Below are 55,913 nucleotides of genomic sequence, written 5' to 3' on the forward strand. Positions count from 1 at the left end.
CGCGAGTAGCGGCTTTTTCCAGCGCTTCGCGCTGAGCGTCAGTGATGCGGGTCAGGGCCAGTTCCAGGCGCTCACGGCCCAGGATCAGATCATCGATGGAATTGGCGTCAACACCGTCGAAACGCTGGGTGAACTCCACCAGCGCGGCGTCACCACGCTCACGCACGGCCTTGATGATGTCGAGCACGCGCTGGTTGACCGCGTCATCGGACACACTTTCCCAGCTCAGCAGATGATCCAGATGTCGGGCGAAATCCGGGTCAGCAGCGTTGAGACGGGCAATTGCAGTGGACACGGTCATGGCGAGGGCCTCGATTATTAGCGAATGCTCAGGCGCCCTAGGCTACCAGTCCATCCGCGCGGGCACCCGAGAAAAATGGCTATGACGCGGATAGACGGGCGCGGCAGCTAAGGCCGCGCGCAGAACTTAGCCGCGGTGTCGCGATTCGACCGCTTGGCGCAGCGTGTCGATCAGGCTCTGGATGCGGGCGTGCTGCATCTTCATCGATGCCTTGTTCACCACCAGGCGCGAACTGATGGTGGCGATCAGTTCCTGGGGCTCCAGGCCATTGGCACGCAAGGTATTGCCGGTATCTACCACGTCGATGATCTTGTCGGCCAGGTTGATCAGCGGTGCCAGCTCCATTGAGCCGTACAGCTTGATGATATCGACCTGGCGACCTTGCTCGGCGTAGTAACGCTTGGCTACGTTGACGAACTTGGTAGCAACGCGCAGGCGCCCCTTGGGTTCGGGCGCACCGACCGCACCGGCGGTCATGAGCTTGCAGCGGGCAATCTGCAGGTCCAGCGGCTCGTACAGGCCTTGGCCGCCGTACTCCATCAGCACGTCTTTGCCAGCCACACCGAGATCGGCAGCGCCATGCTCGACGTAGGTCGGCACATCGGTAGCACGTACGATCAGCAGGCGCACGTCATCCTGAGTGGTGGGGATGATCAGCTTGCGGCTCTTGTCCGGGTTCTCGGTCGGCACGATACCGGCCTCGGCCAGCAATGGCAGGGTATCGTCGAGGATACGGCCTTTGGAAAGCGCGATGGTCAACATTGGAACGTCGGTCCTTAAGCGGCTACTGCCGGCCGGGCGACGCTCGCCCGACCGCATTCAATTCGAATGGCACATCCCTGTGCCAGCGGGCAACTAGCCCGGTACACGGCGGATTTTCGCGCCGAGCATCTGCAGTTTTTCTTCGATGCACTCGTACCCACGGTCGATGTGGTAGATACGGTCGATCAGCGTATCGCCTTCGGCGACCAGTGCCGACAGCACCAGGCTCGCAGAGGCGCGCAAGTCGGTGGCCATCACCGGGGCTCCTTTGAGGGCCGGTACACCGGTGACGATCGCGGTGTTGCCTTCGACCTGAATCTGCGCGCCCATGCGGTGCATTTCGTACACGTGCATGAAGCGGTTTTCGAAGATCGTCTCGATCACGGCACCCGTGCCTTCGGCGATGGCATTGAGCGAGATGAACTGCGCCTGCATGTCGGTTGGGAACGCCGGATACGGGGCAGTGCGCAGGTTGACGGCTTTCGGCCGCTTACCGTGCATGTCCAGCTCGATCCAGTCATCACCGGTGGTGAGGTCGGCGCCCGCTTCTTTGAGTTTTTCCAGCACTGCTTCAAGGATGGTCGGGTCGGTATCCTTGACCTTGACCCGGCCACCGGTCACGGCCGCAGCCACCAGGTAGGTGCCCGTTTCGATACGGTCGGGCATGACACGGTAGCTGGCCGAATGCAGGCGCTCGACGCCATCGATGGTGATGGTATCGGTACCTGCGCCCTGAACCTTGCCACCCATGGCATTGATGAAGTTGGCAAGGTCCACCACTTCAGGCTCGCGCGCGGCGTTCTGCAGTACGCTGCGGCCCTTGGCCAAGGCTGCGGCCATCATGATGTTCTCGGTACCGGTCACGCTGACGGTGTCGAAGAAGAAGTGCGCGCCGCGCAGGCCGCCTTCAGGCGCCTTGGCCTTGATATAGCCGCCTTCGACTTCGATGTTGGCGCCCATGGCCTCCAGGCCACGGATATGCAGGTCGACCGGACGCGAGCCGATGGCGCAGCCACCTGGCAGTGCCACTTCAGCCTCACCGAAGCGAGCGACCATTGGGCCGAGCACCAGGATCGAGGCCCGCATGGTCTTGACCAGCTCGTAGGGGGCTACCAGGGTCTTGATGGTACGGGGGTCGATTTCCACCGCCAGCTTTTCGTCGATCACAGGCTCGATGCCCATGCGCCCGAACAGCTCGATCATGGTGGTGATGTCGTGCAGGTGCGGCAGGTTGCCGACGGTAACAGGCCCATCGGCCAGCAGGGTCGCCGCGAGGATCGGCAAGGCTGCGTTCTTCGCGCCGGAAATGCGGATCTCGCCGTCTAGACGAGCGCCGCCAGTAATAATCAGTTTGTCCATTGGAGTCTCGCCGCCACGTTGGCTCAGGTGCGCTCAGCCCAGGCTGCGCTGCTGAAAAATTTCATGGTTACCGCGTGGATGCTGCCATTGGCGATCCACGGATTCAGATGAGCGTAGATCGCCTGCTGACGTTTGACCGGGCTCAGGCCAGCCAACTCGTCGCTGATCACGTTCAACTGGAAGTTGCAGCCTTCGCCTTCAACTTCGACCCGGGACCCGGGCAATTTTTCTTCAAGGAAGCTCTTAACTTCTACGGCCTGCATGCTCAACCTCAATCGGCGCCCGATGCGCACGGGTCGGCCATCATACAAAAAAGCCCCTCGCCTGCGAAGCCCAACGAGAGGGCACGCGACCGAGGGGCCTCGCTTTACCACCAATGCATCAGTTTGCCAGCACCTCGTCGAGGTCATAAACCCCGGCGATTTCGCGCATGTCTTCGGGCATCCCACGCACCTCGAAGGCCTTGCCGGCTGCCTGCGCGTCACGAATGAAGGCCAGCAGCAGAGACAGGCCGACGCTGGTCGAGCGCGCCACCGCCGAGCAATCCAGCACCAACCGGGCCTCACGGCAACGCTCGATCAGCGACTTGCCCTGCTTGCGCAGGGCCGGCCCGCTGCGGTAATCCAGCTCGCCAGCCAGGCGCAGCACGCCCGGCTCGGCCATGGTTACAGCGGCCTGGCTCATTTAACAGCCTTGTCTGGCGAGGTTTCGGCGGTCTGCTTGGCCTTGGCCACTTCGCCAGCCCAGCCATCGATGGTCTTGTCCAGGTCGTTGCCATTGCGCTGCATGGCATCGGCGAACTGATCGCGGAACAACTTGCCGACATTGATGCCGTTGACGATCACGTTACGCACTTTCCACTCACCGCCGAGGTTTTCCAGGGTGTACTGCACCGGGTACACCGCACCGTTGTTGCCGGTCACCTTCATACCGACACTGGCGCGCTTGCCGTCGTCAGCCTTGGCCGGGTCGACGGTGATGCCCTGGTTGTTGTACTCCAGCAGTGCGTTGCCATAGAACTGCATCAGGCTGCGCTTGAAGTTCTCCTGAAAACGCTGCATCTGCTCGGGCGTTGCCTTGCGCGAATACTTGACGGTCATGATGCTTTTGGAAATGCCCTCGGCATCCACCACCGGCCCAAGGATGCGGTTCAGCGCGTCGTAGAACGCGTTGGGGTTGGCTTTGTACTGCTCCTTGTTGGCCTTCAGGTCGCCCAGTAGCTCGTTGGTGGTGCTCTGCACCACCTCGTGCGGCGATTGCGCGGCCAGCGCCATCAGAGGGAAGGCCGCCAGCAATACCAGCAAGCCACGTCGCAGGATCGAAATCATGGATACTCCTTAATTAGCCGGTTGTGCTTCTTTAGGTTCCTTGCCAACGGAATTGAGCAGGAACTTGCCAATCAGATCTTCCAACACCAGCGCCGACTGGGTGTCGTGGATGGTCGAGCCGTCTTTGAGCACCTCTTCTTCACCGCCCACACTGATGCCGATGTATTTCTCGCCAAGCAAACCGGCGGTCAGGATCGAGGCAGTGGAATCGGTCGGCAAATTGTTCACCGACTTGTCCAGCTGCAGCGTTACCCGGCCGGTGAAGGAATCACGGTCCAGATCGATGGCGGTGACCTTGCCGATGGTCACACCCGCCATGGTCACCTTAGCTCTGACAGTCAAACCGGCGATATTGTCGAAGTACGCATAAACTTTATAGGTATCGCTGGTCGGGCTGGCCGACAGCCCGCTGACACGCAGAGCCAGCAGCAGCAGCGCCAGAATCCCGGCCAGAAGGAACAGGCCGACACCGATTTCCAGGGTGCGGTTTTGCATCAGAAATCTCCAAACATCAAGGCGGTCAGAATAAAGTCCAGACCCAGCACTGCCAGCGAGGCGTAGACCACGGTCTTGGTGGTGGCACGGCTGATCCCCTCTGAGGTGGGTTCGCAGTCGTAGCCCTGGAAAACGGCAATCCAGGTGGTGACGAAGGCGAACACCAGGCTCTTGATAAGCCCATTGAGCACGTCGTCGGTAAAGGAAACGCTGTTCTGCATATTGGCCCAGAACGAGCCTTCATAAACGCCCAGCCAGTCGACCGCCACCCAGGAGCCACCCCAGATGCCCACCACGCTGAAGATCAGCGCCAGCAGCGGCAACGAGATGAAACCCGCCCACAGGCGCGGTGCGACGATGTACTTGAGCGGGTCGACGCCGATCATTTCCAGGCTCGACAGTTGCTCGGTGGACTTCATGTTGCCGATTTCGGCAGTCAGCGCAGAACCTGCACGGCCGGCGAACAACAACGCAGTGACTACCGGGCCGAGCTCACGCAGCAGGGTCAGGGCAACCATCTGCCCCACCGCCTGCTCCGAGCCGTACTTGGTGAGGATGCTGTAGCCCTGCAGGGCCAGCACCATACCGATGAACATGCCGGAAACCACGACGATCGCCAGCGACAGCACGCCTACCGAGTACAGCTGCTTGGTCAGCAACTGGAAGCCGCCACCGATACCGCCACGGCCAATCAGCGCATGGAACAGGAACAGGCACGAGCGGCCGAGCACAGCCAGCACGTCGATCGCCGAACGCCCGAGCAGGCGAATACGTTCGATTAAGGATTTTCTGCGCATCAACGCGCCCCCAGCAGATCGGCGCGGTAGTCAGGCGCAGGAAAATGGAAGGGAACCGGGCCGTCCGGGTCGCCCTTCATGAATTGGCGAATGCGCGGGTTGTCCGAGCCCATCAGTTCGTCAGGCGTGCCCTGGCCCAGCACCTGGCCATCACCGACCACATAGATGTAATCCGCGATACTGGCGGTTTCGGCAAGGTCGTGAGACACCACGATGCTGGTAATGCCCAAGGCATCGTTGAGCAGGCGGATCAGGCGCACAAGCACACCCATGGCGATCGGGTCCTGCCCGACGAACGGCTCATCATACATGAGGATCTGCGGGTCCAGAGCGATCGCCCGGGCCAGTGCCACACGGCGCTTCATACCACCCGAGAGCTCGTCCGGCATCAGGTCGATAGCCCCGCGCAGACCCACGGCCTGTAGCTTCATCAACACGATGTCGCGGATCATTTCGTCCGAAAGCTGGGTATGCACACGCAAGGGAAATGCGACGTTCTCGAACACATCGAGGTCGGTGAACAGCGCACCGCTCTGGAACAGCACGCCCATCTGCTTGCGCGCGTCGAACAGATCGCTGCGCGACAGGCTCGGCAGGTTCTGCCCGGCTACCCAGACCTCACCGCTCGAGGGCCTCAGCTGCGCGCCCATCAGGCGCAGCAGCGTGGTCTTGCCGCAACCCGACGGCCCCATGATCCCGGTGACTTTGCCACGCGGGATACGGATGTCGACATTGCTGAAAATGCTGCGCGAACCGCGCTTGAAGGTAACCCCCTTCAACTCGACCGCGTAGGCGCTATCCACACTCATCTAGACTCCTTGCTAGTGCAGCCTCGCACTCAGTGACGCCGGCCTTCATCGTGAAGACACATGCACTCGCGGCAGGCCGAATAGCGGCGAACTATAGCACCGCTGGGCATGCGCCCCAAGGCCATGAAACGTGTCATTCAGGGGTGCGACAGGGTTTGCAGACAATTGTTCAGACAATCGAGTGGGTGAGCCTTTCTTCCATTGCAGCTATAATCGCCGCCTTTTCATCAGGCAGTGCTTTCTACATGAGCCAATCCAACGAGCTGATCCAGTCCGCCCAGCGCACACTGCGCCTGGAACTCGAGGCCATACAAGGCCTGGCAGCCAGCATCGACGCGAACTTCGTCAAGGCCTGCGAGCTGATCCTGGCCAGCACCGGGCGAGTGGTTGTAGTCGGCATGGGCAAATCGGGGCACATCGGCAACAAGATCGCCGCCACCCTGGCCAGCACTGGCACGCCTGCTTTCTTCGTGCACCCGGCCGAGGCCAGCCACGGCGACATGGGCATGATCACCCAGGACGATGTGATCCTGGCGTTGTCCAATTCCGGCAGTACGAGCGAAATCGTGACCCTGCTGCCGCTGATCAAGCGCCTTGGCATCAAGATGATCAGCCTTACCGGCAACCCGGACTCACCATTGGCCCAGGCTGCCGAGGTCAACCTCGATGCGCGGGTCGCCCACGAAGCCTGCCCGCTCAACCTGGCACCAACCTCCTCCACCACTGCCGCGCTGGTGCTGGGCGACGCCCTGGCCATCGCCCTGCTCGAAGCGCGCGGGTTCACCGCTGAAGATTTCGCCTTCTCGCACCCAGGCGGCGCCCTGGGCCGCCGCCTGCTGCTCAAGGTCGAGAACGTCATGCATGCGGGCGACGAGCTGCCACAGGTCAAGCGCGGTACACTGCTCAAGCATGCGCTGCTGGAAATGTCCCGCAAAGGCCTGGGCATGACCGTGGTGCTCGAGCAAGACGGCAGCCTGGCAGGGATTTTCACCGATGGTGACCTGCGCCGCAGCCTGGACCGCAACATCGACGTGCATACCGCACTGATCGACGAAGTGATGACCGTACACGGCAAGACCGCCCGCGCCGAGATGCTCGCCGCCGAAGCGCTGAAGATCATGGAAGATCACAAGATCAGCGCCTTGGTGGTGGTCGACGGCAACGACCGACCGACCGGCGCTTTGAACATGCATGACCTGCTGCGCGCAGGGGTGATGTAACCGGGAGCGATGACGATGAACCAGAACCTGATGCAGCGTGGCAAGGCCATCAAACTCGCTGTGTTCGATGTGGACGGGGTGCTCACCGATGGGCGCCTGTATTTCCTCGAAGACGGCAGCGAATTCAAGACCTTCAACACCCTCGACGGCCATGGCATCAAGATGCTCATGGCATCTGGCGTGACCACCGCCATCATCAGCGGGCGCAAGACCCCGGTGGTCGAGCGCCGCGCCAGGAACCTCGGCATACCCCACCTGTACCAGGGCCGCGAGGACAAACTGGTGGTGCTCGACGGTCTGCTTGCCGAACTGGGCCTAAGCTATGAGCAGGTCGCCTACCTGGGCGACGACCTTCCGGACCTGCCGGTCATTCGCCGGGTTGGGTTGGGCATGGCAGTGGCCAATGCTGCACCTTTCGTGCGTCAGCACGCCCATGGCGTGACCGAGGCACGCGGCGGCGAAGGCGCCGCTCGCGAGTTCTGTGAACTGATCATGCAGGCCCAGGGCACCCTGGACGCTGCCAACGCCAACTACCTTTAAGGCTGCCCATGCTCAGCAAGAAAGCCCGCAACATCGCGCTGTTCGTGGTCATTGCCGCGCTGCTGGCGGCCGTCGGTTACTGGAATGTCAGCCCCGAGCGCTTCCTGGAAGAGCCAGCGGCGCAGGTCGACGAAAGCGCCATCGACTACTATGCGATCAACGCCCATAGCGTGCAGTTTCTGCCAGACGGCAAACTGCAGTACGAAATGACTGCCGACAAAGTCGAGCACCTCAAGGCCAGCGAGGTCACTCTGGTGACCACGCCAGACCTGCACATGTACCGCGGTACCCAGTACCCATGGCATGTGCAGAGCGTTCGCGCCGAGGTCAACCCTGACGGCAGCGAAGTCGAACTGATCGATAACGTGCGCATTGCCCGCACCGACGAAAAACAGCGCGATACCATCATCACCAGCTCGCGCATGACCGTATTCCCACAGAAGCAATATGCGCAGACCGAGCAAGCCGTTAGAATCGACGGCGCCGGTGGCACAACCACAGGCAAGGGAATGAAAGCGTATTTGAAAGAAAGCAAGATCGACTTGCTCTCTAACGTAAGAGGACAGTATGAGGCTCGTTAAAACCCTCCCCCTTTTGCTCAGCCTGAGCGCAGCACTGGGAAGCGCGAGCGCCTTCGCCCTGCCGACCGACCGTGACCAGCCTATCCGTATCCAGGCCGACAACGCGCACCTGGACGACAAGCAAGGCGTGGCCACCTACACCGGCGATGTGATCATCACCCAGGGCTCGATGATGATCAAAGGCAACACCGTCACCATGACCCGCGCCGCCAATGGCGACATCGACGTGGTGACTTCGGTGGGCAACCTGGCGTATTTCGAACAGCAGCAGAGTACGGCCAAGCCCGACAAGATGAAGGGGTGGGCGGTGACCATCCAGTACCAGGCGCAGAAAGACACGGTTATCCTCACTGACCGCGCCAAGGTCGAAAACGAAGGCAACACCACCGAGGGCGAGAAGATCGTCTACAACACCAAGTCCCAGGTTGCGACCGCCGGTCGCGGTGGCAACGTGACTCAGCCACGTCAGCGCATCGACATGGTGATCCAGCCTAAGAAGAAGGCCGAGTAAATGGCAACCCTCAAAGCCCAGCATCTGGCCAAGAGCTACAAAGGCCGGCAAGTGGTACGTGATGTCAGCCTGTCGATCGACAGCGGGCAGATCGTCGGCCTGCTTGGCCCCAATGGCGCCGGCAAGACCACCTGCTTCTACATGATCGTGGGCCTGGTGCAGGCCGACCAGGGGCGCGTGCTGATCGACACCCTCGATGTCAGCCACCAGCCCATGCACGGGCGCGCCCGTGCAGGCATCGGCTATCTGCCGCAGGAAGCTTCGATCTTCCGCAAGCTGTCGGTGGCCGACAACATCATGGCCATCCTCGAGACCCGCAAGGACATCGACCGCGAGGGCCGGCGCAAAGAGCTGGAAAGCCTGCTCCAGGAATTCCACATCAGCCACATCCGCGACAACCTCGGCATGAGCCTGTCCGGCGGTGAACGCCGAAGGGTGGAAATCGCCCGCGCCCTGGCCACTGCGCCTAAGTTCATCCTGCTGGACGAGCCGTTCGCTGGTGTAGACCCGATCTCCGTGGGCGACATCAAGCAGATCATTCATCACCTCAAAGCCAAGGGTATCGGGGTGCTGATCACCGACCACAATGTGCGTGAAACCCTGGATATCTGCGAGACCGCCTACATCGTCAATGACGGTCAACTGATCGCCGAGGGTGACGCCGAGACCATTCTGGCCAACGACCTGGTCAAGGAGGTTTACCTGGGTCACGAGTTCCGACTCTGACCGCAGGTTCTGCCTGGAGCACTGGCACTGTGCCCCAGTGGGGGCTTAAGTTGTTACAGCGCTCTAGGCAAACGCTACATTTTAAGGCATAAAACTTGCTTGATTTGGCGCCCCGGCGCCCTCGTGTAGTGGATGGCGCATGCGCGCCGGCGAACAAGGTATTAAGCCCCAGCCATGAAACCATCGCTCGTCCTAAAAATGGGCCAGCAACTGACGATGACCCCGCAGTTGCAACAGGCCATCCGTCTGCTTCAGCTCTCCACCCTGGACCTCCAACAGGAAATCCAGGAGGCGCTGGAATCCAATCCCATGCTCGAACGTCAGGAAGACGGCGACGACTTCGACAACAGCGACCCCATGGCGGACAACGCCGAGAACAAGCCAGCCGCCGAAGTTCAGGAGACTAGCTTCCAGGAAAGCACCAGCAGTGCCGAAAGCCTGGAAGACGCAGAATGGAACGAGCGAATCCCCAACGAGTTGCCGGTCGATACCGCCTGGGAAGATATCTACCAGACCAGCGCCAGCAGCCTGCCAAGCAATGACGACGACGAGTGGGATTTCACTACCCGAACATCGGCCGGCGAAAGCCTGCAGAGCCACCTGCTGTGGCAGCTGAACCTGGCCCCGATGTCCGATACTGACCGCCTGATAGCTGTCACGCTGATCGACAGCATCAATAACCAGGGCTACCTGGAAGATACCCTCGAAGAAATCTGCGCAGGCTTCGACCCAGAACTGGACATCGAGCTCGACGAAGTCGAAGCAGTGCTGCACCGCATCCAGCAGTTCGAACCGGCCGGCGTCGCTGCCCGCACGTTGGGCGAGTGCCTGCTGCTGCAATTGCGCCAACTGCCGGCCAGCACACCGTGGATGAGCGAAGCCCAGCGCCTGGTGACCGACTTCATAGACCTGCTCGGCAGCCGCGATTACAGCCAACTGATGCGCCGCATGAAGCTCAAGGAAGACGAGCTGCGTCAGGTGATAGAGCTGGTGCAGAGCCTAAACCCGCGCCCGGGCTCGCAGATCGAGTCGAGCGAGCCGGAATACGTGGTACCCGACGTGATCGTGCGCAAGGACAGCGAACGCTGGCTGGTGGAACTGAACCAGGAAGCCATCCCGCGCCTGCGCGTGAACCCGCAATACGCCGGCTTCGTGCGCCGCGCCGATACCAGCGCTGACAACACATTCATGCGCAACCAGCTGCAAGAGGCGCGTTGGTTCATCAAGAGCCTGCAAAGCCGCAACGAAACGCTGATGAAGGTCGCCACCCAGATCGTCGAGCATCAACGCGGGTTCCTCGACCACGGCGACGAAGCGATGAAACCGCTGGTCCTGCACGACATCGCCGAAGCAGTGGGCATGCACGAGTCGACCATTTCGCGGGTGACCACGCAGAAGTTCATGCACACCCCGCGCGGCATCTACGAACTGAAATACTTTTTCTCAAGCCACGTCAGCACCGCCGAAGGCGGAGAATGCTCGTCCACGGCTATCCGCGCGATCATCAAAAAACTGGTTGCGGCGGAAAATCAGAAAAAGCCATTGAGTGACAGCAAGATCGCTGGTTTACTGGAGGCACAAGGCATCCAGGTAGCCCGTCGCACCGTCGCCAAGTACCGCGAGTCTCTCGGCATCGCACCGTCGAGCGAGCGCAAGCGACTGATGTAGCGCCTGGTTGAGCCATAGCGTTTGTGGGGCAGGTGCAAGTCCTGCCTCTTTATGCACGGGCAACAAAGGAGAAGCTGTATGCAAGTCAATATCAGTGGACAGCATGTAGAAGTCACCCAGCCACTGCGTGAATATGTGCTCGAAAAGCTCGCGCGCGTGGAGAGTCACTTCGACAAGATCACCAACGTGCAGGTCATCATGAAAGTCGAGAAGCTGCAGCAAAAGGTCGAAGCGACCTTGCAGATTCCAGGCGGTGAAGTGGTTGCCAACGCCGAACACGAAGACATGTATGCAGCAATCGATGCCTTGGCCGACAAGCTCGACCGTCAACTGAAAAAACACAAGGAAAAACAGCAAAGCCTGCTGCAAGGTGCAGCCGCTCGCTGATCCCTCTCATCCATGATCCGACTTGAAACCATCCTGACCCCCGGCCGTTCCCTCGTGAACGTGCCGGGCGGCAGTAAGAAGCGCGCCCTGGAAAAGGTCGCCAACCTGATCGCCGAACAAGTTCCCGAACTTGAGATGCAAGACGTCTTCGAAAAGCTCATCGGTCGCGAAAAACTGGGTTCGACCGGCTTTGGCAATGGCATCGCCATCCCGCATTGCCGGCTTCCAGGCTGCTCTTCCCCGGTGAGTGCCTTGTTGCATCTGGATGCGCCCATCGACTATGACGCAATCGATGGCGCCCCGGTGGATCTGCTGTTCGTGCTGCTGGTGCCTGAGGCAGCCACCGACGCACACCTTGAGTTGCTGCGCCAGATCGCCAGCATGCTTGATCGCAAGGAGGTTCGCGATCGGCTGCGCGCCGCCGGCAGCAGCGAGGCCCTGTACCAGGTTGTCCTGGACGCACAAAACGAGCACTGAACATGCGCCTGATCATCGTCAGCGGCCGTTCCGGCTCCGGCAAGAGCACCGCCCTGGATGTGCTGGAAGACAATGGCTTCTATTGCATCGACAACCTACCTGCCGGCCTGTTGCCGCAGCTGGCTGAAAATGCGTTGATCAACACCGAATTACTGCAGCCGAAGGTGGCAGTGTCAATCGACGCGCGCAATCTGCCAAGCCACCTGTCCCGCTTCCCTGAACTGTTGGCCGATGCTCGTGGGCGTCACATTCAGTGCGATGTCTTGTATCTAGACGCCGATGAAGACACGTTGCTCAAGCGTTTCTCGGAAACCCGCCGCCGCCACCCACTGACCAATGCCGATCGCTCGCTGGCCGAAGCGATCCGGGTCGAAAGCGAGCTGCTTGGGCCTATCGCTGACCTTGCCGATCTAAAGATCGACACCACCAGCCTTAACCTCTATCAACTGCGCGATTCGCTCAAACTGCGCCTGCTCAACCAACCGGAGCCTGGTACTGCATTTCTGGTCGAGTCATTTGGCTTCAAACGTGGGATGCCGGTCGATGCCGATCTGGTTTTCGACGTTCGCTGCCTACCCAACCCCTACTGGAAACCCGAGCTTCGCGAACACTCCGGCCTGGAACAACCGGTCATCGATTACCTGGCCGCACAGCCAGACGTCGAAGAAATGTTCAGCGACATTTCCAGCTATCTGCTCAAATGGTTGCCACGCTTCGCGGCCAGCAACCGCGCCTATGTCACCATCGCCATTGGTTGCACCGGGGGCCATCATCGCTCGGTGTACATTACCGAGCGCCTGGGCCAACTGCTGCAGCAATCACTGAAAAACGTCCAGGTTCGCCACCGCGACCTCTAGCCCACAGGATCTACCGCACCATGCCCGCCCGCGAAATCACCATCATCAATAAGCTGGGCCTGCATGCCCGGGCGGCAGCAAAATTCGTCGGTGTGGCCGGCAAATACCCCTGCCAGGTCCGTGTCGGCCGTGCGCCTGACAAACTGGTCGACGGCAAGAGCATCATGGCGGTGATGATGCTGGCTGCGGGCAAAGGCACGCAGGTGCACCTGCACACCGAGGGTGAACAGGATAACGATGCGCTGGAAGCGTTGGTTGCACTGATCAACAACTACTTCGACGAAGGTGAGTGAAGTACCCGGGGCTTGCGACGTCCTGCAAGGGAACCCATCTTCCGGCGATCGGCATCGGGTATCCCGCCCCCCTGCTTACACGCCAAGCAAACCTCGAGTACGTTATGGGCGATGATCGCGATCGGCTAAACGCCTAACCAGGCCATGCCCCGGGCCAGTAGTAGCGCACTACCGGCTACCAGCAGCAATACACCCAACGCCAAGCGCAGCAGACGGACACCGCCAAGGGCCATCACTGTAGCGCGCATGCCAGGTCGCTTCACTTCAAGGCTTCAAGATAGCGGCGCTCCACTTGCGGCCAGTCAATCACGTTGTAGAACGCCCCTATGTATTCGGGCCTGCGGTTTTGATACTTCAGGTAATAGGCGTGCTCCCACACATCAAGCCCGAGAATCGGCGTATTACCGTGCATCAGGGGGCTATCCTGATTCGCGCTGCTCTCAACTATCAACGTGTTCTGTGGCGTTACGCTGAGCCACGCCCAGCCACTGCCGAACCGGGTCAGGGCGGCCTTGGTGAAGGCCTCCTGGAACGCTTGGTAACCCCCAAGCTCGGCGTCAATGGCACGGGCCAGCTGGCCTTGTGGCAACCCACCACCCTGAGCAGACATGATCGTCCAGAACAAGCTGTGGTTGACATGACCGCCGCCATGATTGGTGACCGCGCCGCGCAGGTTCTCGGGCAGTTGCTTGACCGCACCGACCAGTTTCTCGGCTGGCCACTGCGCCCACTCGGTGCCCTCGAGGGCGGCGTTCAGACCATTGACGTAAGTCTGGTGGTGCTTTGTATGGTGAATCTCCATGGTCTGCGCGTCGATGTGCGGTTCCAGGGCATCATAGGCGTAAGGCAAAGGTGGCAGGGTATGCGGCATATCAATGGACTCCTTTGGTAAGAGCAATCAGCACCGCTGCCTGACCGGCCAGCAAGCTTGCAGGCCCCAGCGCGGTGCCTATGGCGTGTCAGATACCGCCGGCGGTCAGTTTTTCTGGGTCCAGCAACGCCTCGAGTTGATCGCGGGAGAGGTCGGTGTGTTCCAGCGCCACATCGATGATCGGGCGACCTTGCTGATAAGCAGACTTGGCGATTTCTGCGGCCTTGAGATAGCCGATGATGGGGTTCAGCGCGGTGACCAGGATCGGATTGCGAGCCAGGGCCTGCTTGAGCTGGGCTTCGTTGACCTTGAAACCGGCGATCGCCTTGTCCGCCAGCAGGCGGCTGGCATTGGCCATCAGTTCGATGCTTTCCAACAGGTTGCGAGCGATGACCGGCAGCATGACGTTGAGCTCGAAGTTACCCGACTGGCCGGCCACTGCGATGGTGGCGTCATTGCCGATCACCTGGGCGGCGACCATGGCAGTGGCTTCCGGGATTACCGGGTTGACCTTACCAGGCATGATCGAGGAGCCGGGCTGCAAGCCCTGCAATTCGATTTCACCCAAGCCAGCCAACGGGCCTGAATTCATCCAGCGCAGATCGTTGGCGATCTTCATCAACGCGACCGCGGTTGTCTTGAGTTGCCCTGAGAGGGCAACGGCGGTGTCTTGGGAGCCAATCAGTGCGAACAGATTACGCCCAGGCGTGAATTCGACCTTGGCGATATCGCTCAACTGACGCGCGAACACCGCGGCGAACTGCGGATGGGCATTGATCCCTGTGCCTACGGCGGTGCCGCCTTGCGCTAGGGCCTGCAGGCTCGGCAAGGTTGCCTGGATATGCGCTTTCGCGCCGTTGATCTGTGCTGCCCAGCCATCAAGTACCTGGCTCATGCGCACTGGCATGGCATCCATCAGGTGAGTTCGGCCAGTTTTCACGTAGCGATGTACCTGCGCTGACTTGGCCTCGATCGCTTCAATCAGATGACTCAACGCCGGCAACAGTTGCTCGTGCAAAGCTAGCGCCGCGCTGACGTGGATGGTGGTGGGAATGATGTCGTTGCTGCTTTGGCCACAGTTGACATGGTCATTGGCATTGACCGGCTCCCCAAGGATGCGACTGGCCAGGGTAGCAATCACTTCGTTGGCATTCATGTTCGAACTAGTGCCGGAGCCGGTCTGGAACACATCCACCGGGAAGTGCTCAATGAAATTCTCTGCCAGCAGCTGCTCAACCGCCTGAACGATGGCCTGCCCCTGCCCCGGCGAGAGTTGCTGCAATTGCACGTTGGCCTTGGCTGCGGCGGCCTTGGCCAGCAACAGCGCGCGAATGAACTGGGCCGGCATTCGCTGGCCGCTGATCGGGAAGTTGTCGACCGCGCGCTGGGTTTGAGCGCCATACAGGGCTTTGGCCGGCACCTGCAGCTCGCCCATGCTGTCACGCTCGATACGGGTATCAGTCATGTTCGAATCCTTGCATCAGTTCTTCGGGGGTAATCGAGGGCAGCAGTTGGCAGTTCGCCAACTGCATGGCATAGGGCTGCCACCGTAGATTCTGCTCGTGCCGGTCCAGCTTGCGCAGGTCGAGCAGCGGGCGCCAGGCCCGATCCAGGCACAAGCAGCGCCAGTGCCAAGGCAGCATGCGGTCGCAGGCGGTATCCAGCAGCAAGCGGAACGATGTCAATGCCACGGTCCATGGCGCAGTTTCGGTGCAGCACACCAGGTAGCGCCCTTCGGCCAGGTAGTGCTCAATCAGGCGCGGCTCGTTGGGTTCGAGGGCGCAGCGAATGCGCCGGCTGAGCCAGCGCCAGTTTTCCAGGTAAGGTAGTTCGCGCAGGACGGGTTTCATCAACATCATCGCCAAGTGATCGAGTAATGATATTGATTATTAATTGATAATCATAATCACTTCAAGTGATCGGCGATGAAAGAAAAACCCGGCACGCAGGCCGGGTTCAGTTTGAAACTGATTTTCCTAGGTGATTTCAGCTGCCAGCAACGGTCATCCGTTCGATCAATACCGAGCCGGTGTGAATATTGCTGCGAGTTTCCAGATCGCTACCAATCGCGACAATTTGCTGGAACATGTCTTTCATATTGCCAGCGATGGTCACCTCCTGCACCGCATGCTGGATCTCACCGTTCTCGACCCAGTAGCCTGCTGCACCGCGGGAATAATCGCCCGTCACCATATTCAGACCATGCCCCATCAGCTCGGTAACCAGCAGGCCACGGCCCATGCGCCGGATCAGCGCTGCCTGGTCCTCGACGCCATGGGTGACATACAGGTTATGCACACCCCCTGCGTTAGCGGTGCTCGGCAGGCCCAGCTTACGACCGGAGTAGGTACCCAGCAGGTAGGACACCAATTCGCCGTTGTCTACGAACGGTTTGGCGTAGGTCGCCAGGCCGTCTGCATCGAATGCGGCGCTGCCCAGCGCACGCGGAATATGCGGGCGTTCGTCGAGGGTCAGCCAGGATGGGAACAGGCGTTGGCCGATTGCCCCGTCGAGGAACGACGACTTGCGATACAGGTTGCCTCCAGAAATGGCCGAGAGGAAACTGCCGAACAGGCCCCCAGCCAGCTCGGCAGAAAAGAGCACCGGCACTTCGCAGGTCGCTACCGGGCGTGCACCCAGGCGGCTGGCGGCACGCTGGGCAGCCCGAATGCCAATGCTGCGCGGGTCGGCCAGCAGGTTGCCTTGACGGTTCACGTCATACCAGTAGTCACGCTGCATCTGGCCCTCACCCTCGGCGATCATCACGCAACTCAGGCTGTGCCGGGTCGAGGCGTAGCCGCCGATGAAGCCGTGGCTGTTGCCATACACGCGGCACCCTTGGTGGGTGTTCAAGGTGGTGCCATCGGCGTTGAGGATACGCGGGTCGGCGTCGAACGCCGCAGCTTCGCAGGTCAGCGCCATTTCGATGGCTTTTTCTGGCTCGATGCCCCAGTCGTGGTAAAGGTCCAGATCGGGAATGTCACGGGCCATCAGCGCTGCATCAGCCAAGCCCGAGCACTCGTCCTCGGAGGTGTGCTTGGCGATCGCCAAGGCAGCAGCGACGGTTTCTCGAACCGCTTCCGGACCACTGGCCGAGGTGCTGGCCGAGCCTTTGCGCTGGCCCACATACAGGGTGATGCCAAAGCCTTGGTCGCGGTTGAACTCGACCGTTTCGACCTCGCGTTGACGCACCGTGGTCGACAAGCCTTGCTCCAGCGACACCGCCACTTCACAGGCACTGGCGCCTTGCTTGCGTGCTTCTGCAATGATCGCTTCGACCTGCTCCTGCAACGCTGGCAGGTCCTTTGGGCCTACGCTTTGGACTGCACTCATGGTTTTCTCCACTCAAATTCTGCGCATGGCTACGGGTCATTCTACGACCGGGCCGGACAAGCGGCCCCCATCTGGTTATCATGGCGGCAAATTTCAGGCTTAGTACGAAAAGTGCCTGCGCGACGAACATGCTGCGTTGAAAGCCGGCTCGGAATGCTCATTTACAATCTGTAAACTCCGCTACCTCGCCTGTTTCGCCTTGCCTGCTCGCCGCTCGGCGACTTTTCTCAAAAACCCAAGCGGACTGCCCCCCATGGTTGATTCATACGACGACGCCTTCGACGGCGAAAAAAGCAAAACCCAGATCAAGCGCGAGCTGCATGCGTTGGTCGAGCTCGGCGAGCGCCTGACTACGCTCAAGGCCGATACCCTGGCACGCCTGCCGCTGACCGACGAACTGCGAAAAGCCCTGGCCGACGCCAGCAAGCACACCGCCCACGGAGCCCGCAAACGCCACATGTCGTTCGTCGGCAAGCTGATGCGTGTGCAGGACCTTGATGCCATCCATGCCGTGCTCGAACAGATGGACAGCTCGACCCGTCAGTACAACGAGCGCTTCCACAGCCTCGAACGCTGGCGCGACCGGCTGATTGACGGTAACGATGACGACCTTGAACGGTTCGTCAACGAATACCCGGAAACCGACCGCCAACAGCTGCGCTCGCTGATCCGTCATGCCCAGCACGAAAAAGCTCGGAACAAACCGCCTGCCGCTGCGCGCAAGGTATTCAAATACATTCGCGACCTCGACGAACTGCAACGCGGTCTGCGCTGAATCTTTAGCGGGCGCCTGTGGGAGCGGGCTCGCCCTGCGAACACCGGCAGCCAGCACCGCACTGCCGGCTTCGCGAGGCAAGGCCGCGCCCACATTGGCGCCCAATGCCATCAAGCGCCAGTACCGCCCACGGTTATGGCATCAAGCTTCAAGGTCGGCTGCCCGACGCCTACCGGCACCGACTGCCCATCCTTGCCACAGGTCCCCACACCGCTGTCCAGTGCCAGATCGTTACCGACCATCGATACCCGGCTCATGGCTTCAGGCCCGTTGCCGATCAGGGTGGCGCCTTTGACCGGCGCGGTGATCTTGCCGTCTTCGATCAGGTAGGCTTCGCTGGTCGAGAACACGAACTTGCCGCTAGTGATGTCGACTTGGCCGCCGCCGAGGTTGGCGGAGTAAATACCTTTCTTCACCGAGGCGATGATTTCCTGGGGGTCACTCTCACCGCCCAGCATGTAGGTGTTGGTCATGCGCGGCATCGGCAGGTGCGCGTAGGACTCGCGCCGGCCGTTGCCAGTGACTGCCATGCCCATCAAACGCGCATTGAGCTTGTCTTGCATGTAGCCTTTGAGGATGCCGTTCTCGATCAGCGTTGTGCACTCGGTGGGGGTACCTTCGTCATCAACGCTCAGCGAGCCGCGGCGGCCTTCCAGGGTGCCGTCATCGACGATTGTGCACAGGCTGGAGGCAACTTTCTCGCCGATCCGGCCGCTGAATGCCGAGCTCCCCTTGCGGTTGAAATCCCCTTCCAGGCCATGGCCGACCGCTTCGTGCAGCAGCACACCCGACCAACCCGAGCCCAGTACCACCGGTAATGTGCCTGCCGGGGCCGGAATGGCCTCAAGGTTCACCAGCGCCTGACGCAACGCCTCGCGGGCGTAGCCCATGACGCGCTCTTGAGTGAAGAAGCGGTAGTCGGTACGCCCGCCACCACCCTGCCCGCCACGCTCACGGCGGCCATTTTGTTCGACGATGACACTGACGTTGAAGCGCACCAGCGGACGCACGTCGGCGGCCAGGCTGCCGTCGGCAGCGGCGATCAGGATGCGCTCCCAGACCCCGGCCATGCTCACGCTGACCTGCTGGATCCGCGGGTCGAGGGCGCGCGTGGCAGCATCGACGCGCTTTAGCAGCTCGACCTTTTCGGCACGGCTGAGTACATCCAAAGGGTTGTCAGGGGCATACAGCGCCGTGACGTCCCGGCTTTTGAAGGCCTGTACCTGGCCGCTCTGGCCTGCGCGGGAAATCGAGCGAGCGGCGCGGGCCGCCGAGTTCAGTGCCTCGAGGTTGATGGCATTGCTATAGGCGAAGCCAGTCTTCTCACCAGACTGGGCACGCACCCCAACGCCCTGGTCGAGGTTGAAGCTGCCCTCTTTGACGATGCCGTCCTCCAGCGCCCAGGTTTCCGAGATCTGGCCCTGAAAGTACAGGTCGGCGGCATCGATGCCGGGGCCGGCCAACTCGCCCAGCACGCTCTGCAGGCTATCGAGGGTAAGTCCGCCCGGGGCCAGGAGCTGCTCGCTGACGGTGGATAACATCTGGCTCATAGTCACTCCGCGGTGTGCGCAGGCCGCAAGGCGTCCTGCGAGAAAAAGCGCCGGTGCATGGTGACCGGCATGCGCGCCCGGATGGACGCCTGTTCATCAGTGTCGCGCTCGGCAAGCAATACGGCTTCGCCTTGCGCCTGTTGGGCAACGATCCGCCCCCAAGGGTCGATGATCGCAGCATGCCCGTGGGTTTCCCGCGGGCCTGGATGGGTACCGCCCTGAGCCGCCGCCAGCACATAGCACTGGGTTTCGATGGCTCGGGCACGAATCAGCACGTCCCAATGTGCAGCGCCCGTGACCGCAGTGAAGGCTGCCGGTGCCGTGATCAGCTCCGCGCCCGCACTGCGCAAAGCGCTGTAAAGCTCGGGAAAGCGCAGATCGTAGCAAACGCTCAAGCCCAATCGGCCCACTGGCGTATCCGCCACTACCACACTGGCTCCATGGGCATAGTCATCGGACTCGCGGTAACGACCACGGTTGTCGGCAACGTCCACATCGAACAGGTGCAGCTTGTCATAACGCGCAACTACTTGGCCGTGTTCGTCGACAAGCAGCGAGCAGGCATGGGCCTTGGCTTGTGGTTGCCCTTGTGGCGGCAGCGGCAAAGTACCTGCAACAATCCATAATCTGAGGTCGCGAGCAGTGCGTTTCAACCATGGCAGAATCGGCCCATCGCCCAACGCCTCGGCGCGGCCGATGGCGGCGGCATCTTTGCGCCCCATCGCCGCGAAGTTCTCCGGCAGTACCGCAAGCTTCGCACCACCCAGCGCCGCCTGCTCGAGCAGAGCCCCGGCACGCTGCAAATTGGCCAGCACATCGTCCTGGCTGACCATCTGGATGACCGCTGCCTTCATGGGCGCTCCCAAGATTATTTGTTGAACGGTTTCACAAAGGTGATTTTAGGCTCTTTTACCGGCCCCTCGACGCGATAGTGCACGCTTGCGAAACGCGATACCCGGTCGCCGATCAAGCGGTCGACCAGGAACAGCGCACCACCGACGGCGGGGGCGCCAACGATCAGCGCGGCCAAGGGCAGATTGTTGGTAACCGGCAGCGACACCTGCACGTTGGCAGCGACCCGATCGCGGACCAGGTCCAGAGTACCTTCAAGCTCGAAGTTGCTCGACGGGCCGGTCACCGAGATGGGCTCGCGGGTGACGTAGACGCCATTGCTGGCCGCCAGCAGACCTTTGACCCGGTCGTAGGCCAAGCCCTTTTCGAACAGGTCCGAAAAATCCAGGCGCAGCCTGCGACCAATGGCATCGAAGTTGAGCAGCCCAAACACCCGCAGGGCCTGGGCACCACCTTCCACCTCGACGAACTGGCCGCTGCGCAAGGCTGCATCCATGCTGCCAGAGAACCGCTTGAGGCCAACCCAGGCCGGCGACCCAGGCCAGCGCCCGTCCACGTCCAGACGGAAATCACGGCTGGTCACTGTGGGCGCGAAGCCCCAGGCCTTGAGCACGTCGGCGAGGTTCTTGCCATCCAGGCGACCTTTGTACCAGCTGTTGGTGCCCCCTACTGGCCCCTCCCAGCCGCCTGAGCCATCGACGTGCAGACCTTTGACGTTCAAGTTGATGTCCTGCGCGGATACACCGTTTGCCGTGGGGCGCAGCTTCACTGCGGCACTGCCAAACAGATCATCGCCTCGGTACAGCCTATCGATGGTCAAGTCCAGTGCCGGCACTTTGCGCGGGTCGAAGGAGGCCAACGGATCGGGGCCCTCTTCGGCTTGCGCATCGGCAGGGTCGGCAGGCGGCAGGCGCAGGGTTTGTAGCCGTATGGTCATTGGCGCAGCCTTGGCATCGGGCACCCGGGCGTTACCGATGACCTCCCTGCTGTCCAGGCGCAGGTCCCATGCCGGGCCACCACGGGCCAAGCGCACCACGGCTTGATTCAGGCTCATGCCGAAGCCCTTGAGCTGGCCAATGCTCAGGTCAACGCTCTGCAGGGTCTGCCGGGCACTACCGCCTGGGTCATCACCGGCAAAGCGTGCGGCCTGTTCCTGCCAGGGCTCAAGATCGAGGCTATCCAGCCGCCCTCTGACGCGCAGCCCCTGACCTGACGGTAATTGCGCCTGGCCCGCGCCCAGCAGCAGTTCGCCGCGCCCTTGGGCCAGTTTGTCTGCAGGGGCGGCATAGGCGAAGCGGGCAAGGTCGGTATACGCCGCATTGAAGCGTCGCTCCGGCCCTTGCAGGGTCATGCTGAACTGGCTGTCACGGGTTTCAGCCGCCGCCTTGCCGAACGGCGCCGGCAAGTCGATGGCCAGACCTTTGAGTGAAGAACTGACATTCAGGCTGTTATCACGGCTGCCCAAGTTAAGCTGCAACTGGTAGGGGATATCACCCGACGCGGGCAAGGCCTGGGTGAACTGCAGCCAATCGGTGAGGGCCTTGAGCGGAGCCTGACCGCTGGCATCGATGCGTGTCTGCATCTGCCCGGGCTCGCCCAGGGCGCTGATCTGCGCGGTGGCCGGCTTGCCGAACACTTGCAGGCTGATGTTCTTGCCACTGAGCCCCTTGTCGAGGTCAAAGCTGAAATCACCCTTCAGGCGTGTAAGGTCCAGGCTAGGCGGGGCAACTTTAAGCTTCGCATCGCTAGTGGCGAAGTCGACCAGCACTTTAGGACGCTCGCCATGGGCCAACGGAATGTCGAGCTTGACCTTGCCCTTGAGCGGCCCCTCCCCCTCCCAGGCCGCGAAGATGTCGCCTGTACCGATCGGTGTTTCCTTGAGGATCTTCAAGCCATCGCCGAGGCTGCCGTCGAACCCCCCGTCCAGATACAGGTGACTGGGCTGGCCCTCATCGACGTGAGGGATATTCACATTGACGTCGGTGACCGCAGTATCGAGCAGCAGGCCCTTGCTGGCCTTGATACGCACACCGCTGTCCTCGATCAGCACATCGCCGTCCACTTGCTGCACCTGCGGCCAGCCCGGCTGGAAGTCCAGCACTGCATCGTGGACCTTGAAGAACAGGCTGATGCTGCGAGCCTCAGGTGAGGCGCCATGATTCAGTGAACCTTGGTACTGGAAATAGCCTTGATCAACATCGCCTTTGACGATAGCGCTGCGCAGCCATTCATCGAGCGCAGGGCTCAGCACCTCGGGCAGGTATTTGGCTGTGTAGCGGCCATCACCGTCGGTTAGCCCCACCCGCAGGTCCATGTAACTTTCAGTGCCTGGGTCGAACAGCAGGCGGATCAGAAAGTCGCCGGCGATCTTGCCCTCTTCTCCCAATACCTTGAGGTAGGGCGCGACCAGGGTGAAGCCATGCTGGTCGAGGGCCCAGGTCAGGCGTGCATTGGCCTTTTGGTAATGCCAGGGTTTGGCGAAGATCGGATACAGATGCAGCATGAACGCGTCGGTGTCCAGGCGTAGTTCGCCATGGCCAAGGTCACCGCTGATGCTGCCACTGACGTTCCCGGCCGCTGGGGCGCCGTGATAGGCATCGAACCCTACCTGCTCCAGGTTGGCGGCGAACTGCAGGCGCTGGTTGCCCTCAGCCTTCGGCCGCACGTCCAGGCGCACGTTGCGCAGTGCACCTTTTACCTGGAGTGCTTCGAGCACCTCCATGAGCTTGCCTGGCAAGGGTGCAAGCGCCTGCACCAATGGGGTCAGAGGCGTAAGGTCCAAGCGGTCTGCCTGCACCTGCCAGGTTTCACCCGCTGGGTCATCGCCTGGGCGCTGGTTTACTTGCAGATGCGACTCCCAACGTGTCTTGCCAATGCTCGCGGCAAGTGAGTCGACCACCACATCAAAACCCTGGTCGCGACGCTGGAACCAGGCGGACAAGGCAAGATCATCCAACGCCACCGCCTTGCGGTCAGCATAGGCACCGCCCAGGTTTGGCGCATTCAAGCGAACGACGGCCTGCTGCAGCTGGCCCTGCCCCCAATCGACCCAGAACTCGCCTCCGGCCTTCAACGCTTCGGCCCGCCACTGGCCCAGCAGCCGCGGTGGCAGCCAGCGCGCCCAGTCACTTTGCGGCAAGCTCAAATAAGCCTTGGCATCCCCGTCGCGCCAGGCCTCGGCGGTGGCCCGGCTGCGCAGGTAGAGCGCCAGCGGCTGGCCGTCGGGCAAAGTAGCGCGCAAGTCCAGGGCCTGACGAGATGTGCCGGCCTGCAAACCGAGGCTGACATAGGTGAGGGTCAATGGGTCCCGCTGCCAGGGCTGCAGCGTGACCTGACTGTCGAATACATCGATACGGCCCAATTGGCGCAGGCGCTGCAGCATCTGGGCGGGGTCGAGCGGCGCGTCGTCCTTTTTCGGCAGCCCTTCCATCGCCCAATTACCCTGCTCGTCTTCGCGCAGGATCAATTGCAAGCCACCCAGCTCGATGCGCGACAGGCGCACTTCACGGGCAACCAGGCTGGCCCAAAGATCGGGCACCACCTTCACATCATCGAGCCGCAGGGCTGAAGCGCCTTCCCCCAGTTGCAGATCACGCACCCGTAGCACCGGCGACAGGCCACTCCAACGCCCTTCCAGAGCCCCCACATGCACAGGCAATTCAAGCGCCTGTTCAGCCTTGCGCTGAACGTCTGCGCGGTACTCGGCCACCAGCGGCACCAGTACACGGCCGATGCTGACATACAGCGCTACCAACACGGCGAGCAGAGCGCATAGGCCTAGACCCCAACGGGTCAAGGCAAGCAGAACGCGGTTCAGACGTCCCATGGCCATGGCCCTCCAGGTCGTTTATCCATGATGGCCCGACGTGCCGACTTTGCCAGCCAGCGCCCTAGGCGGCAGGTAATGAAACGCCTCAGAGCAGCACCACGTCGTATTGTTCCTGCGAATACATCGACTCGACCTGGAAGCGAATGGTTCGACCGATGAAGGTCTCAAGTTCGGCAACGTTGCCGGACTCCTCGTCCAGTAGGCGATCTACCACCTTCTGGTTGGCCAGCACCCGATAGCCTTCAGCCTGATAGGCACGGGCTTCGCGAAGTATTTCGCGGAAGATCTCGTAGCAGATGGTTTCAGGGGTTTTCAGTTTCCCACGGCCGTGACAGGCGATGCAGGGCTCGCACAATACCTGCTCGAGGCTTTCGCGGGTGCGCTTGCGCGTCATCTGCACCAGGCCCAGTTCGGTGATGCCGATGATGTTGGTTTTGGCATGATCGCGTTCGAGCTGTTTTTCCAGGGTGCGCAACACCTGGCGCTGATGTTCTTCGTCTTCCATGTCGATGAAGTCGATGATGATGATCCCGCCGATGTTGCGCAGCCGCAGTTGCCGGGCAATGGCCGTGGCAGCTTCGAGGTTGGTCTTGAAGATGGTTTCTTCGAGGTTGCGATGGCCGACGAATGCCCCGGTGTTGACGTCGATGGTGGTCATCGCTTCGGCGGGGTCGACCACCAGGTAGCCACCAGACTTGAGCGGCACCTTGCGCTCCAGGGCGCGCTGAATTTCGTCTTCGACCCCATACAGGTCGAAGATCGGCCGCTCCCCGGGATAGTGCTCCAGACGATCGGCAATTTCCGGCATCAGCTCGATGACGAACTGCGTGGTTTTCTGGAAGGTTTCCCGCGAGTCGATACGGATTTTTTCGATCTTCGGGTTGACTAGATCGCGTAGCGTGCGCAGAGCAAGGCCCAGGTCTTCGTAAATGACAGTCGGCGCACCGCAGGTTTTGATCTGGCTGCCGATCTGTTCCCAGAGACGGCGCAGGTAGCGGATGTCCTGGAGGATTTCTTCAGAGCGGGCCCCTTCGGCAGCGGTGCGCAGAATGAAGCCCCCGGCATCCTTGATGTTCTCGCTGACCATGCAATCGCTGACCACTTGCTTGAGGCGCTCGCGCTCTGCTTCGTCTTCGATCTTCAGGGAAATACCGACGTGGCTGCTGCGCGGCATGTACACCAGGTAACGAGAGGGGATCGACAGCTGCGTGGTCAGGCGTGCGCCCTTGGTGCCGATTGGGTCTTTGGTCACCTGCACCACCAGCGCCTGGCCCTCGTGGACCAGTGCCGTGATGTTCTCCACCGCCGAGCCTTCGCGCTGAGAAATCTCCGAGGCATGGATGAACGCTGCGCGTTCAAGCCCAATGTCGACGAAGGCTGCCTGCATACCCGGCAGCACCCGCACCACCTTGCCTTTGTAGATATTGCCAACGATGCCGCGGCGCTGGGTGCGCTCGACGTGCACTTCCTGCAGCACCCCGTTTTCCACCACCGCCACACGCGATTCCATCGGGGTGATGTTGATCAGGATCTCTTCACTCATGGCAGGCTCTCGTCAAAGGTCTTCGGTAATGATGGATCGCGCGTGACAGCCTGGCTACCGTTGGTTTGTTACCTCAGGCAAAAGCGCCGCTTCCTGCCAGCAGGCGATGCCGAACTCGGCGAGGATCTCGGCCGTTTCGCACAACGGCAGGCCAACCACTGCCGAATAACTGCCTTGGAGGCCGGTTACGAATACCGCACCCAGGCCTTGGATGGCATAGCCGCCGGCCTTGTCCGCCGGCTCGCCCGTGGCCCAGTAACGCTCGGCCTGCGCAGCATCGATGGCGCGAAAATGTACGGTGCTGCTGACGCGCACACTTTCGCAGCGCTGCCCATCGCACACTGCCACTGCCGTAAGTACCTGATGGGCTTTGCCGCCCAGCTCGCGCAGCATGGCCAACGCGTGTTCGCGGTTCTCGGGCTTGCCCATGATGCGGCCGTCGAGCACCACCGCCGTATCGGCACCAAGCACCACGCCAGGGCCTTGCAGGGCCGCCAGGCCGGCCTGAGCCTTGGCCACGGCCAGGCGCTCGACGTAAGCGTCGGCGCCTTCACCGGGCAGTGGGGTTTCATCGATCGGAGCGCTGACGACGGCGAACGGCACGCCGATCTGCGCGAGCAATTCACGTCTGCGTGGCGAGCCAGAGGCGAGGTAGAGTGGTTTCATGAGACATCTCCCTGTCAGTGGTGGCAGCGCCGTCAGTGAATGTGCAGGCGTCTGCGCAGGTCGCGCAGGGCGAAGCTGATCCACGGCCAGAGCAAGGCACTGATCACCGCTGACCAGACCAGCGCCAGGGTTGGCAGGCGGTTGCCGGTCAGCGCGCTGAGCCAAAGCTGGACCAACTGAGCAATACCGAAGATCACCAGCACCACCAGGCTCTGCTGCCAAAGCGGGAACATGCGCAAGCGCTGCTGCAAGGAAAGCACCAGGAAGGTGATGAGGGTGAGGATCAGCGCGTTCTGGCCGAGCAAGGTTCCGTACAGGACATCCTCGGCCAGCCCCAGCACGAAGGCAGTGGTCATGCCCACTCTATTGGGCACGTTCAAGGTCCAGAAGGACACAAGCATCGCCAGCCACATGGGGCGGAACACTTCGAGAAACTGAGGCATCGGCGACACGCTGAGCAACAGCCCGATGGCGAATGTAAGCCAAATGACCCAAGCGTGATTTCGGCGCGACTTGGCCATTATTGCCTCCGAGGTTGCGCAGGTGCCGCTGGAGCCGCAGCGGGACTGGTCGGCGCGGCTGCAGGAGTGGCAGGTGCCTGCCCTGTAGCGGCAGGTGCAGCCGTGGACGCAGGCTCGGCAGCAGTGGCCGGCTGCGCTGCGCCTTTGCGATCGGCTTCCTCTTGGGCAATGGCGGCGTCAGTGGCGCGCTGCTCCGGCGTGCGACGGTCGCTGAACACCAGCAGCATGTAGCGGCTGCGGTTAAGGGCGGCAGTCGGAATGGCGCGTACGATTGCAAACGGCTGGCCGGAGTCGTGAATCACCTCATTGACCGTGGCCACCGGGTAACCGGCCGGGAAACGTTGGCCCATGCCGGAGCTGACCAGCAGGTCGCCTTCCTTGATGTCAGCGGTATCGGCAACATGGCGCAGTTCCAGACGCTCCGGGTTGCCCGTGCCGCTAGCGATGGCGCGCAGCCCATTGCGGTTGACCTGCACCGGAATGCTGTGGGTCGTATCGGTCAACAGCAACACCCGTGACGTGTAAGGCATCAGCTCGACGACCTGGCCCATCAGGCCGCGGGCATCGAGCACCGGCTGGCCAAGGAACACGCCATCGCGCTCACCCTTGTTGATCAGGATGCGGTGGGTGAACGGGTTGGGATCGACGCCGATCAACTCGGCCACCTCGACTTTCTCGTTAACCAGCGCCGAAGAGTTGAGCAGCTCACGCAGGCGCACGTTCTGCTCGGTCAGGGCCGCCAGTTTTTGCAGGCGCCCCTGCAACAACAGGGCTTCGGTCTTGAGTTTTTCGTTTTCGGCGATCAGCTCCGTACGGCTGCCGAACTGGCCGGCCACGCCTTGCCACATGCGCTGCGGCAGGTCAGTGATCCAGTACGATTCCATCAGCACCAGGCCCATCTGGCTGCGCACAGGCTTGAGCACGTCGAAACGCGCGTCGACAACCATCAACGCGACCGACAGCACCACCAGCACTAGCAGGCGAACGCCCAGCGAAGGGCCCTTGGAGAAAAGCGGTTTAATGGGCCGTTCCTCGTGGACGACTCAGGAGGTCATTGGACATCGGGACAACGCACCAGCCTGGTTGCGGGTTGACGGAAACGACGCCCGGACGGACGCCAGCCCAGCGCATACAGGTAGCACTGTGCGTGCTACCTGTAAACCGGGCGCTCGATGGCTACGCGGATCACTCGCTGGAGAGCAAGTCCATCGCGTGCTTGTCCATCATTTCCAGGGCGCGGCCACCGCCACGGGCCACGCAGGTCAGCGGGTCTTCGGCAACGATCACCGGCAGGCCAGTTTCCTGGGCCAGCAGCTTGTCCAGGTCCCGCAGCAGGGCACCGCCACCGGTCAGTACCAGGCCGCGCTCGGCGATGTCGGAGGCCAGCTCCGGCGGCGATTGCTCCAGAGCGCTCTTGACCGCCTGGACGATGGTCGCCAGGGATTCCTGCAGCGCTTCGAGGACTTCGTTGGAATTCAGGGTGAAGGCACGCGGTACGCCCTCGGCCAGGTTACGGCCACGTACGTCGACTTCGCGCACTTCGCCGCCTGGGTAGGCAGTGCCGATTTCCTGTTTGATGCGCTCGGCAGTGGACTCGCCGATCAGGCTGCCGTAGTTGCGGCGCACGTAGGTAACGATGGCTTCGTCGAAGCGGTCGCCGCCAACGCGTACGGATTCGGCATACACCACACCGTTGAGCGAGATGAGGGCGATTTCGGTGGTACCGCCGCCGATGTCGACAACCATCGAGCCGCGAGCTTCTTCGACTGGCAGGCCGGCGCCGATGGCAGCGGCCATGGGTTCTTCGATCAGGAACACTTCACGGGCACCGGCACCCAGGGCCGACTCGCGAATGGCGCGGCGCTCTACCTGGGTCGACTTGCACGGTACGCAGATCAGCACGCGAGGGCTGGGCTGCAGGAAGCTGTTTTCGTGCACTTTGTTGATGAAGTACTGCAGCATTTTTTCACAGACGCTGAAGTCGGCAATGACGCCGTCTTTCATCGGACGAATGGCAGCAATGTTACCTGGGGTACGACCGAGCATGCGCTTGGCCTCGGTACCGACGGCGACGACGCTTTTCTGGTTGCCGTGGGTACGGATGGCAACAACCGAGGGCTCATTCAGGACGATACCGCGCTCACGCACGTAAATTAGGGTGTTGGCAGTCCCCAGGTCGATGGAAAGATCGCTGGAAAACATGCCACGCAGTTTCTTGAACATGGGAAAGTGACCCTGGGGAAAGCGTGGGTAAAAAAGTGCGGCAAACTCTAACAATGGCAGGGATTTTGGGCAAGGAGCCAATATGTTAAATTGGCTGTTTTTCCGAGCACGCCAGCAGATGATCGCGGCCGTTGGACCGCCAAAATGCTGACATGTTCCTCACTGCCGAGCTGATTCGGTTCTTTGTTTCCCCTGGAGATCAACCATGGCGCTTGAACGCAGCGACGTGGAGAAGATCGCCCATCTGGCCCGCCTGGGCCTGAATGACGGCGAACTGCCACGCATTACTGACGCCCTGAACAGCATTCTCGGCCTGGTCGACCAGATGCAAGCGGTCGACACCGACGGTATCGAACCTCTGGCCCATCCCCTGGAGGCCAGCCAGCGTCTGCGTCCCGACCAGGTCACCGAAAGCAATCAGCGCGATGCCTATCAGGCCATTGCACCCTCGACCGAAAGCGGTCTGTACCTGGTTCCCAAAGTCATCGAGTAAGGGATAGAGCCTGCCATGCATGAATTGACCCTGGCCGAGATCGCCCGCGGACTCGCCGACAAGTCGTTTTCTTCCGAAGAGCTGACCGGCGCCCTGCTGGCGCGCGTCAAGCAGATCGACCCACAGATCAACAGCTTCATCAGCGTCACCGAAGAACTGGCCTTGGGCCAGGCACGTGCCGCAGACGCCCGCCGCGCCGGTGGCGAAACCGGCGCCCTGCTCGGCGCCCCAATCGCCCACAAGGACCTGTTCTGCACCCTGGGCGTGCGCACCAGCTGCGGCTCGAAGATGCTCGACAACTTCAAAGCGCCGTACGATGCCACAGTGGTAGCCAAGCTGGCCGATGCCGGCATGGTCACCCTGGGCAAGACCAACATGGACGAGTTCGCCATGGGTTCGGCCAACGAATCCAGCCACTACGGCGCGGTGAAGAACCCATGGAGCCTCGAGCACGTGCCTGGCGGCTCGTCCGGTGGTTCGGCCGCGGCCGTAGCTGCACGCCTGCTGCCGGCCACCACCGGTACCGACACTGGCGGTTCGATCCGCCAGCCGGCGGCGCTGACCAACCTTACCGGCCTCAAACCGACGTACGGTCGCGTATCGCGCTGGGGCATGATCGCCTACGCCTCCAGCCTCGACCAGGGTGGCCCGCTGGCGCGCACTGCCGAAGACTGCGCCCTGCTGCTGCAAGGCATGGCCGGCTTCGATGCCAAGGACTCCACCAGCATCGATGAGCCCGTACCTGACTACAGCGCCAGCCTCAACGGCTCGCTGCAGGGGCTGCGCATCGGCCTGCCGAAGGAATACTTCGCAGCCGGCCTCGACCCACGCATCGCCGACCTGGTCCAGGCCAGCGTCAAGGAGCTGGAAAAGCTCGGCGCAGTGGTCAAGCAAATCAGCCTGCCCAACATGCAGCATGCCATTGCGGCGTACTACGTGATCGCCCCCGCCGAAGCTTCCTCCAACCTGTCGCGTTTCGATGGCGTGCGCTTCGGCTACCGCTGTGAAGCCCCCAAGGACCTGACCGACCTGTACAAGCGCTCTCGTGGCGAAGGCTTCGGCGCCGAGGTGCAGCGCCGCATCATGGTCGGCACCTACGCCCTTTCGGCCGGCTACTACGACGCCTACTACGTCAAGGCACAGCAGATCCGTCGCCTGATCAAGAACGACTTCATGGCGGCGTTCAACGATGTCGACCTGATCCTAGGCCCGACCACGCCGAACCCGGCTTGGAAGCTTGGCGCCAAGAGCAGCGACCCTGTCGCTGCCTACCTGGAAGACGTCTACACCATCACTGCCAACCTGGCAGGCCTGCCAGGCCTGTCGATGCCTGCCGGCTTCGTCGATGGCCTGCCGGTCGGCGTACAGCTGCTGGCCCCATACTTCCAGGAAGGCCGCCTACTCAACGTCGCGCACCGTTACCAGCAAGTCACCGACTGGCACACCCGCGCCCCTAACGGCTTCTGAGGAATTCACACATGCAATGGGAAGTTGTGATCGGGCTGGAGATTCATACCCAGCTGGCCACCCAGTCGAAGATCTTCTCCGGCAGCGCCACCACCTTCGGCTCCGAGCCGAACACCCAGGCCAGCCTGGTTGATCTAGGCATGCCTGGCGTGCTGCCAGTGCTGAACCAGGAGGCCGTACGCATGGCCTGCATGTTCGGCCTGGCCATCGATGCCGAAATCGGCAAGCGCAACGTGTTCGCGCGTAAGAACTACTTCTACCCTGACCTGCCCAAGGGTTACCAGATCAGCCAGATGGATCTGCCGATCGTCGGCAAGGGCCACCTGGACATCGCCCTGGAAGACGGCACCATCAAGCGTATCGGCGTAACCCGCGCGCACCTGGAGGAAGACGCCGGCAAGAGCCTGCACGAGGACTTCAGCGGTTCCACCGGCATCGACCTCAACCGTGCCGGCACGCCGCTGCTGGAAATCGTCTCCGAGCCAGACATGCGTAGCGCCAAGGAGGCCGTGGCTTACGTCAAGGCAATCCACGCGCTGGTACGCTACCTGGGCATCTGTGACGGCAACATGGCCGAAGGCTCGCTGCGCTGCGACTGTAACGTATCGATCCGTCCCAAAGGCCAGACCGAGTTCGGCACCCGCTGCGAGATCAAGAACGTCAACTCGTTCCGCTTCATCGAACGCGCGATCAACAGCGAGATCCAGCGCCAGATCGACCTGATCGAGGACGGCGGCAAGGTGGTGCAGGAAACCCGCCTGTACGACCCGAACAAGGACGAGACCCGCTCCATGCGCAGCAAGGAAGAGGCCAACGACTACCGTTACTTCCCCGATCCCGATTTGCTGCCGGTGGTAATCGAGGACAGTTTCCTCGAAACGGTGCGCGCAGGCCTTCCTGAGCTGCCAACGCAGAAGGTCGAACGTTTCCAGAGCCAATACGGCCTGTCGGCCTATGACGCCAACGTGCTGGCTTCGAGCCGCGAGCAGGCGGACTACTTCGAAGAAGTGGTGCGTATTGGCGGGGATGCCAAGCTTGCCGCCAACTGGGTCATGGTCGAACTGGGTAGCCTGCTGAACAAACTAGGGGTCGAGATCGACCAAGCCCCGGTGAGTGCCGCGCACTTGGGCGGCATGTTGCTGCGCATTCGTGACAACACCATCAGCGGCAAGATCGCCAAGACCGTGTTCGAGGCCATGGCCGCCGGCGAAGGCGATGCCGATAGCATCATCGAAAGCAAAGGTCTCAAGCAGGTTACCGACACCGGTGCAATCGACAAGATGCTCGACGAAGTGCTCGCCGCCAATGCCGAACAAGTCGAACAGTACCGCGCCGCTGACGAGGCCAAACGCGGCAAGATGTTCGGTTTCTTCGTCGGCCAGGCGATGAAGGCTTCCAAGGGCAAGGCCAACCCTGGGCAGGTGAACCAACTACTCAAGGCCAAGCTCGAAGGGTGACGATTTCAATCCTATAGCCGTGCGAGGGCCTAGCCCTCGTTCGCGGCTAAAGCCGCTCCTACAGAGCTGCCGCTACCCGAGCGAGCACCTACCTCTCTACAGGACCGGCTTTAGCCGCCAATGGCCGCACTGGGAGAGCACCACACTTGCTTAAACGATCCCTCGCCAGCTTGGCGCTTTTTTCCTTCCTGGCTGGCTGCGCCAGTCAGGCCATCGACCCCCGCGGTTACAACGAAACCGGCACCGCGTCCTATTACGGCTCCCGCCACCACGGCAAACGCACCGCCAGCGGCGAACCGTTCAACCAGCACGGGCTGACCGCTGCCCACCGCAGCCTGGCATTCGGCAGCCGGGTACTGGTCACCAACCTGGCCAATGACCGCAGCGTGGTGGTCCGCATCAACGACCGCGGCCCGCATACCCGCAGCCGCTTGATCGACCTGTCACGTGCTGCAGCAGAAAAAATCGGCATGCTCCGTAGCGGAACGGCGCGCGTGCGGGTACAAGGTTTGAGCGACTGACCTGACAACCGCTTTGACGGGAGCATGACCATTTTCGACCTCGCAACCCTACCCACCTTCAGCCTGCTGCAAATGGGCCTTGCCCTGCTATTGCTGGTCGGCGGAGCCGAGCTCATGGTGCGCGCCGCACTTCGCCTGGCGCAACGCCTGCACGTGCGGCCATTGATCATCGGCCTGAGCCTGGTCGCTTTCGGCAGCACTGCTCCGCAGCTGACGGTAAGCCTGCAGGCTGCTTTCCAGGGTGCCCCTGATGTGGCCGTGGGCAGCGTGATCGGCAGCAATATCTTCAATGTACTGGTCATCCTCGGGCTGGCCGCGCTGGTCATCCCGTTGCGGGTGTCACGCCAGTTGGTGCGCCTGGATATCCCGCTGATGATCGCAGCCAGCGCGCTGGTATATGCCCTTTGCGCCAATGCTCACTTGGGCCGGGCCGAGGGTTTATTGTTGCTGCTTGGCCTGGCGGGCTACCTGGCGATGCTTTGGCACCAGTCACGCCACTATGCCCGCACCTACCCTGCGCCGAATGCCGGGGCTGCCAGCGCCGGACGTTTCTGGTCCGGGACGTTGCTCCAGGTGCTGTTGGGCTTTGGCCTGCTGAGCCTGGCCGGGCACCTGCTGTTGGAGTCCGCCATTGAAGTGGCTACCGATCTGGGCTTGTCCGAACGCATCATCGGCCTGACCGTGGTCGCGGTGTGTACATCCCTGCCTGAACTTGCCGCAGCGCTGATCGCCGCCGTTCGAGGTGAGCGGGAAATTGCGGTAGGCACGGTGATCGGCAGCAACCTGTTCAACCTGCTTGGGGTACTTGGCCTGACCGCGCTGACCACCCCCGAGCCACTGACCATTTCGCCCAATGCACTGGCCTTCGACCTTCCGGTGATGTTTGGCGTCGCCGCACTGAGCTTGCCGGTGTTTTACTCCGGTTATCGAATCACCCGCGCCGAAGGGCTGGTGTTCCTTTGCCTGTACCTGGCCTATGGCCTACATGTGGCGGCTTTCACCATGGGCATGCCACTGGCCGGGCGGCTGGAGCGGTTGATGCTGTTCTATGTGCTGCCGGTGCTTGCCGTGGTGCTGTTGTTCACCACCCTGCGTGCCTGGCGGCGGCAGCATTGATGAGCGCATGACTTGGGGTTGGTGGCGCTCTTCAGATCGAGCGCCACGCGGGCGGCGCTGGATCTCACAGGCGGTGCAAATTCAACGCCGAACCTGCCGAGTCTTCTTCAGCTTGAAGGCCACCCACAGCACCGCAATCCATCCCGGAATCAGCATCACCGAAATTCGAATCGGCGGGGTCAGGTACATCACCACCAGAATCAGAACGATGAACGCCAGACACAGGTAATTGGTCAGCGGATGCCCCCAACTTTGGTAGAACGGGGTAGTACCCGTTGCCAGCTTGGCCTTGCGGAACTTCAGGTGAGTGATACTGATACTGGCCCAGTTGATCACCAGTGCCGACACCGCCAATGCCATCAACAGCCCGAAGGCCTCGCCTGGCATCAGGTAGTTGATCAACACGCAAAGGCCGGTGGCCACTGCCGAAACACCAAGCGCGGTGAGCGGCACGCCACCGCGGCTGACCTTGAGCAATTGCCGCGGCGCATCACCCTGGCTCGCCAAGCCGAACAGCATGCGGCTGTTGGCATAGACGCAGCTGTTGTATACCGACAGTGCAGCGGTCAGCACCACGATGTTGAGAATGGTCGCCACCACATCGCTATCCAGTTCGTGGAAGATCATCACGAATGGGCTGCCACCTTGCACCACCTTCTGCCAAGGGTACAGCGTCAACAACACTGCCAGCGCACCAATGTAGAAGATCAGGATGCGATAGACCACCTGATTGGTCGCCTTGGGAATGCTGTGGCGCGGGTTGTCCGCCTCGGCAGCGGTGATGCCGACCAATTCCAGGCCCCCGAACGAGAACATGATCACGGCCAAAGCCATCACCAGGCCTGCCACGCCATTGGGGAAGAACCCGCCGTACTGCCACAGGTTGGATACGCTGGCATCCGGGCCACCATTGCCACTTGCCAGCAGCCAGGCACCGAAACCAATCATGCTGACGATCGCCACCACCTTGATCAGTGCGAACCAGAACTCCATCTCGCCATATACCCTGACCTGGGTAAGGTTGATCAGGTTGATGACCACAAAGAAGATCGCCGCCGTGGCCCAGGTCGGGAAGCCTGGCCACCAGTACTGCACGTAGATCCCGACCGCCGAGAGTTCGGCCATGCCGACGAGCACGTATACCACCCAGTAGTTCCAGCCGGAGACGAACCCGGCGAACTCGCTCCAGTAGTGGTGGGCGAAGTGGCTGAAGCTCCCCGCCACCGGCTCCTCCACCACCATCTCACCCAACTGACGCATGATGAAGAAGGCCATCAGGCCGGCGATGGCGTAGCCCAGCAATACGGAAGGGCCAGCCAGCTGGATTGTCTGGGCGATGCCAAGAAACAACCCTGTACCTACAGCACCGCCCAGCGCGATCAGCTGGATATGGCGATTCTTCAGCCCGCGCTTCAACGGCTCGGGCGTGCTCTGGTCTTGCATGAAAAGTCCTTTGGCTCAGTGAGGCAGTGTTTTTGCTGTTGTTTGCAGTGAAGGATCTAGATCCATCCGCCCCACTGCAAGATGAAAATACCAATGTTGGTGGTGACCGCAGCCATCAGCGTAGTGATCACGATGATAGACGCCGCCAGTTCATGATTGCCGTTAGCCGCGCGCGCCATCACATAACTGGCTGCCGCCGTGGGGCTGGCGATGTACAGGAAAAGGATGCCCAGTTCGGCACCGCGGAACCCGCACAACCAGGCGCCCAGGGTGCCGATCAACGGCAGCCAGACCATCTTCACCAGGCTGGCATCGATAGCCAGCTTGCCGCTGTCGCGCAGCGCTGCCAGCGAAAGGGTGCCACCGATGCAGATCAGCGCCAGTGGCAGGGTCATCTGCGCCAGATAGTCGCCCGAGGTAAGCAGCCAGTTGGGCAGCGGCACCTGGCCGTAAGCCATGGGTGTCGCCACCAGGACGCTGATGATCAACGGGTTGCTGAAAATGCTCTTGAGAATGCTCCAGGGATCGGACTTGAGCTGCGAGCTGTACACCGCCAGCACCACCGCTGACAGCGAGTTGTACATGAGGATGACCACCCCTGCGAGCACCGCCCCCAGGGAAATGCCGTAATCGCCGTAGAGGCTGGCCGCCAGGGCCAGGCCGATCACCCCGTTGTTGCCGCGAAACGCACCTTGGGTGTAGATGCCGCGCTCGGCCAATGGGCTGCGCCAGACAGCCATACCCCAGGCCATGGCGAAACCGACCAGGGTAGCGACGACGAAGTAGAGGATGACTTTGGGTTGCACCGCTGTAGCGAGGTCGGCGTGATAGATGCCGAGGAACAGCAGCGCTGGCATGCAAACGTTGAACACCAACTGCGAGGCGATCCGGTTGAAGTTGTCGTCGATCAGATGGATGCGTTTGAGCAGCACGCCCAGAAACAGCATGGCGAAGACCGGTGCCGTGATGTTAAGCGTCTGGATGAGAAGGGCAAGCATGCGCGAGCGGTCCTGGTGGAGTTGCCTTTAGGCGACTGATGATACGCCAACGCGCCAGGAAATGCGGGGATCTAGCAGGACTATAAACACATTTCTCGATTCACCTGTGCAGGACTAATCACGGGTGAACGTGCGCCTACAGGCTGTGTACGGTTCCTGTAGGCGGGGGTTCACCCGCAAAAAGGCTAGCCCATGCCGCAGACATTCAGCGACGCACAGGGCGCTTCTGCAATTTGCGCTGCAAGGTACGCCGGTGCATGCCCAGCGCTCGGGCAGTGGCGGAGATATTGCCTTCGTGCTCGTTCAGCACGCGCTGTATGTGTTCCCACTGCAGGCGGTCCACGGACATGGGGTTTTCCGGCACCAGGGTATCGAGGTCGGCATGCTCGGAAAGCAACGCCGCCAATACATCGTCGGCGTCGGCTGGCTTGCACAGGTAGTTGCAGGCGCCGCGCTTGACCGCCTCGACAGCGGTGGCAATGCTCGAATAACCGGTCAGAATCACCACGCGCATCTCTGGGTCCAGCTCGAGCAGCTTGGGCAGAAGCACCAGGCCGGAGTCGCCTTCCATCTTCAGGTCCAACGTAGCGTAGTCCGGCAGGTCCTGCTGGGCCAGGGCCAAGCCCTCCTCCGCAGAACCGGCAGTGCTCACACGAAAGCCGCGGCGGCTCATGGCGCGAGCCATCACTCGAGTAAAGGTGGCGTCATCGTCCACCAGCAACAGGTGCGGCAGCTCTTCGGCTTCAACCTGGTTTTCGTCGCTCATCATTCATCTCCTCGCTTGCCATGGGGCAGGCGCAGTTCGGTCAGGGTGCCACCCTGTTCATGACTATAGAGTTTTACCGAGCCGCCCGCACGGGTCACGCTGGCCTTGCTCAGGAACAGGCCTAGACCAAAGCCTTTGCCCTTGGTGGTAATGAAGGGTTTGCCGATGGCCTCGGCAATGGCCGGCGGTACACCGGGGCCATGGTCACGGATGCTGATCAGGATGTCCTGGGCGTCCCAGTCAAGGGTCACCTGCAGGTCGTCAGGGCAGGCATCGGCGGCATTGTTCAGCAAGTTCAGCAGTGCCTGTGTCAGGTCTGGTGGCGGCGTCAGGCACGGTACCTGACCATCGCGCAGGCGCTGGAAGCGGTAACTGGCCTCAGGCCGCATCAGGTGCCAGCGGTTCAACGCCTCATCAAGCCAGGCTGTGACCTCCTGCTCGACCACCGCCAGGCGGCGGTTGGCCTCAGCGGCGCGCACTAACTGCTGGAGGGTCTCCTTGCACAGCTTCACCTGGTCCTGAAGGATTTGCAGATCTTCCTGCAGCAGCGGGTCGGTATGGTCCTGGCGCATTTCGTTGAGCAGCACGCTCATGGTCGCCAAGGGGGTGCCCAGCTCGTGCGCTGCGCCGGCAGCCTGGGTGGCAACGGCCAGCAGTTGCTCATCACGCAGGCTCTCTTCGCGGCGCTCGGAGCGCAACTGCTCCTGACGACGCAGCTCCTCGGCCATGCGCGCGGCGAAGAAGGTAATCACGGCGGCGGCCAGCGCAATACTCAGCCACATGCCATAGACCTGCATCTTGTCCCGCGCCATCGGCAGGCCTTCGAGCGGGTAGAACTGCACCAGCAGCAGGCTGTAGGCGGTCAGGGCGATGCCCGACAGAATCAGCGAGTACAACCACGGCAAGGTCACCGCCGCTATCGCCAACGGCACCAGGTAATAAGACACGAATGGATTGGTGGAGCCGCCTGAATAATACAGCAAGGCGCTGTGGATCAGCAGGTCGCAGGCCAATTGCAGCGCGTATTCGGTTTCGGTGACCGGCAGCGACAACCGCAGGCGCAAGGCTGTGAAGGCGCACAGCAGTGACGACAGGGCCAATGTGGCGGCCAGCGATAACCACGGCAGCGGCAGCAGGTCGGTCCAGTAGGCGACCCCTACGGACCCTGCCTGAGCGGCCAGGACCAACACCCGAATGACGGTCAGGCGCCAGAGGTTCTGGCGGGTGGCAGAGAGCGGTTGTGCGGCGGCGAGCATGCGCTGTCCCGATGAATGCTTCAGAAAAATCGGCTGAAGTATACCCAAGCCAGCCCCCGCGCTGTAGCAATGCGGCAAAGCGCCACACTTTGTCACACATGCTGGGCGGCACCTTTGAACCCACTACACTGCTCTGGGTCTTATGGGCCATGCGTGGAATGGATGGCCAGACCCCACGCTCACATTGCCAAGGAGTAACCCATGTACATGCCAAGTCGCGGCGCCGCTTTTGTCCTTACCTGTGGCCTGCTGGCCAGCTTGCCGGCCCTGGCGGCCGACGAGCCACGCTACAACCAGGTATCGCTGCGCGCCGAAGTCAGCAAGGAAGTGGCTCGCGACCTGATGGTCGTGACCCTCTACAGCGAAGCGCAGAACACCGACCCAGGCAAGCTTGCCAAGCAGATCACCGAAACCATGAACAAGGCTGTGCAGCAGGCCCGCCAGGTCAAGGACGTGAAAATCAGCCAAGGCAGCCGCAACAGCTACCCGGTCTATGACAGCAAGGGCCAGAAAATCACCGGCTGGCGTGAGCGCGCCGAATTGCGCCTGGAAGGTGCTGACTTCCCTGCCCTCTCCCAGCTCACCGCAGACCTGCTGCAGGAGCTGAAGATGGGCGGTATGGACTTTTCCATCGCCCCGGCCACGCGCAAGGCCAGCGAGGATGAGCTGCTCAAGGAAGCAGTGGACGCCTTCAAAGCCCGTGCGCAACTGGCGACTCAGGCGCTGGGCGGCACAGGCTACAAAGTGGTCAGCCTGAACCTCAACAGCTCTGGCTACCCCCGCCCTTACCTGCGCAGCGCACCGATGGCGATGAAGGCCATGGCAGCCGATGAGGCCGCGCCAGCACCAGACATCGAAGCCGGTACCAGTGAAGTCAGCATGAATGCCGATGGCCTGATCGAAGTACAGATGCCCTAAATAGCTGCACAGGCCCTAGTGGGAGCGGTTTAACCTGCGTTGCAAGCAACAGGCCAGCTCGGTCAGGGCTTGGCCTGTATTGGCGGGTCGCATTGCTCCCACAAAGGGTCCCACTAAAGAATTTTCCTACGCACCCTATAAGTGCATCCTACGAAATTCCCGCCTCGTAACATCCCGCAAAAAGCCATCATTTTGCCCACGCAAACGTTCAACTTCGCTAAAAGTTATACGAATGCGACATCCATGTACGATCGTACTACTTTTCTGACGCCAACTATCCTTCAGACGGTTGCATTGGGTACATCCCCTGCATAAGTATCCGCAGGTCGGCTCACGAGGCCACCTCAACATCAAAAATGACAACAATGAGGCCACCATGCTCAAACACGCAGTCATTCCGTTCCTGCTAGGTGCAGGCTTGCTCGCTGGCGCTCCGCTGGCCCACGCCGCCTCCAATCTGGTGTTCTGTTCCGAAGGCAGCCCAGCCGGCTTCGACCCAGGGCAATACACCACCGGGACCGACTTCGACGCCTCGGCCGAGACCATGTTCAACCGCCTGACGCAGTTCGAGCGCGGTGGCACTGCAGTGATTCCGGGCCTGGCAACCCAATGGGAGGTCACAGATGACGGCAGGAGCTACACCTTCCACCTGCGCGAAGGGGTCAAGTTCCACACCACCGACTATTTCAAGCCGACCCGTGAATTCAACGCCGACGACGTACTGTTCACCTTCGACCGCATGCTCGACAAGGATCACCCTTTCCGCAAGGCTTACCCCACCGAGTTCCCGTACTTCACCGACATGGGCATGGACAAGAACATCGCCAAGGTGGAGAAGCTCGACGATCACACGGTGAAGTTCACCCTGAACGAGGTAGACGCCGCCTTCATCCAGAACCTGGCCATGAGCTTCGCCTCCATTCAATCTGCCGAATACGCCGATCAGTTGCTCAAGCAGGGCAAAGCCGCCGATATCAATCAGAAGCCTATCGGCACCGGCCCGTTCGTGTTCAGCAAGTACCAGAAAGACGCGCAGATCCGCTTCAAGGGCAACAAGGACTACTGGAAGCCTGAAGATGTGAAGATCGACAACTTGATCTTCGCCATCACCACCGATGCCTCGGTGCGCATGCAGAAACTCAAGAAGAACGAGTGCCAGGTCACGCTGTTCCCAAGGCCAGCCGATATCGAGCCGCTGAAGGCCGACAAGAACCTGCAGATGCCGAACCAGGCCGGCTTCAACCTTGGTTATATCGCCTACAACGTGATGGACAAGATCAAGGGCAGCAACGAGCCCAACCCAATGGCCCAGTTGAAAGTCCGCCAGGCGCTGGACATGGCCGTGGACAAGAAGAAGATCATCGAATCGGTGTACCAGGGCGCCGGGCAACTGGCAGTCAACGCCATGCCGCCCACCCAGTGGTCCTATGACAACAGTATCAAGGACGCGCCGTACGACCCGGAAAAGGCCAAGCAACTGCTCAAGGAAGCCGGGATCAAAGACGGTACCGAAATCACCTTGTGGGCCATGCCTGTGCAGCGCCCCTACAACCCCAATGCCAAGCTGATGGCCGAGATGCTTCAGGCCGATTGGGCCAAGATCGGCATCAAGGCCAAAATCGTCAGCTATGAATGGGGTGAGTACATCAAGCGCTCCAAGGCAGGTGAGCAAGGCGCCATGCTGATTGGCTGGAGCGGTGACAACGGGGACCCGGACAACTGGTTGGGCACCCTTTATGGCTGCGACGCCGTTGATGGCAACAACTTCTCCAAGTGGTGCTACAAGCCCTACGACGACCTGATCAAACAGGCCAAGGCCACCTCCGACCAGGCCCAGCGCACCGAGCTCTATCAAAAGGCTCAGCACATTCTCAAAGAGCAAGTGCCTATCACCCCCATTGCCCACTCCACCGTCTATCAGCCGATGAGTGCCAAGGTGAAGGACTTCAAGATCAGCCCCTTCGCGCTGAACGCGTTCTACGGCGTCAGCGTGGACAAATAGGCTAGCCCAGGTACCCGCTGCCAGGCGGTGGGTACCGCCTCACCACCCCCAAGCATCTCGAGCCCTCCGACGCCACTGGCGACGGAGTCGGCAAACTGTTGCCGCCATTCGTACCCGTGGGCGGCGTAAGCAGCTGGAAAAGGAACCGCCATGCGCCCTGTCATCTATCGCTCGACCCTGCTCGCTCTCGGCCTGCTGAGCCAGGCCACTGCCGTGCAGGCCAAGAACCTGGTGTTCTGCTCCGAAGGCAGCCCGGCTGGCTTCGACACCGCGCAGTACACCAGCGCCACCGATAACGACGCTGCGGAGCCTATCTACAACCGCCTGGTGGAATTCGAACGCGGCGGCACGGCGGTGCAACCGGCTCTGGCGACGAAATGGGAAGTTTCCGACGATGGCCTGCGCTACACCTTCCACCTGCGCCAAGGGGTGAAGTTCCACGCCAACAAGGCATTCACCCCAACCCGTGACTTCAACGCCGACGACGTGTTGTTCACCTTCAACCGCATGCTCGACAGGGAACAACCGTTCCGTAAGGCTTACCCGACCGAATTCCCATACTTCGTCAGCATGGGCTTGGACAAGAACATTGCAAAGGTCGAGAAGACCGGCCCGATGACCGTGGTGTTCACCCTGAACAAGGTGGACGCAGCCTTCGTCCAGAACCTGGCGATGAGCTTCGCCTCGATATTGTCCGCCGAGTATGCAGGGCAACTGTTGGCCAGCGGGCGGCCCAGCGACATCAACCAGCAGCCGATCGGCACCGGGCCGTTCGTGTTCCAGCGCTACCAGAAGGACTCGCAGATTCGCTTCAAAGGAAACCAGGATTACTGGGCACCGGATGAGGTGAAAATCGACAACCTGGTGTTCTCGATCAACACCGACCCGTCGGTGCGCATTCAGAAGCTGCGCCGCAACGAATGCCAGGTCACCTTGCACCCACGCCCGGCCGACCTGCCTGCGCTCAAGGCCGACGCCAAGCTGCAGGTCATGCAACAGCCAGGCTTCAACCTCGGCTACATCGCCTACAACACCCAGCACCCGCCGTTCGACCGCCTGGAGGTGCGTCAGGCCATGGACATGGCGGTGAACAAGCAGGCCATTTTACAGGCGGTGTATCAGGCCTCTGGCCAACTGGCAGTCAATGCCATGCCGCCGACGCAGTGGTCTTACGACAGCAGCCTCAAGGACGCACCCTTCGACCCGGAAAAAGCCAAGCAACTGCTACAGCAAGCCGGGGTCGAGCCAGGCACCGAGATCACCTTGTGGGCCATGCCCGTGCAGCGGCCTTACAACCCCAACGCCAAGCTAATGGCCGAAATGCTCCAGGCGGACTGGAACAAGCTCGGCTTCAAGGTGCGCATCGTCAGCTACGAATGGGGCGAGTACTTGAAGCGTATGAAAAGCGGTGAGCACGACGTCGCACTGATCGGCTGGACCGGTGACAACGGCGACCCGGACAACTGGCTGGGCACCCTGTACAGCTGCGACGCCATCGGCAGCAACAACTACTCGCTGTGGTGCGACCCGCAGTACGACAGCCTGGTCAAGCGGGCCAAGCAGGTCACCGACCGCCAACAGCGTACTGCCCTCTACCAGCAGGCCCAGCAGCGCCTGAAGCAGCAGGTGCCGATCACCCCCGTGGCGCACTCCACGGTCAACCAGCCGCTGAGCATCAAGGTGGCAGATTTCAAGGTCAGCCCGTTCGGGCGTAATGACTTTTCCGGCGTGAGTGTCGATTAGCCCCTAGCCCCTGGCGCCGCTTCGCAGGTCACCCGACTGCAACGGGTAAGACTGTAGGCGCGGCTTGATCCGCGAAAAGGCCAGCGCAGCCAACCCAAGGCCCCCGATTTGGCCCGGCGACCCCGGGCAACCCTGGCAACACCGCAACAAGCCGGCCCACAAGGCCAGGCATAACTAGAAGAACAGAAAGGGAGTTTAAATCTTGAGACTATTCACCTTGACCGCTTTGGCGTTATCCATCGGCAGCTTTTCTGCCGTAGCCCAGGCCGACCCGCAGAGCCAGCAATACCTACCGCTGAGCCTCAAAACCACCAGCGAACAAGACCAGGCCACAGGCTTTGTCGAAGGCCAAAGCCTGTCCGGCAGCACCCGCAACTGGTACGCCCATGAACGCGCGACCCGCGCGCCACTGTGGAAGTACTACAAAGGTGACGGCACCCGCCACGACACCCACAGCCGCAACAACTGGGTGCAGGGCAGCATCCTCAATTACAGCTCGGGCTTCACCCAAGGCACCATCGGCTTTGCCGTAGAGGCTGCCGGCTACAACGCCATCGCCCTGGAGCAAGGCCGGGCCGCGATCGCCGGGCCGAACAACCGCACCCTGACCCACAGCGACGGCGACCCCGTTGGCCAGTGGAGCAAGATGGGCCTGGCCAACGTCAAGGCGCGCCTGTCCAATACCACCCTGACGGTGGGCCGCCAGTCGGTGGACACACCGATGATTGCCTACATCGGCAACCGTGCCCTGCCCTCGAGCTTTCAAGGGGCATTTGTGCACAGCGCCGAGTTCGACAACCTGTCGATCGACCTGGGCACCTTCGACCGTGTATCGCCACGTACCGAACAGAGCCTGAGCAAATTCCGTAGTGAATACAGCGCTACGGGCGTGGAAACCGACCGCGCCAGCACCGCCGGGGTCAACTACCAGCCCTTCAAGAGCCTGACCACCAGCCTCTACACCACCCACGTCGATGATTTCTGGAACCAGTACTACTTCGGTGCCAGCCACGTGCTGGGCGACAGCGCAGTGTTGGCGCTGACCACCGGCCTGAACTACTACAAGACCGTGGATACCGGCAGCAAGAAGATGGGCGATATCGATAACGATATCTACAGCCTGTCGCTGGGCCTGACCCATCAGGCGCACACCCTCACTGCGTCTTGGCAGCAAGTCAACGGCAACGAGTACTTCGACTACCTGCATGAAACCAACGGCATCTTCCTGGCCAACTCGCTGCTGTCGGACTTCAACGGCCCCAACGAGAAATCCCTGCAGCTGTCCTACGTGCTGAACATGGCGCCCTACGGCGTTCCAGGCCTGAAATTCAACCTGTACAACGCCCGTGGCTGGGGCATCGACGGCACTCATTACCGAGGCACCGCCTACGACGTCAACGGCCTGGACGGTGAAACCCACTACGAGTGGGGTATCGGCACCAGTTACGCAGTGCAGAGTGGGCCGCTGAAGGACACCAGCATCCGAGCCACCTATACCGCCCACCGCGCCAGCAAGGCCCAGGGCGATGGCAGCCTGGACGAGTTCCGGCTGGTGACCACCATTCCATTCAACATTCTCTGACCGATGGCGCCACGGCCCGCTTCGAGCCGGGCCGTGGCGGCTACGCTGGAATCAATGCAAGCAGGGAGTATCCATGACATCGCTACCGCTTCGCGCTGCCCTGGCAGCGGTCATCCTCGGCGTCGCCGGCAACCTTGCGGCCAAGCCGTTGGTGGTGTGCACCGAGGCCAGCCCGGAAGGCTTCGACGTGGTCCAGTACACCACGGCGGTCACTTCAGACGCTTCGGCTGAAACGCTGTTCAACCGCCTGGTCGACTTCAAGCCTGGGACCACTGACCTGCAGCCGGCCTTGGCCGAACGCTGGGACATATCCGCCGACGGCCTGACCTACACCTTTCACCTGCGCCAAGGGGTGAAGTTCCATACCACTGACTACTTCAAGCCAAGCCGTGACTTCAACGCCGACGATGTGCTGTGGAGCCTGAACCGCCAGCTCGACCCCAAGCACCCGTGGCACGGCAAAACCAGCGTGGGTTATCCCTACTTCGAGAGCATGTCCTTCAAGCAATTGCTCAAGTCGGTGGAAAAGACCGACGACCATACCGTGGTCATTACCCTGACTCGTCCCGAAGCCCCGTTCCTGCGTGATATGGCCATGGCCTTCACCTCGATCTATTCCGCCGAATATGGTGACCAACTGCTCAAAGCCGGCAAGACCGGCGACCTCAACAGCAAGCCGATCGGCACTGGCCCGTTCATCTTCCAGCGCTACAACAAGGACGCCCAGGTGCGCTTCAAGCCCAACCCGGACTACTTCCGTGGCAAGCCGCCAAGCGACGCGCTGATCTTCGCCATCGCCACCGACAGCAATGTGCGCCTGCAGAAGCTGCGCGCCAATGAATGCCAGGTAGCGCTTTACCCCAAGCCGGACGATGTAGCGTCGATCAAGGCCGACCCGTCGCTGAAAGTGGCCGAGATGGAAGCCTTGGTCACCGGCTACATCGCCATGAACACCCAGCACAAGTACCTGAGCGACGTTCGCGTGCGCAAAGCCATCAACATGGCCTTCGACCGCCAGACCCATGTCGATCAACTGTTCGGCAAAGGCAACGCGCTGGTCGGGGTGAACCCGTACCCGCCGACCATGATCGGCTACAACACCGAGAACAAGAACCCGCCGCGCGACCTTGCGAAGGCCCGCGAACTGCTCAAGCAAGCCGGCGTACCCGAAGGTACGGTGATCACCCTGTTCACCCGCAACGGCGGCGGCCCGACCAACCCCAACCCGCGCCTGTCCGCCGAAATGCTCCAGTCCGACCTCAAGCAGATTGGCCTGAAGCTGGACATCCGCGTGATGGAGTGGGCCGAAATGCTGCGCCGGGCCAAGAACGGCGAAGCGGACCTGGTGTCCACCGGCTGGGCCGGCGACAACGGTGACCCGGACAACTTCCTTTCGCCGCTGCTCAGTTGCGAAGCCGCCAAAAACGGTGAGAACTATGCACGCTGGTGCAATGCCAAATTCCAGGAACTGATCACCCGCGCCCGCGAAGTGATCGACAACGACGAGCGCGCCCGGCTCTATGCCGAGGCTTTGAAGGTGTACGATGACGATCAACCCTGGATCAGCATGGCCCATCCGAAGATGTTCACCGCCATGCGTGACAACGTGGAGGGGTATGTGATCAACCCTCTGACCAACAACAACTTCGCCACCACCAAGGTGAAGTAGAACAACAACGATCGCCGGGAACCCAAACGGGCACCGGCGGCATTGCGTGACCCGCTGATGAGGTATCCCCGACAATGTTGAGTTTTATTGCCCGGCGCCTGGGCTTGCTGATACCGACCTTCTTCGGTATCACCTTGCTGACCTTCGCGCTCATACGCCTGATCCCCGGCGACCCCGTGGAAGTGATGATGGGCGAGCGCAGGGTCGACCCTGAAATGCACGCCCAGGCCATGGAGCGCCTGGGGCTGAACAAGCCCCTCCCGGCCCAGTACCTGGACTACGTCGGCAAGCTGGCCCAGGGCGATTTGGGTGAATCGCTACGTACGCGTGAAAGCGTGTGGCGCGAGTTTCTCACCCTGTTCCCTGCCACATTGGAGCTGGCCTTGGCCGCCCTGCTGTTTGCCGGCATCGTCGGCCTGCTGGCCGGGGTGATCGCCGCGCTCAAGCGCGGGTCGCTGTTCGATCACGGGGTAATGGGCATCTCGCTGGCAGGCTATTCCATGCCGATCTTCTGGTGGGGCCTGATCCTGATCATGTTCTTCTCCGTCAGCCTGGGCTGGACGCCAGTGTCCGGGCGCATCGACCTGCTCTATGACATCGAACCGAAAACCGGCTTCATGCTCATCGATACCCTGCTCAGCGACGAGGAGGGTGCATTCAAGGATGCCGTGATGCACCTGATTCTGCCGGCCATTGTGCTAGGCACCATTCCTTTGGCGGTGATTGCCCGCATGACCCGTTCGTCGATGCTCGAAGTGCTGCGCGAAGACTATATACGCACCGCTCGCGCCAAGGGCCTGTCGCCCGCCCGCGTGGTGTTCGTGCATGGCCTGCGCAACGCACTGATCCCAGTGCTGACGGTGTTCGGCCTGCAGGTGGGTACGCTGTTGGCCGGCGCGGTACTGACCGAAACCATCTTTTCCTGGCCGGGCATTGGCAAGTGGCTGATCGAAGCCATCGGCGCCCGTGACTACCCCGTGGTCCAGAACGGCATCCTGTTGATCGCCTGCCTGGTGATCCTGGTCAACTTCGTCGTGGATATTCTCTACGGCCTGGCCAACCCACGCATCCGTCATCAGCGCTGAGACCTTTGCCATGACTAGTCCGATTGCTAAATCCGTCGCACCGGCCAGCCCGGTGGACCAAAGCCTGCTGTACCCCTCGCCGTACAAAGAATTCTGGCACGCCTTCGCCCGCAACAAGGGCGCCGTGATGGGCCTAGCCTTCATGTGCCTGGTGGTGTTCTGCGCGTTGTTTGCGCCCTGGGTTGCACCCCATGACCCGAGCGAGCAGTACCGGGACTTTCTGCTGACCCCGCCAGTGTGGCTCGACGGCGGCACCTGGCAGTTCATCCTCGGCACCGATGAGCTGGGCCGCGACCTGCTGTCGCGGCTGATCCAGGGTGCACGGCTGTCGCTGCTGATCGGCCTCTCTTCGGTGGTGATGTCGCTGATCCCTGGCATATTGCTGGGCCTGCTGGCCGGCTTCTTCCCGCAGCTACTCGGCCCGTCGATCATGCGCCTGATGGATGTGATGCTGGCCTTGCCCTCGCTACTGCTGGCAGTGGCCATCGTCGCGATTCTCGGCCCAGGGCTGATCAACACCGTCATCGCCATCGCCGTGGTGTCCTTGCCGTCTTATGTGCGCCTGACCCGCGCAGCGGTGATGGGCGAGTTGAACCGCGACTATGTCACCGCTGCACGTCTGGCCGGTGCCAGCCTGCCACGGCTGATGTTCGTCACCGTGCTGCCAAACTGTATGGCGCCGCTGATCGTGCAGGCCACCTTGAGCTTCTCGTCGGCGATTCTCGATGCCGCCGCCCTGGGCTTTCTGGGCCTTGGCGTGCAACCGCCGACACCGGAATGGGGCACCATGCTGGCCTCGGCCCGTGACTACATCGAGCGCGCCTGGTGGGTGGTGAGCCTGCCTGGCTTGACCATTCTGCTCAGTGTGCTGGCAATCAACCTGATGGGCGACGGCCTGCGCGATGCGCTGGACCCGAAACTCAAGAACGCCGCCTGAGGAGAACGCCATGTCACTGTTGCAAATCAACAACCTGAACGTGCGCTTCGGCGAGGCCGACGCGGTGCCAGTGGTCGATGGGCTTGACCTGAAAGTCGAGGCCGGCGAAATCCTGGCCATCGTCGGCGAGTCTGGCTCGGGCAAATCGGTCACCATGATGGCGCTGATGGGCCTGATCGACGCCCCCGGGCGTATCACCGCCGATGCCCTGACCTTCGATGGCACCGACATGCTCAAGCTCAGCGGCCGCCAGCGGCGCAAGGTGGTGGGCAAGGATATCGCCATGGTCTTCCAGGACCCGATGACCGCGCTCAACCCCAGTTACACCGTCGGTTACCAGATCGAGGAAGTGCTGCGCCAACACCTGGGCCTCAAAGGCAAGGCCGCCCGCCAGCGGGCTTTGGAGCTACTGCAGAAGGTCGAAATCCCGGCCGCCGAAAGCCGCCTGGATGCCTACCCCCACCAGCTGTCCGGGGGCATGAGCCAGCGTGTGGCCATCGCCATGGCCATTGCCGGCGAACCCAAGCTGCTGATCGCCGACGAACCCACCACTGCACTGGATGTGACCATCCAGGCACAGATCATGGAGCTGCTGGTGAACCTGCAGCAAGAGCGCAACATGGCGCTGATCCTGATCACCCACGACCTTGCCGTGGTGGCAGAAACGGCAAAACGGGTATGCGTGATGTATGCCGGCCAGGCCGTGGAAGTGGGCCAGGTGCCGGAATTGTTCGAAGTACCCGCCCACCCTTACAGTGAAGCGCTGCTGGCGGCGATCCCCGAGCACAGCATCGGTGCCGAGCGCCTGGCTACCTTGCCGGGCATCGTCCCTGGTCGCTACGACCGCCCCGCTGGCTGCCTGCTGTCGCCGCGCTGCCCGTACGTGCAGGACCATTGCCGGCGCCAGCGCCCTGCCCTCGAGCCGCAGGCCCATAGCTTGGTGCGTTGCTTCTATCCGCTGAACCAGGAGGTGGCGTGATGGCCGTCGTTCTCACTGCCCGGGACCTGACCCGGCACTATGAAGTTTCCCGCGGGCTGTTCAAGGGCCGTGCCCTGGTGCGCGCGCTCAATGGCGTGTCGTTCGAGCTGGAAGCAGGCAAGACCCTGGCCGTGGTCGGAGAGTCGGGCTGTGGCAAGTCCACCCTGGCCCGAGCCCTGACACTCATCGAGGAGCCTTCTTCGGGCTCGCTGCAAATTGATGGCACCGAGGTGAACGGCGCCAGCAAGGCTGAACGCAAACAGCTGCGCCGTGATGTGCAGATGGTATTCCAAAGCCCCTACGCCTCGCTCAACCCACGCCAGAAGATCGGTGACCAACTGGCCGAGCCGCTGCTGATCAACACCTCCCTGAGCAAAGCCGAAAGGCGCGATAAAGTGCAAAAGATGATGGAGCAGGTTGGGCTACGTCCTGAGCACTATCAGCGATACCCGCACATGTTCTCAGGGGGCCAGCGCCAGCGCATCGCGTTGGCCAGGGCAATGATGCTGCAGCCCAAGGTGCTGGTGGCCGACGAGCCGACGTCGGCGCTGGACGTGTCGATCCAGGCCCAGGTGCTGAACCTGTTCATGGACTTGCAGAAGGAGTTCAATACCGCCTACGTGTTCATCTCGCACAACTTGGCGGTGGTGCGACACGTGGCCGATCAGGTGCTGGTGATGTACCTGGGGCGCCCGGCGGAAATGGGGCCCAAGGCGGATATCTACGACAAGCCGCTGCACCCGTATACCCAGGCGCTGCTGTCGGCGACGCCGGCGATCCACCCGGACCCGCTCAAGCCGAAGATACGCATAGCGGGAGAATTGCCCAACCCGCTGAGCCCGCCCGACGGCTGTGCTTTCCACAAACGCTGCCCTTACGCCACCGAACGCTGTGCCACTGAGGTGCCTGCGCTGCGGCAGGTGGGCACGCGATCGGTGGCTTGCCATTATGCGGAGCAGTTTCTTTAGTGCGTAACCATTGAAAAGGGCCGCTAAGCGGCCCTTTTTATTTAGTGCATGAAGATCGCAATAAGGATGATGACCGGAATAGGTACACCAAGCATCCATAGCAGTATCGAGCGCATGTCAGTTCTCCTTGCTTATCGTTGAATGGTGCGATGAGCGACGTATTCGCCTTCCATCCACTGCACGTGATCACGGCGACGGCCGCCATAAAGGGCTGCCAGGCTGGCGAAGAACGCCCCGCACAGCAGTGCTACGAAGGTCCACAGGGCGGTCCAGGCGGCAACTTTGGCAGCGGTATCTGCCGCTTGCTTGGCCTTCATTTTGAGCTCTTGCACCTGAGCGATCACCTGGTCCACACGTGCCTCAGCTTCCGGCTGAGTAAGGCGAGTACGCTGAGCTACCAATTGAGCAAGGTAGGTGCGGTCTTCTGGGGTCAGAGCACCGTCACCGGCCACGCCTTTGGCCAGAATGCGGGCGGCCACGCCATTGGCGGCGTCTTCGCTGACTGGCGCAGGGCCGTCACCGCGGAACAGGCTGTCGACGAAGTAGCCCATCGAATCTTTGTCAGCATTGGCAGCGGCGGCGCCACCTGCGGCAGCGGTCATGCCTACCGCTTGGGAGGCAGCACTGGCACCAGCACCCACCAGATTACCGGCGGTACCCAGTACCAACATCGCAGCTACCAGCGTCGAGACTGCCCACGCCAGAAAACCATGTGCCGTGTCGCGGAAGTACACTTCATCGCCATGCAGGTTCGCCCACTTGGCCCGCAGACGCCCCGCCATGTAGCCACCAAGGCCAGAGGCGATGATCTGGGTCAGCAGCAACCAGACAATCGTAGAGATGCCCAATGCTTTGGCGCTGGCACCTTCGTCGGCCCAGGGTGAAGTGGCTGCAAAGCCCAGCCCCGCACCCAATACAACCAGGATCAGGGACAACGCGGCGGCAGCAGCAGCGCCTGCGAAAATCGCAGCCCAGGAAACACCTGAGCGGCTTTGCGTATCGACAACTGAGTAATCGGCAGAGGGGATCATGATGTGGTCGCCTATGTATGTTGTTAGCGAGAATTCCATTCGCGCAATAACAGTTGCAGGCGCTGTGCCACTCTTTACAAAAAGTTACCCTCTTTAAAATCAATGAGTTATAAAAACCTTTGAATAATTGACCGTGCAAAATGCGCGAGTGGGTGTTCGTCATCAGGTGTTCTGCAATATTCTGGCGGCGATACAGGCAAGGCATGAACGGCCGATGACACTTCAAGATGGCCCCACCCAGACTCCTATCACCGCCGAGATCGTGCTGCGCTACCACCTGTGCTGGAAGCATCGCGACCTGGAAGGTGTGCTCGCGCTGTATCACCCTGACGTCCAGTACCACGACTTTTTTCAGAACCGTGTACTGGGGTATCGCGAGCTGCGTGACTATGTGCGCGCCAGCCTGCCACACGAAGCCGGCGAAGACATCGTCCATAGCGACCGCATTCGTGTGGACGGTTGCACTGCCTTCATTCAGTACCAGGTCACGGTGCAGGGCGGCGATGGCCTGGTGGCGTTTCAGTCCAGCGAGGCGATCACCGTCAAGGATGGGTTGATCTGGCAGGTAAATGAATACGCCACTCTGGTACGTCAGCACGGCAACGGCCCGGCCAGCTGCGGCCCTCGCCCAGCCACTAGCCGCCTGGGGCTCTCGCCCCGTCAGTTGTCGACCATGGCCCAAGACCTGGAGCACTACTTCCAGCGCCAACGCCCTTACCTTGACCCAGAGCTGGACCTGCAACAAGTCGCCGATGCCAGCGGCTACAGCCGCAACCAGATCTCGTACTTGCTCAATCAGGTGCTGGGGCAAAGCTTCTACCGCTACGTCAACCAGGCACGCCTGCAGCATCTGATGGCGCGCTTGAATGAGGGCAGCGCCGTGGCGACCATCGACGAGCTGGCGTTCAATGCCGGTTTCAATTCGCTTTCGGCATTCTATAAATGCTTCCGCGAACACACAGGCCTCACCCCAAAAGCTTACTTGAAGCAAAATTCTCTGCGTGCACGCACGTAAGACAGGCGCCAGCCGCCCCTACTAGCATCGCCACAGACTTGTACGAATGTGGAGCAAAACCGATGCAATCGCTGCGCACGCTCAGCCTGTGGATGGACCAGCTTGACGAGCCTTTGTGCGCGCGCCCGGCCCTGCGCCAGGACCTGGATGTAGATGTTTGCATCATCGGTGCCGGCTACACCGGCCTGTGGACCGCCTACTATCTCAAACGCCAGGCCCCGCACCTGAACATTGCCGTGATCGAAGCCAACATTGCAGGTTTCGGCGCCTCGGGGCGCAATGGCGGCTGGCTGATGGGCAATTTGCTGGGCGAAGACCGTCTGCTGGGTACCGTCTCGGCGCAGCATCGCCGCGCCAGCATCGATTTGCTCCACGGCATCCCCGATGAAGTACACAGCGTGCTGCAGCGCGAAGGCATCGACTGTGATTACCGTAAAGCTGGGGTGCTGTACTGTGCAGCGCGCTACCCTGAGCAGGAGCGCAGCCTGCGTGCCTACCTCGATGACCTGTATCGCCAAGGCATGACCGAGCAAGACTACTGCTGGCTACGCCCTGAGCAGTTGGACGCGCAACTGCGTATCAGCAATGCCTACGGCGCTATCTACAGCCCGCATACCGCGACCATTCAACCGGCCAAGCTGGTGCGTGGCCTGGCCCGGGCCGTGGAAAGGCTCGGGGTGACGATCTACGAGAACACCCCGGCCATTGACTGGCAGCCGGGTGAAGTTCGCTCGCACTTGGCCCGCATCCGCTGCCAGTGGGTGGTGCCGGCGGTCGAAGGGTACGCCGCCAGCCTGCCGCCGCTAGGCAAACACCAGTTGCCGGTGCAGAGCCTGCTGGTGGCCACAGAACCCCTACCAGAATCCATTTGGGACCAGATCGGCCTGGCCCAGGGGCAGGCTTTCAGCGAGAGCAGCCGCCAAGTGACCTACGGCCAGCGCACCGCCGACAACCGCCTGGTGTTTGGCGCTCGGGGTGGCTACCGCTTTGGCGGCCGCCTGCGGGAGAATTTCAACCTCCAGCCAGATGAAATCGAACTGCGTCGTTATCTGTTCGGTGAGCTGTTCCCACAACTACGGCACGTGCGCATCACCCATACATGGGGCGGCAACCTGGGCATGGCGCGGCGTTTTCATCCGCACATGTTGTGCGATCGCCAGCGCGGCATCGCCTTGTCAGGCGGCTATGGCGGCGAAGGGCTCGGCGCCACCAACCTCGGTGGCCGCACCCTGGCGGCTTTGATCCTCAATCAGCATAACCAACTGACTGCCCAGCCCTGGGTGCTCGACAACCGCCCGCTGTCCAGCTTGGCCAGCTGGCCGCCCGAGCCCTGCCGCTGGCTGGGGTACAACGCGATCATCAAAAGCTTCGTCCACGAGGATCGGACCCTCGCCAACCCCGCCAGCGCGCCTTGGAGGCGGCGCCTGGCCAGCTCGCTCGCGGACTTCATGGAAGGCTTCATGCACTGACTACCCTTTCTCGACACAGGATCCACCGGTCATGAGCATCACCCAGTTCAAACACACAGACAGTGCCGTGCTCGAAAGCTGCAACCCCGTTGCGGTGCCGCTTGGCGACACCGTGGCCGTGACATCGGTCACCTGCGTGGAACGCAGCGACGGCGTGGAAACCGGCATCTGGGAGTGCACCCCAGGGCGCTGGCGTCGGCAGATCGTGCAACAGGAGTTCTGCCACTTCATCAAAGGCCGCTGCACCTTCACCCCAGACGGTGGCGAGCCCCTGGTCATAGAAGCCGGAGATGCACTGATGCTACCGGCCAACAGCACTGGCACCTGGGATATCCAGGAGACCGTGCGCAAGACCTACGTCCTGATTTTCTGATCCGCTGATCGCCTGCCTTCGATAACAACAGACAAAGCAAGGTAACCCGATATGCGTACGCTTCTGATCGCCCCACTGATGCTGGCCGCCAGCGTGGCCAGTGCCGCCGAAACCGTGAAGATCTACAACTGGTCCAGCTACGTGGCGCCCGATACGTTGAAGAACTTCCAACAAGCCACTGGCATCGTGCCAACTTATGACGTCTACGACAGCAACGAAACCCTCGACGGCAAGCTGATGACCGGCAACTCCGGCTACGATGTGGTATTCCCCTCCAACCACTTCATGGCCCGGCAGATCCAAGGCAAAGCGCTCAAGCGCCTGGACAAGTCGCAGCTGCCCAACTGGCAGAACCTCAACCCGGTGCTGCTCAAGGCGCTAGAGGTCAATGACCCTGGCAATCAGTATGGTTTTCCGTACCTGTGGGGCAGCACCGGCATTGGCTACAACATCGACAAGGTCAAGGCGGTGCTGGGCGACAACGCCCCAGTGGATTCCTGGGACCTGATCTTCAAGCCTGAGTACATGAGCAAGCTTAAAAGCTGTGGTGTAGCGGTGCTGGACAATGGCCCTGAACTGCTGCCGATCGCCCTTCACTACCTTGGGCTGCCGCACCATAGCAAGAACCCGGCCGACTATGACAAAGCCAAGGCGCTGCTGATGCAGGTGCGACCCTATATCAGCTATTTCCACTCGTCCAAATACACAGGCGACCTGGCAAATGGCGATATCTGCGTGGTGGTGGGTTTCTCGGGCGATGTGCTGCAGGCCAAGAACCGCGCCGAAGAGGCGAAGAACGGGGTGAAGGTGGGTTACTCGATCCCTAAGGAGGGTGCGCCCATGTGGTTCGACATGGTCGCCATGCCGGCCGATGCCCCGGATGAGAAGGCGGGGTACGCCTACATGAATTACCTGTTGCAGCCGCAAGTGATGGCCAACATCAGTAACTACGTGCAGTACGCCAACGGCAACCTCAAGGCCGATGGCCTGGTGGACCCGGCGATGAAGGGCAATAGCATGATCTACCCGAGTGAGGAGGTGATGGGCAAGCTGTATGCCCTTGAGGCGATGCCAGCGAAGATCGACCGCATTCGCACGCGGATCTGGACCAGCATCAAGGCTGGTAACTGATCAACTTTAGGAAACTGGTCATCAGTGGGGCGGGTTAACCTACAAATGCGTCGGTGAGTTCACCCTCGCAATTGCAGGTTGACCCGCGCCTACAGCGGGTCTGGATAGACCTTGGTAATCAGTGGTGCTCGCGGGTCGCGCGGAACTTGATGTCTGGCCAGCGCTCTTCCATCAGCGACAGGTTGACGCGGGTCGGCGCCAGATAGGTCAGGTGGCCGCC

General features: G+C 61.4%; 57 protein-coding genes (1 of these 57 running past the window's edge). 29 read left to right on the forward strand and 28 right to left on the reverse strand.

The window, feature by feature from the left end; genetic code table 11:
* The 9 genes from J5M56_RS15110 to J5M56_RS15150 form a co-directional block, all read right to left on the reverse strand.
* On the reverse strand, positions 1-301 hold a 301-nt coding region (locus J5M56_RS15110; RefSeq protein ID WP_207937243.1), incomplete at its 3' end, for a histidinol dehydrogenase.
* Positions 302-427: 126 nt separating this feature from the next.
* Positions 428-1,063 carry an ATP phosphoribosyltransferase gene (gene hisG / locus J5M56_RS15115; RefSeq protein ID WP_060478751.1) on the reverse strand — a complete coding sequence of 212 codons (636 nt, stop codon included), beginning with the start codon at positions 1,061-1,063 and terminating at the stop codon, positions 428-430.
* Positions 1,064-1,156: 93 nt separating this feature from the next.
* Positions 1,157-2,422, reverse strand: a complete 1,266-nt coding sequence (gene murA / locus J5M56_RS15120; RefSeq protein ID WP_060478752.1) for a UDP-N-acetylglucosamine 1-carboxyvinyltransferase — start codon at positions 2,420-2,422, stop codon at positions 1,157-1,159.
* A 23-nt stretch (positions 2,423-2,445) separates the two neighbouring features.
* A complete protein-coding gene (locus tag J5M56_RS15125) occupies positions 2,446-2,685 on the reverse strand; it encodes a BolA family protein (protein ID WP_003255121.1) in 240 nt (79 codons plus the stop codon).
* 118 nt (positions 2,686-2,803) lie between these two features.
* Positions 2,804-3,106, reverse strand: coding sequence for an STAS domain-containing protein (locus J5M56_RS15130; protein ID WP_186477698.1), 303 nt, complete (start codon positions 3,104-3,106; stop codon positions 2,804-2,806).
* The gene (locus J5M56_RS15135; protein ID WP_060478754.1) at positions 3,103-3,750 is read right to left on the reverse strand and encodes an ABC transporter substrate-binding protein; all 648 of its coding nucleotides are present in this window, start codon (positions 3,748-3,750) and stop codon (positions 3,103-3,105) included. The genes J5M56_RS15130 and J5M56_RS15135 overlap by 4 nt, the downstream gene beginning before the upstream one ends.
* A gap of 9 nt (positions 3,751-3,759) precedes the next feature.
* On the reverse strand, positions 3,760-4,245 hold the full coding sequence (mlaD, locus tag J5M56_RS15140; RefSeq protein WP_060478755.1) for an outer membrane lipid asymmetry maintenance protein MlaD: 486 nt from the start codon (positions 4,243-4,245) through the stop codon (positions 3,760-3,762).
* The gene (gene mlaE / locus J5M56_RS15145; protein WP_186477697.1) at positions 4,245-5,042 is read right to left on the reverse strand and encodes a lipid asymmetry maintenance ABC transporter permease subunit MlaE; all 798 of its coding nucleotides are present in this window, start codon (positions 5,040-5,042) and stop codon (positions 4,245-4,247) included. Before mlaE ends, mlaD begins: the two co-directional genes overlap by 1 nt.
* Positions 5,042-5,851, reverse strand: a complete 810-nt coding sequence (locus J5M56_RS15150; protein WP_043213285.1) for an ATP-binding cassette domain-containing protein — start codon at positions 5,849-5,851, stop codon at positions 5,042-5,044. The genes mlaE and J5M56_RS15150 overlap by 1 nt, the downstream gene beginning before the upstream one ends.
* A gap of 245 nt (positions 5,852-6,096) precedes the next feature.
* Here J5M56_RS15150 and J5M56_RS15155 point away from each other — a divergent pair, with 245 nt between their 5' ends.
* From J5M56_RS15155 to J5M56_RS15200, 10 genes are all read left to right on the forward strand, one after another.
* Entirely contained in the window at positions 6,097-7,071 is a 975-nt protein-coding gene (locus tag J5M56_RS15155) for a KpsF/GutQ family sugar-phosphate isomerase (protein ID WP_186477696.1), read from the forward strand.
* A gap of 15 nt (positions 7,072-7,086) precedes the next feature.
* Positions 7,087-7,611: an HAD family hydrolase gene (locus tag J5M56_RS15160; RefSeq protein WP_186477695.1), complete on the forward strand. Its 525-nt coding sequence runs from the start codon at positions 7,087-7,089 to the stop codon at positions 7,609-7,611.
* Positions 7,612-7,619: 8 nt separating this feature from the next.
* The gene (gene lptC / locus J5M56_RS15165) at positions 7,620-8,192 is read left to right on the forward strand and encodes an LPS export ABC transporter periplasmic protein LptC (protein WP_060478759.1); all 573 of its coding nucleotides are present in this window, start codon (positions 7,620-7,622) and stop codon (positions 8,190-8,192) included.
* Entirely contained in the window at positions 8,179-8,703 is a 525-nt protein-coding gene (gene lptA / locus J5M56_RS15170; RefSeq protein WP_008092470.1) for a lipopolysaccharide transport periplasmic protein LptA, read from the forward strand. Before lptC ends, lptA begins: the two co-directional genes overlap by 14 nt.
* The gene (lptB, locus tag J5M56_RS15175) at positions 8,704-9,429 is read left to right on the forward strand and encodes an LPS export ABC transporter ATP-binding protein (protein ID WP_060478760.1); all 726 of its coding nucleotides are present in this window, start codon (positions 8,704-8,706) and stop codon (positions 9,427-9,429) included. It begins immediately after the preceding gene.
* A gap of 174 nt (positions 9,430-9,603) precedes the next feature.
* Positions 9,604-11,097 (forward strand): RNA polymerase factor sigma-54, encoded by a 1,494-nt coding sequence (locus J5M56_RS15180; protein ID WP_186477694.1) that lies wholly within the window; start codon positions 9,604-9,606, stop codon positions 11,095-11,097.
* Positions 11,098-11,175: 78 nt separating this feature from the next.
* The gene (gene raiA, locus J5M56_RS15185) at positions 11,176-11,484 is read left to right on the forward strand and encodes a ribosome-associated translation inhibitor RaiA (protein WP_060478762.1); all 309 of its coding nucleotides are present in this window, start codon (positions 11,176-11,178) and stop codon (positions 11,482-11,484) included.
* Between the two features lie 12 nt (positions 11,485-11,496).
* On the forward strand, positions 11,497-11,961 hold the full coding sequence (gene ptsN / locus J5M56_RS15190; protein ID WP_060478763.1) for a PTS IIA-like nitrogen regulatory protein PtsN: 465 nt from the start codon (positions 11,497-11,499) through the stop codon (positions 11,959-11,961).
* 2 nt (positions 11,962-11,963) lie between these two features.
* Positions 11,964-12,818 carry an RNase adapter RapZ gene (gene rapZ / locus J5M56_RS15195; RefSeq protein ID WP_207937244.1) on the forward strand — a complete coding sequence of 285 codons (855 nt, stop codon included), beginning with the start codon at positions 11,964-11,966 and terminating at the stop codon, positions 12,816-12,818.
* A 20-nt stretch (positions 12,819-12,838) separates the two neighbouring features.
* The gene (locus J5M56_RS15200) at positions 12,839-13,111 is read left to right on the forward strand and encodes an HPr family phosphocarrier protein (RefSeq protein ID WP_060478765.1); all 273 of its coding nucleotides are present in this window, start codon (positions 12,839-12,841) and stop codon (positions 13,109-13,111) included.
* Positions 13,112-13,236: 125 nt separating this feature from the next.
* Here J5M56_RS15200 and J5M56_RS27065 read toward each other — a convergent pair whose 3' ends face one another.
* The 5 genes from J5M56_RS27065 to pmbA all read right to left on the reverse strand — a co-directional run bounded on the left by J5M56_RS27065 (position 13,237) and on the right by pmbA (position 17,315).
* Positions 13,237-13,359, reverse strand: a complete 123-nt coding sequence (locus tag J5M56_RS27065) for a hypothetical protein (RefSeq protein ID WP_261744066.1) — start codon at positions 13,357-13,359, stop codon at positions 13,237-13,239.
* Positions 13,360-13,370: 11 nt separating this feature from the next.
* Positions 13,371-13,982, reverse strand: a complete 612-nt coding sequence (locus J5M56_RS15205; protein WP_186477691.1) for a superoxide dismutase — start codon at positions 13,980-13,982, stop codon at positions 13,371-13,373.
* An 88-nt stretch (positions 13,983-14,070) separates the two neighbouring features.
* Positions 14,071-15,447 carry a class II fumarate hydratase gene (locus J5M56_RS15210; RefSeq protein WP_207937245.1) on the reverse strand — a complete coding sequence of 459 codons (1,377 nt, stop codon included), beginning with the start codon at positions 15,445-15,447 and terminating at the stop codon, positions 14,071-14,073.
* Complete coding sequence (locus J5M56_RS15215; protein ID WP_060478768.1) at positions 15,440-15,841, reverse strand: hypothetical protein; 402 nt, start codon at positions 15,839-15,841, stop codon at positions 15,440-15,442. The genes J5M56_RS15210 and J5M56_RS15215 overlap by 8 nt, the downstream gene beginning before the upstream one ends.
* Before the next feature lie 127 nt (positions 15,842-15,968).
* Positions 15,969-17,315 (reverse strand): metalloprotease PmbA, encoded by a 1,347-nt coding sequence (pmbA, locus tag J5M56_RS15220; RefSeq protein ID WP_186477689.1) that lies wholly within the window; start codon positions 17,313-17,315, stop codon positions 15,969-15,971.
* Positions 17,316-17,568: 253 nt separating this feature from the next.
* On the opposite strand from pmbA, the gene yjgA reads away from it, so the two are divergent.
* On the forward strand, positions 17,569-18,090 hold the full coding sequence (yjgA, locus tag J5M56_RS15225; RefSeq protein WP_060478770.1) for a ribosome biogenesis factor YjgA: 522 nt from the start codon (positions 17,569-17,571) through the stop codon (positions 18,088-18,090).
* A 110-nt stretch (positions 18,091-18,200) separates the two neighbouring features.
* Here yjgA and tldD read toward each other — a convergent pair whose 3' ends face one another.
* From tldD to mreB, 8 genes are all read right to left on the reverse strand, one after another.
* Entirely contained in the window at positions 18,201-19,640 is a 1,440-nt protein-coding gene (tldD, locus tag J5M56_RS15230) for a metalloprotease TldD (protein ID WP_207937246.1), read from the reverse strand.
* 2 nt (positions 19,641-19,642) lie between these two features.
* The gene (locus J5M56_RS15235; protein ID WP_207937247.1) at positions 19,643-20,494 is read right to left on the reverse strand and encodes a carbon-nitrogen hydrolase family protein; all 852 of its coding nucleotides are present in this window, start codon (positions 20,492-20,494) and stop codon (positions 19,643-19,645) included.
* A gap of 14 nt (positions 20,495-20,508) precedes the next feature.
* Positions 20,509-24,324: a YhdP family protein gene (locus J5M56_RS15240; RefSeq protein ID WP_207937248.1), complete on the reverse strand. Its 3,816-nt coding sequence runs from the start codon at positions 24,322-24,324 to the stop codon at positions 20,509-20,511.
* Positions 24,325-24,406: 82 nt separating this feature from the next.
* Entirely contained in the window at positions 24,407-25,864 is a 1,458-nt protein-coding gene (gene rng / locus J5M56_RS15245) for a ribonuclease G (protein ID WP_060478774.1), read from the reverse strand.
* Positions 25,865-25,918: 54 nt separating this feature from the next.
* A complete protein-coding gene (locus J5M56_RS15250; RefSeq protein ID WP_060478775.1) occupies positions 25,919-26,530 on the reverse strand; it encodes a Maf family protein in 612 nt (203 codons plus the stop codon).
* A gap of 32 nt (positions 26,531-26,562) precedes the next feature.
* On the reverse strand, positions 26,563-27,051 hold the full coding sequence (gene mreD / locus J5M56_RS15255) for a rod shape-determining protein MreD (RefSeq protein WP_060478776.1): 489 nt from the start codon (positions 27,049-27,051) through the stop codon (positions 26,563-26,565).
* Positions 27,051-28,073, reverse strand: a complete 1,023-nt coding sequence (mreC, locus tag J5M56_RS15260) for a rod shape-determining protein MreC (RefSeq protein ID WP_081016658.1) — start codon at positions 28,071-28,073, stop codon at positions 27,051-27,053. The genes mreD and mreC overlap by 1 nt, the downstream gene beginning before the upstream one ends.
* Before the next feature lie 163 nt (positions 28,074-28,236).
* Positions 28,237-29,274 (reverse strand): rod shape-determining protein MreB, encoded by a 1,038-nt coding sequence (mreB, locus tag J5M56_RS15265; protein WP_003255163.1) that lies wholly within the window; start codon positions 29,272-29,274, stop codon positions 28,237-28,239.
* Between the two features lie 205 nt (positions 29,275-29,479).
* On the opposite strand from mreB, the gene gatC reads away from it, so the two are divergent.
* The 5 genes from gatC to J5M56_RS15290 all read left to right on the forward strand — a co-directional run bounded on the left by gatC (position 29,480) and on the right by J5M56_RS15290 (position 34,328).
* Positions 29,480-29,767 (forward strand): Asp-tRNA(Asn)/Glu-tRNA(Gln) amidotransferase subunit GatC, encoded by a 288-nt coding sequence (gene gatC / locus J5M56_RS15270; protein ID WP_060478777.1) that lies wholly within the window; start codon positions 29,480-29,482, stop codon positions 29,765-29,767.
* 15 nt (positions 29,768-29,782) lie between these two features.
* Positions 29,783-31,234, forward strand: coding sequence for an Asp-tRNA(Asn)/Glu-tRNA(Gln) amidotransferase subunit GatA (gene gatA / locus J5M56_RS15275; protein WP_060478778.1), 1,452 nt, complete (start codon positions 29,783-29,785; stop codon positions 31,232-31,234).
* A gap of 11 nt (positions 31,235-31,245) precedes the next feature.
* On the forward strand, positions 31,246-32,691 hold the full coding sequence (gene gatB / locus J5M56_RS15280; protein WP_060478779.1) for an Asp-tRNA(Asn)/Glu-tRNA(Gln) amidotransferase subunit GatB: 1,446 nt from the start codon (positions 31,246-31,248) through the stop codon (positions 32,689-32,691).
* Between the two features lie 146 nt (positions 32,692-32,837).
* Positions 32,838-33,212, forward strand: coding sequence for a septal ring lytic transglycosylase RlpA family protein (locus J5M56_RS15285; protein WP_060478780.1), 375 nt, complete (start codon positions 32,838-32,840; stop codon positions 33,210-33,212).
* A gap of 72 nt (positions 33,213-33,284) precedes the next feature.
* Positions 33,285-34,328, forward strand: a complete 1,044-nt coding sequence (locus J5M56_RS15290; protein WP_186477795.1) for a calcium/sodium antiporter — start codon at positions 33,285-33,287, stop codon at positions 34,326-34,328.
* An 81-nt stretch (positions 34,329-34,409) separates the two neighbouring features.
* On the opposite strand, the gene J5M56_RS15295 is transcribed toward J5M56_RS15290, so the two are convergent.
* From J5M56_RS15295 to J5M56_RS15310, 4 genes are all read right to left on the reverse strand, one after another.
* A complete protein-coding gene (locus tag J5M56_RS15295) occupies positions 34,410-35,771 on the reverse strand; it encodes an amino acid permease (protein ID WP_186477685.1) in 1,362 nt (453 codons plus the stop codon).
* 56 nt (positions 35,772-35,827) lie between these two features.
* Positions 35,828-36,769, reverse strand: a complete 942-nt coding sequence (locus tag J5M56_RS15300; RefSeq protein ID WP_060480368.1) for an AEC family transporter — start codon at positions 36,767-36,769, stop codon at positions 35,828-35,830.
* A gap of 205 nt (positions 36,770-36,974) precedes the next feature.
* The gene (locus J5M56_RS15305; protein ID WP_186477684.1) at positions 36,975-37,535 is read right to left on the reverse strand and encodes a response regulator transcription factor; all 561 of its coding nucleotides are present in this window, start codon (positions 37,533-37,535) and stop codon (positions 36,975-36,977) included.
* Positions 37,535-38,791: an ATP-binding protein gene (locus tag J5M56_RS15310; protein WP_060480370.1), complete on the reverse strand. Its 1,257-nt coding sequence runs from the start codon at positions 38,789-38,791 to the stop codon at positions 37,535-37,537. The genes J5M56_RS15305 and J5M56_RS15310 overlap by 1 nt, the downstream gene beginning before the upstream one ends.
* Positions 38,792-38,992: 201 nt before the next feature.
* Between J5M56_RS15310 and J5M56_RS15315 the strand changes: the two genes are divergently transcribed.
* The 9 genes from J5M56_RS15315 (at position 38,993) to J5M56_RS15355 (ending at position 50,674) form a co-directional block, all read left to right on the forward strand.
* A complete protein-coding gene (locus J5M56_RS15315; RefSeq protein WP_186477683.1) occupies positions 38,993-39,709 on the forward strand; it encodes an SIMPL domain-containing protein in 717 nt (238 codons plus the stop codon).
* A 376-nt stretch (positions 39,710-40,085) separates the two neighbouring features.
* On the forward strand, positions 40,086-41,711 hold the full coding sequence (locus J5M56_RS15320) for an ABC transporter substrate-binding protein (RefSeq protein WP_186477682.1): 1,626 nt from the start codon (positions 40,086-40,088) through the stop codon (positions 41,709-41,711).
* 150 nt (positions 41,712-41,861) lie between these two features.
* Positions 41,862-43,454: an ABC transporter substrate-binding protein gene (locus J5M56_RS15325; protein WP_186477681.1), complete on the forward strand. Its 1,593-nt coding sequence runs from the start codon at positions 41,862-41,864 to the stop codon at positions 43,452-43,454.
* 202 nt (positions 43,455-43,656) lie between these two features.
* On the forward strand, positions 43,657-45,036 hold the full coding sequence (locus J5M56_RS15330; RefSeq protein ID WP_207937249.1) for an OprD family porin: 1,380 nt from the start codon (positions 43,657-43,659) through the stop codon (positions 45,034-45,036).
* 73 nt (positions 45,037-45,109) lie between these two features.
* Positions 45,110-46,705, forward strand: a complete 1,596-nt coding sequence (locus J5M56_RS15335) for an ABC transporter substrate-binding protein (protein WP_207937250.1) — start codon at positions 45,110-45,112, stop codon at positions 46,703-46,705.
* 74 nt (positions 46,706-46,779) lie between these two features.
* Complete coding sequence (locus J5M56_RS15340; RefSeq protein WP_060480376.1) at positions 46,780-47,790, forward strand: ABC transporter permease subunit; 1,011 nt, start codon at positions 46,780-46,782, stop codon at positions 47,788-47,790.
* Between the two features lie 10 nt (positions 47,791-47,800).
* Positions 47,801-48,727 (forward strand): ABC transporter permease subunit, encoded by a 927-nt coding sequence (locus J5M56_RS15345; protein WP_207937251.1) that lies wholly within the window; start codon positions 47,801-47,803, stop codon positions 48,725-48,727.
* A 10-nt stretch (positions 48,728-48,737) separates the two neighbouring features.
* Positions 48,738-49,706 carry an ABC transporter ATP-binding protein gene (locus J5M56_RS15350; protein ID WP_060480378.1) on the forward strand — a complete coding sequence of 323 codons (969 nt, stop codon included), beginning with the start codon at positions 48,738-48,740 and terminating at the stop codon, positions 49,704-49,706.
* Positions 49,706-50,674, forward strand: coding sequence for a peptide ABC transporter ATP-binding protein (locus J5M56_RS15355; protein WP_186477677.1), 969 nt, complete (start codon positions 49,706-49,708; stop codon positions 50,672-50,674). Before J5M56_RS15350 ends, J5M56_RS15355 begins: the two co-directional genes overlap by 1 nt.
* 131 nt (positions 50,675-50,805) lie before the next feature.
* Here the strand turns inward: J5M56_RS15355 and J5M56_RS15360 are convergent, their stop codons facing one another.
* Positions 50,806-51,705, reverse strand: a complete 900-nt coding sequence (locus J5M56_RS15360) for a hypothetical protein (protein WP_186477676.1) — start codon at positions 51,703-51,705, stop codon at positions 50,806-50,808.
* A 214-nt stretch (positions 51,706-51,919) separates the two neighbouring features.
* Here J5M56_RS15360 and J5M56_RS15365 point away from each other — a divergent pair, with 214 nt between their 5' ends.
* The 4 genes from J5M56_RS15365 to J5M56_RS15380 all read left to right on the forward strand — a co-directional run bounded on the left by J5M56_RS15365 (position 51,920) and on the right by J5M56_RS15380 (position 55,693).
* Positions 51,920-52,720 carry a nuclear transport factor 2 family protein gene (locus tag J5M56_RS15365; protein WP_186477675.1) on the forward strand — a complete coding sequence of 267 codons (801 nt, stop codon included), beginning with the start codon at positions 51,920-51,922 and terminating at the stop codon, positions 52,718-52,720.
* Positions 52,721-52,782: 62 nt separating this feature from the next.
* A complete protein-coding gene (locus tag J5M56_RS15370) occupies positions 52,783-54,189 on the forward strand; it encodes an FAD-dependent oxidoreductase (protein ID WP_207937252.1) in 1,407 nt (468 codons plus the stop codon).
* 31 nt (positions 54,190-54,220) lie between these two features.
* Positions 54,221-54,562, forward strand: coding sequence for a cupin domain-containing protein (locus J5M56_RS15375; protein WP_060480513.1), 342 nt, complete (start codon positions 54,221-54,223; stop codon positions 54,560-54,562).
* Between the two features lie 51 nt (positions 54,563-54,613).
* The gene (locus tag J5M56_RS15380; protein ID WP_060480512.1) at positions 54,614-55,693 is read left to right on the forward strand and encodes a polyamine ABC transporter substrate-binding protein; all 1,080 of its coding nucleotides are present in this window, start codon (positions 54,614-54,616) and stop codon (positions 55,691-55,693) included.
* A gap of 118 nt (positions 55,694-55,811) precedes the next feature.
* Here the strand turns inward: J5M56_RS15380 and J5M56_RS15385 are convergent, their stop codons facing one another.
* Positions 55,812-55,913, reverse strand: the 3' portion of a protein-coding gene (locus tag J5M56_RS15385) for a peptide chain release factor 3 (protein WP_186477672.1). It continues 1,482 nt past the right edge of the window; the window shows 102 of its 1,584 coding nt (coding positions 1,483-1,584); its start codon lies beyond the right edge, outside the window — the gene reads right to left on this strand; it ends in the stop codon at positions 55,812-55,814.

Source organism: Pseudomonas sp. 51_B, from assembly GCF_017491595.1.
GTDB classification, from domain to species: domain Bacteria; phylum Pseudomonadota; class Gammaproteobacteria; order Pseudomonadales; family Pseudomonadaceae; genus Aquipseudomonas; species Aquipseudomonas promysalinigenes.

Excerpts from the sequence above, each read along its gene's own strand:
- hisG (WP_060478751.1), bottom strand. The coding sequence starts at position 1,063 with ATGTTGACCATCGCGCTTTCCAAAGGCCGTATCCTCGACGATACCCTG.
- murA (WP_060478752.1), bottom strand. The coding sequence starts at position 2,422 with ATGGACAAACTGATTATTACTGGCGGCGCTCGTCTAGACGGCGAGATC.
- J5M56_RS15125 (WP_003255121.1), bottom strand. The coding sequence starts at position 2,685 with ATGCAGGCCGTAGAAGTTAAGAGCTTCCTTGAAGAAAAATTGCCCGGG.
- J5M56_RS15130 (WP_186477698.1), bottom strand. The coding sequence starts at position 3,106 with ATGAGCCAGGCCGCTGTAACCATGGCCGAGCCGGGCGTGCTGCGCCTG.
- J5M56_RS15135 (WP_060478754.1), bottom strand. The coding sequence starts at position 3,750 with ATGATTTCGATCCTGCGACGTGGCTTGCTGGTATTGCTGGCGGCCTTC.
- mlaD (WP_060478755.1), bottom strand. The coding sequence starts at position 4,245 with ATGCAAAACCGCACCCTGGAAATCGGTGTCGGCCTGTTCCTTCTGGCC.
- mlaE (WP_186477697.1), bottom strand. The coding sequence starts at position 5,042 with ATGCGCAGAAAATCCTTAATCGAACGTATTCGCCTGCTCGGGCGTTCG.
- J5M56_RS15150 (WP_043213285.1), bottom strand. The coding sequence starts at position 5,851 with ATGAGTGTGGATAGCGCCTACGCGGTCGAGTTGAAGGGGGTTACCTTC.
- J5M56_RS15155 (WP_186477696.1), top strand. The coding sequence starts at position 6,097 with ATGAGCCAATCCAACGAGCTGATCCAGTCCGCCCAGCGCACACTGCGC.
- J5M56_RS15160 (WP_186477695.1), top strand. The coding sequence starts at position 7,087 with ATGAACCAGAACCTGATGCAGCGTGGCAAGGCCATCAAACTCGCTGTG.
- lptC (WP_060478759.1), top strand. The coding sequence starts at position 7,620 with ATGCTCAGCAAGAAAGCCCGCAACATCGCGCTGTTCGTGGTCATTGCC.
- lptA (WP_008092470.1), top strand. The coding sequence starts at position 8,179 with ATGAGGCTCGTTAAAACCCTCCCCCTTTTGCTCAGCCTGAGCGCAGCA.
- lptB (WP_060478760.1), top strand. The coding sequence starts at position 8,704 with ATGGCAACCCTCAAAGCCCAGCATCTGGCCAAGAGCTACAAAGGCCGG.
- J5M56_RS15180 (WP_186477694.1), top strand. The coding sequence starts at position 9,604 with ATGAAACCATCGCTCGTCCTAAAAATGGGCCAGCAACTGACGATGACC.
- raiA (WP_060478762.1), top strand. The coding sequence starts at position 11,176 with ATGCAAGTCAATATCAGTGGACAGCATGTAGAAGTCACCCAGCCACTG.
- ptsN (WP_060478763.1), top strand. The coding sequence starts at position 11,497 with ATGATCCGACTTGAAACCATCCTGACCCCCGGCCGTTCCCTCGTGAAC.
- rapZ (WP_207937244.1), top strand. The coding sequence starts at position 11,964 with ATGCGCCTGATCATCGTCAGCGGCCGTTCCGGCTCCGGCAAGAGCACC.
- J5M56_RS15200 (WP_060478765.1), top strand. The coding sequence starts at position 12,839 with ATGCCCGCCCGCGAAATCACCATCATCAATAAGCTGGGCCTGCATGCC.
- J5M56_RS27065 (WP_261744066.1), bottom strand. The coding sequence starts at position 13,359 with ATGCGCGCTACAGTGATGGCCCTTGGCGGTGTCCGTCTGCTGCGCTTG.
- J5M56_RS15205 (WP_186477691.1), bottom strand. The coding sequence starts at position 13,982 with ATGCCGCATACCCTGCCACCTTTGCCTTACGCCTATGATGCCCTGGAA.
- J5M56_RS15210 (WP_207937245.1), bottom strand. The coding sequence starts at position 15,447 with ATGACTGATACCCGTATCGAGCGTGACAGCATGGGCGAGCTGCAGGTG.
- J5M56_RS15215 (WP_060478768.1), bottom strand. The coding sequence starts at position 15,841 with ATGATGTTGATGAAACCCGTCCTGCGCGAACTACCTTACCTGGAAAAC.
- pmbA (WP_186477689.1), bottom strand. The coding sequence starts at position 17,315 with ATGAGTGCAGTCCAAAGCGTAGGCCCAAAGGACCTGCCAGCGTTGCAG.
- yjgA (WP_060478770.1), top strand. The coding sequence starts at position 17,569 with ATGGTTGATTCATACGACGACGCCTTCGACGGCGAAAAAAGCAAAACC.
- tldD (WP_207937246.1), bottom strand. The coding sequence starts at position 19,640 with ATGAGCCAGATGTTATCCACCGTCAGCGAGCAGCTCCTGGCCCCGGGC.
- J5M56_RS15235 (WP_207937247.1), bottom strand. The coding sequence starts at position 20,494 with ATGAAGGCAGCGGTCATCCAGATGGTCAGCCAGGACGATGTGCTGGCC.
- J5M56_RS15240 (WP_207937248.1), bottom strand. The coding sequence starts at position 24,324 with ATGGCCATGGGACGTCTGAACCGCGTTCTGCTTGCCTTGACCCGTTGG.
- rng (WP_060478774.1), bottom strand. The coding sequence starts at position 25,864 with ATGAGTGAAGAGATCCTGATCAACATCACCCCGATGGAATCGCGTGTG.
- J5M56_RS15250 (WP_060478775.1), bottom strand. The coding sequence starts at position 26,530 with ATGAAACCACTCTACCTCGCCTCTGGCTCGCCACGCAGACGTGAATTG.
- mreD (WP_060478776.1), bottom strand. The coding sequence starts at position 27,051 with ATGGCCAAGTCGCGCCGAAATCACGCTTGGGTCATTTGGCTTACATTC.
- mreB (WP_003255163.1), bottom strand. The coding sequence starts at position 29,274 with ATGTTCAAGAAACTGCGTGGCATGTTTTCCAGCGATCTTTCCATCGAC.
- gatC (WP_060478777.1), top strand. The coding sequence starts at position 29,480 with ATGGCGCTTGAACGCAGCGACGTGGAGAAGATCGCCCATCTGGCCCGC.
- gatA (WP_060478778.1), top strand. The coding sequence starts at position 29,783 with ATGCATGAATTGACCCTGGCCGAGATCGCCCGCGGACTCGCCGACAAG.
- gatB (WP_060478779.1), top strand. The coding sequence starts at position 31,246 with ATGCAATGGGAAGTTGTGATCGGGCTGGAGATTCATACCCAGCTGGCC.
- J5M56_RS15290 (WP_186477795.1), top strand. The coding sequence starts at position 33,285 with ATGGGCCTTGCCCTGCTATTGCTGGTCGGCGGAGCCGAGCTCATGGTG.
- J5M56_RS15295 (WP_186477685.1), bottom strand. The coding sequence starts at position 35,771 with ATGCAAGACCAGAGCACGCCCGAGCCGTTGAAGCGCGGGCTGAAGAAT.
- J5M56_RS15300 (WP_060480368.1), bottom strand. The coding sequence starts at position 36,769 with ATGCTTGCCCTTCTCATCCAGACGCTTAACATCACGGCACCGGTCTTC.
- J5M56_RS15305 (WP_186477684.1), bottom strand. The coding sequence starts at position 37,535 with ATGAGCGACGAAAACCAGGTTGAAGCCGAAGAGCTGCCGCACCTGTTG.
- J5M56_RS15310 (WP_060480370.1), bottom strand. The coding sequence starts at position 38,791 with ATGCTCGCCGCCGCACAACCGCTCTCTGCCACCCGCCAGAACCTCTGG.
- J5M56_RS15315 (WP_186477683.1), top strand. The coding sequence starts at position 38,993 with ATGTACATGCCAAGTCGCGGCGCCGCTTTTGTCCTTACCTGTGGCCTG.
- J5M56_RS15320 (WP_186477682.1), top strand. The coding sequence starts at position 40,086 with ATGCTCAAACACGCAGTCATTCCGTTCCTGCTAGGTGCAGGCTTGCTC.
- J5M56_RS15325 (WP_186477681.1), top strand. The coding sequence starts at position 41,862 with ATGCGCCCTGTCATCTATCGCTCGACCCTGCTCGCTCTCGGCCTGCTG.
- J5M56_RS15335 (WP_207937250.1), top strand. The coding sequence starts at position 45,110 with ATGACATCGCTACCGCTTCGCGCTGCCCTGGCAGCGGTCATCCTCGGC.
- J5M56_RS15340 (WP_060480376.1), top strand. The coding sequence starts at position 46,780 with ATGTTGAGTTTTATTGCCCGGCGCCTGGGCTTGCTGATACCGACCTTC.
- J5M56_RS15345 (WP_207937251.1), top strand. The coding sequence starts at position 47,801 with ATGACTAGTCCGATTGCTAAATCCGTCGCACCGGCCAGCCCGGTGGAC.
- J5M56_RS15350 (WP_060480378.1), top strand. The coding sequence starts at position 48,738 with ATGTCACTGTTGCAAATCAACAACCTGAACGTGCGCTTCGGCGAGGCC.
- J5M56_RS15355 (WP_186477677.1), top strand. The coding sequence starts at position 49,706 with ATGGCCGTCGTTCTCACTGCCCGGGACCTGACCCGGCACTATGAAGTT.
- J5M56_RS15360 (WP_186477676.1), bottom strand. The coding sequence starts at position 51,705 with ATGATCCCCTCTGCCGATTACTCAGTTGTCGATACGCAAAGCCGCTCA.
- J5M56_RS15365 (WP_186477675.1), top strand. The coding sequence starts at position 51,920 with ATGACACTTCAAGATGGCCCCACCCAGACTCCTATCACCGCCGAGATC.
- J5M56_RS15370 (WP_207937252.1), top strand. The coding sequence starts at position 52,783 with ATGCAATCGCTGCGCACGCTCAGCCTGTGGATGGACCAGCTTGACGAG.
- J5M56_RS15375 (WP_060480513.1), top strand. The coding sequence starts at position 54,221 with ATGAGCATCACCCAGTTCAAACACACAGACAGTGCCGTGCTCGAAAGC.
- J5M56_RS15380 (WP_060480512.1), top strand. The coding sequence starts at position 54,614 with ATGCGTACGCTTCTGATCGCCCCACTGATGCTGGCCGCCAGCGTGGCC.